The organism is Allobosea sp. LjRoot9, assembly GCF_964252745.1.
GTDB lineage: Bacteria > Pseudomonadota > Alphaproteobacteria > Rhizobiales > Beijerinckiaceae > Allobosea.
In genome coordinates this window covers 224,918-280,554 of record NZ_CAXUPC020000001.1, presented here as the reverse complement: position 1 = coordinate 280,554, position 55,637 = coordinate 224,918, and the positions used below count along the sequence as shown (strand labels likewise).

The window sequence follows — 55,637 nt, the reverse complement described above, 5'->3', positions numbered from 1 at the left end:
TCGCTGACCAAGCCGCCGCCCCTTGCGCGGACCTTCCCCATGGAGCCAAGCGCCTGCTCGAGATCGCGGTGACGCTGGCGATCGAGTCCAAGCTGCTGCTGCTTGACGAGCCGCTGGCTGGCCTTGCCGAAGCCGACCGCATCATCGTTGCAGATCTCATCCGCCGGCTCGCGAAGAACCATGCGGTGCTGCTGATCGAGCACGACATCGACCGTGTGCTGGCGATTTCAGACCGCATCTCCGTGCTGCATCAGGGCCGGATCATCGCCGACGGCAAGCCGACTGAGGTGGCCAACAACCCGGAGGTCATCTCGGCCTATCTCGGCGCGGCCAAAAGTGCCGACCAGGCGGCGCCAGCCATTGAGCGTCGGGCCGGCGCCGCGACTCAAGCGCTGCTCGAGGCGCGCGGCATCGCGGTCGGCTATGGCGGCAGCACCGTTCTCTCCGGCGTCAACCTCGAGGTCCGCAAGGGCGAGGCCGTCGCGCTGCTCGGCCGCAACGGCGTCGGCAAGACGACGGCGTTGCGCGCGCTCACCGGCAGCCTGCCGCTCGATGCAGGGACGGTCTCCTTCGCGGGAACGCAATTGGCGAAGCTGCGCCCCTTCGAGATCAACCGGCTCGGCATCTCGCTCGTGCCGGAGGGGCGGCGCCTCTTCCCCAACCTCACCGTCGTCGAGAACCTGCAACTCGCTGCGCGGCCAGGCGGAATGACACTGGAGGAGATCTTCCAGCTCTTCCCCCGGCTGCGCACGCGCCAGGCGGCCAAGGCCGAGAACCTGTCCGGCGGCGAACGGCAGATGGTCGCGATCGCCCGCGCCCTGATGGTGCCGAGCAAGCTCATCCTGCTCGACGAGCCTTTTGAGGGACTGGCGCCGGCCGTCGTCAACGAGGTGATGGATGCGCTGGTGAAGCTGCGCGGACGGGTCGCGATGGTGATCGTCGAGCACCATGCCGAAACCGTGCTGCCGATCGTCGACCGCGCCTATGTCCTGGTCAACGGCCAGGTCGCCTTCGCCGGCGACGCTGCCACGCTTGAAAAGGATCACGCCCTCCAGGCGCGCCTGCTCGGCGTCGTCCATGGCGAGAATCAGAATCCGCCAGCCCATGCGGCTGTCGTCTGAACACGGAGATCGTAACCGCGATGGATTTCAACATCACCGGCGCAACGCGCCTCAATCTCATCATCGGCGATCCGATCGCCCAGGTGAAATCCCCGGCCGGCATGACGGCGGCCTTCGCCGCGCGCGATCACGACGCCGTGGTGGCGCCCGTGCGGGTCTCGCCCGAGGACCTGAAGGATTTCCTGACGGTTGCGACCCGGCTGAAGAACCTCGACGGCATCATCGTGACCGTGCCGCATAAATTCGCCTGCCACGCGCATTGCAGCAGCGCGACCGAGCGCGGCGACTTCCTCAGTGCGGTCAACATCATGCGCCGCCGCAAGGATGGCGGCTGGCATGGCGAGATGGTCGACGGCCTCGGCTTCGTCGGCGCCGTAAAGGCTGCGGGCTACGATCCGTCCGACAAGCGCGCGCTCTTGATCGGGGCCGGCGGCGCGGGCTCCGCGATCGCGCTCGCCCTCGTCGATGCCGGTGTCCGCGAACTCGCCATCCATGAAGCCGACACCACACGTCGCGACCGATTGATCGAGCGCCTCAACGCCAGGAACAAGGCGAAGATCCTCGCCGGCTCGCCGGATCCGACGGGTTTCGATCTCGTCGCCAATGCGACGCCGGCCGGGATGAAGCCGGGTGACGCCTTGCCGGTCGATGTCGCGAAGCTCTCGCCTTCGACCTTCGTCGGCTGCGTCGTCACCGTGCCGGCCGTCTCGCCGCTGATCGAGGCCGCCCGCAAGCTCGGCTGCCGGACCTCGACGGGAACCGAGATGTACCAGGCGCTGCAGGCCGCGATGCTCGAATTCCTGCTCGCCGGCGAGAGGCTCGATTGAGGAGGCCATCCATGTTCCAGAGCATCGACGCCATTCCCGACAATGCCAGCTACGACATCATCGTCGTCGGCGCGGGCGGCGGCGGGCTGGCCGCGGCCGTCTTCGCAGCCATCGCCGGCAAATCCGTCCTCGTCGTCGAGCGGACGGAGTATGTCGGCGGCACCACCGCGCTTTCGGCAGCGACGACCTGGATCCCGAATTCGCTGCATGCGAGCAAGGTCGCGACCGATGACAGCTTCGAGAAGGCGGCCGCCTTCCTGACAGGCGTCGTCGGCAACCGTTCCTCTGCAAGCCTGCGTGAAGCCTTTCTGAAGAGTGGCCCGGACGCGGTCGCGGCGCTGGAGGCGAAAACCGACGTCAGGTTCCGTCCCTACGCCACTCATCCGGACTACGAACAGCAGGTCGAGGGCGCCACGATGCGCGGACGGGCGCTCGAGCCCCTGCCCTTCGACGGCCGCGAGCTTGGCGACGACCTCGCCCACATCCGCCCGCCGATCCCTGAATTCACCCTCTTCGGCGGCATGATGGTCGACCGCACCGATATCGGCCATCTGCTCGATCTCAAGACATCCTGGAAATCCTTTCGGCACGCCGCCGCGATCCTGGCTCGCTATGGCCTGGACCGGCTGAAGAGCCCGCGCGGCACGCGGCTCGTCATGGGCAATGCGCTGATCGGGCGGCTCCTGCTCAGCTTGAAGAAGCGTGGCGGCGCGGTCCTGCTTGGAACCTCGGTCTCGCAATTCGTCACCGACCCGGATGGCGTCGCGGGCGTCGTACTCACGCAAGCCGGACGGACGCGAACAGTCGAGGCGCGCCATGGCGTGGTGCTCGCGGCGGGCGGCTTCAACCGGCACAAGACACGCCGCGCGGAGCTCCTGGCTTCGCCCGCTCCCGATTTCAGCCCCGCCGCGCCCGGCCATACCGGCGAGATGCAGGACCTGGCGCTCGGGCTCGGCGCGCGTCTGGGCGAAGGCAATCTCGACAATGCCTATTGGGCACCGGTCTCGCTGCGGACGCGTCCCGACGGTTCGACCGCCGTCTTCCCGCATTTCGTGCTCGATCGCAGCAAGCCAGGCACCGTCTGCGTCGATCAGCGCGGACGCCGCTTCGTCAATGAATCGACCTCCTACCACCTCTTCGTCCGGGCAATGTTCGAGGCCGATCGCAGCACGCCGACGGTCCCCTGCTACATCATCACCGATGCCGCCGGCCTGAAGAGCTACGGGTTGGGCCAGGTCCGGATGGGCGCGAAGAACCTCAAGCTCTATCTCGATGACGGCTATCTCATCGAGGGTGGGACGGTGGCCGCCCTCGCCGAAAAACTCGGCATGGAGCCGGCCATCCTCGAGAAGACCATCGCCAGCATGAACGGCTACGCCAAGACCGGGGTCGACCTCGAATTCGGCCGTGGCGCCACCGCCTATCACCGCGCCAATGGCGATGCCTCCAGGGGCCCCAATCCGACACTCGGACCGATCGCGACCGCACCCTTCTATGCGGTGAAGCTCGTGCCCGGCGATATCGGCGCGGCGACCGGCCTCGTCATCGACGAATGGGCTCGCGTGCTCGATGGCGAGAACCGGCCGATCGGCGGGCTCTATGCCTGCGGCAATGAAGCGAATTCGATCATGGGCGGCACCTATCCAGGCCCCGGCATCACGATCGGCCCCGCACTCACCTTCGCCTACCGTGCGATCCAGCATGCGTTGGCCCAGCGCGACGCTGCAAAGGGACCGGCCTCGCATCGGGCCGAAGTCGCCTGATGAGCGGGCCTGACGAACTCTCCTGCGATCTCCTCGTCATTGGTTCGGGAGCCGGCGGATTGTCGGCTGCTGTCACGGCCGCCTGGCTTGGGCTCGACGTAATCGTGATCGAGAAGGAGGCCCAGTTCGGCGGCACCACCGCCTGGTCCGGCGGCTGGATGTGGGTTCCGCGCAATCCACTCGCCCAGGCCGCCGGCATCGATGAGGATATCGAGGCGCCGCGCCGCTATCTGCGCAGCGAACTCGGCGATGGCTATGACGAAGACTTCGTCGCCATGCTGCTGGAACAAGGGCCGCGCATGGTCACCTTCTTCCAGAATGAAACGAGCCTCGCCTTCATCGATGGCAACCGGATTCCGGATTTTCATGATCGCTCGGACGGTTCGGCGACGGGCGGGCGCTCGCTTTGCGCCGCGCCGATCGATGGTCGGATGCTGGGCCCCCGGATCAAGGACCTGCGTCCGCCGCTGGCCGAGGTCGCCCCCTTCGGCATGAGCATCGCATCCGGAGCCGATCTGCAGCATTTCCTCAAGGCGACCCGCTCGCTACCCTCCTTCCTCCATGTCCTGCGCCGGCTCGGGCGGCATGCCTTCGACATGCTGCGCCATGGCCGCGGCATGCATCTGGTCAACGGCAATGCGCTCGTCGCCCGCCTGTTGAAATCGGCCGATGATCTCGGCGTGCGCCTGATGGCCCGGACTCCGGCGGGCAACTTGATCCGCGAGGGCGACAAGGTCGTCGGCGTGGTCGCGACCATGGCCGGACGACCGCTCGCGATCCGCGCGAGGCGCGGCGTCGTGCTGGCGGCCGGCGGTTTCCCGCATGATACGGCGCGCAAGGCAGCGCTGTTTCCTCATGCCCCCACGGGACAGGAACATTGGTCGGCCGCATCGCTCGCCAATAGCGGCGACGGCATCCGGCTCGGCGAAACGGCCGGTGGCCATGTTCGGGCCGGCCTTTCCGATGCCGGAGCCTGGGCGCCGGTCTCGCTCGTGCCGAAGGCCAATGGCGAAATGGGGCACTTTCCCCATCTGATCGAGCGGGCCAAGCCCGGCCTGATCATGGTCCGCCGCGACGGGCGCCGCTTCGTCAACGAAGCGGATTCCTATCACGACGTGATGAAGGCGCTCTTTTCCACGACGCCTCCTGGCGAGGCGGCTGAAGCCTGGTTGATCTGCGACCGCGCCTTCCTGCGCCGCTACGGGCTTGGGCGCGTGCGGCCGCGCCCCTTTCCGACCGGGCCCTGGCTCAGGAACGGCTATCTACGCAAGGGGCGTAGCCTTGACGCGCTCGCCCGCGCCTGCGGCATCGATCCGGCCGGGCTTGAAGCGACATTGGCCTCCTACAATCACGACGCCGCGCAAGGTCGCGACCCGCAATTCGGCCGCGGCGACAGCCCCTATAACCGCGTCCAGGGCGAGGCCTCGCATCAGCCCAACCCTTGCGTCGCGCCGGTCGAGTCTGCGCCGTTCTACGCGGTGAGGATCGTGCCCGGCAGCCTCGGCACCTTCGCCGGCTTGAAGACGGATGCCCGCGCACATGTGCTCGACGCCACCGACCGGTCGATTCCGGGCCTCTATGCCGTGGGCAACGACATGTCGAGCATGATGGCCGGGCGCTACCCCGCCGGCGGCATCACGCTTGGCCCGGCCATGACCTTCGGCTTCGTCGCGGCCCATGACGCTGCCGGCGTCCCGCTCGCCAACAACCGTTCCTGACTCCAGCGAAAGAGGCTTCCCATGCGCTACGAGATCGCAACCCTGACCGTAAAGCTCGGCAAGGCGGCCAGCGTCGTCGCCGGCATCGACGCCTATGTGAAGGCGCCCGAAGCCAAGGGAACGCTGCTCGGCTGCTGGACGAGCGAGATCGGCACGCTCAACGAGATTTTCGTGCTGCGCGGCTTTGCCGACGACGCCGAACTCCAGGCCGAACGCCGGCGCGCGCTCGATACGACGAACCCGTTCGGCGCCGGCGACGACATCGCCAGACTGCAATTCGACAGCTACGCGCCCTTCCCCTTCCTGCCGCCGGTCAAGCCGGCGAAGCTCGGCAAGGTCTATGAGATCAGGACCTATAAGCTGAAGCCCGGCGGGGTGCCGGCGACCGTCGCGGCCTGGGAAGCCGCCGTGCCCGAGCGCGTAAAGCTCTCGCCGCTGGTCGTCGCCATGCACGCGCTCGACGGGCCGCCGCGCTTCACCCATATCTGGCCTTTCGCAAGCCTGGATGCACGCGCCTCGGTTCGCGCCGATTCCGTCGCCAAGGGCATCTGGCCGCCAAAGGGCGGGCCGGAGTGGCTGACCGGCGAGATGCACTCGACCATCGCGCTGCCCACAACGATCTCCCCCCTGTCCTGATCAGCGACCTTGCAAGGACGGAATAGCGATGATGCCGACACTTTCGCTCGCCTATCTCACGAGCATCCCGCTTGCTCCGCCGGACGCCGTATCGCTTGCCGCCGAACTCGGCTATGACGCCGTCGGCTTGCGCGCCTTGCCGGCAGCTCCGGGCGGCGATTTCAGCCGCCTCATCGAGGAGCCGGCGCTCCTGGCGGAAACGAAGCGGCGCATCGCGGATACGGGCGTTTCCGTCTTCGATGTCGAGATCGTCAGGCTCGCAGCCGACTTCAAGGCCGCGGCTTTCCAGCCCTTCCTCGACCTCTGCGGCGAACTCGGAGCCCGCGCGATCCTCGTCGCTGGAGACGACCCAGATGAGGCGAGGCTGACGGCCTCCTTCGCCAGCTTTTGCGCCGCGGCAGCACCCTATGGCCTGACCGGCGACCTGGAATTCATGCCCTGGACCAAGGTGCCCGATGCCCGCACCGCATTGCGGATCGTCACCAAAGCGGGCGAGGCCAATGGCCGTGTGCTGGTCGATGCCTTGCACGCCGGCCGCTCGGCGACGACGCTGGCCGATATCGCGGCGATCCCGGCCGAGCGCTTGAGCTATGCCCAGATCTGCGACGCGCCGGGCGCGATTCCGAAAACGGATGAGGGCCTGATCCACACCGCCCGCTGCGCGCGATCGCTGCCGGGTGAAGGCGGCATCGACCTCGTCGGCATCTTCTCGCAACTGCCGCGGGAATTGCCGGTCAGCGTCGAGGTGCCCCATCTCGAACGCATGGCCGCACTCGGCCATCGCGAATGGGCGCGCCAGGCGCTCGAGGCGACGAAAGCGATACTCGCTCAGCGCGATCAAGCCGTGGCGCGCGGCGCGAGCCTGCGCGAGGGAGCCAGCACATGAACGCGATCGATCTGCGCGGCAAGACAGCGCTCCTGACAGGCGGCTGCGGCGGCATCGGGCTTGCCGTGAACGAACGCATGCGCGCTTCAGGCGCGACGGTCGTGACCTGGGACCTGGCGGATGCCGCCGACGATCGGGTCGACGTCACCAATGAGGAGGCTGTCGATGCCGCGATGGAGCGATTTCTCGCCCGTCACGGCCATCTCGACATCCTGGTGAACTGCGCCGGCATCACCGGCCCGGACCAACCCATCGAGCGTTACAGCCTGGCGGATTGGCGCCGCACGCTCGACGTGAACCTGACCAGCACCTTCCTGTGCTGCCGCGCCGCCGTGCCGGCGATGCGACAGCGCAATGCGGGGCGGATCGTCAACCTCGCCTCCATCGCCGGGAAGGAAGGCAATGCGATGATGACGGCCTATTCGGCGGCGAAGGGCGCGGTCATCGCGCTCACCAAGGCGCTGGCCAAGGAACTGGCCGATACGGAGGTGCGCGTGAACTGCGTCGCTCCGGCCGTGATCGCGACGGATCTGATCAAACAGATGTCGGCAGAGACCTATGCGACGGTCGTCGCCAAGATCCCGCTTGGCCGCCCGGGCCGTCCCGACGAGGTCGCAGCCCTGATCGCATGGCTGACCTCGGACGAATGCTCGTTCTCGACAGGAGCCTGTTTCGATCTCTCAGGCGGCCGAGCCACCTATTAGAGCGAGCCATCTATAGAGGTAGTCAGGGTTTCCAGTGGTTGTCCGGCGGCGGACCCCAATCGTTCAGGACGCAGCTATAGACGGCGCTCTCGTCGAAGGGGTAGCGCGCTTCCATCTCGGGCGTCAGGGTCAGGCCGAGGCCGGACGCGGTGGGGCGCAGCAGGCGGCCGTTTTCGATCCGCCCCTGGTCGCCGATCATCTCGCGGCCGAGCGGGAAATCGAGCATCGGGAATTCGACCAGCCCGCCACCGCCGGCAAAGGCGGCATGGTAGTTCGCCATGATCGCGGCTGCTCCGCCCCAGGCGTGCACGACAACGTCGATCTCGAGCGCGTCGGCCACAGTGAAGATCTCCATCACCGCACTGACGCCGCCGATCACGGAGGCGTCAGGCTGGACGAAGGCATAGGCGCCGGCGCGCATGCGCTCGATCATCTCTTTCGGCGTCGTGATGATCTCGCCGCCGCAGACAGGCACGTCGATGCGCCGGCGCAGCTCGCGGAACGCCTCGGGGCTGTCGGGGCCGACAGCCTCTTCGAGGAACAGCATGCGCTGCTCCGTTCTGGCGTGCACGGCCTCGACAAAGGCGACGACATCATCCACGGGCTGCGGCGGATCGGCCAGATTCTGGCACATGTCGACGGCCACGCGAATGCCGCGCCTGGCGGCCTCCTCCAGCGCCCAGACGGTGCGCCAGATGTCGCGCTTGAGCGAGCGGATCTTGTAGATGCTGATGCCCTTCGCGCTCAGAATGTCGAGCTCGCGGATGAACTGGTGCTTGGCGTCGCAGCAGCCGCCGCTGCCATAGATCTGGATCGAGTCGCGCTTCGCGCCGCCGAGCAATTCATAGACGGGCACGCCGAGGCTCTTGCCCCTGGCGTCCTGCAAGGCGGTCTCGAACGCGCTGATGACATGGCGCGCCGCGCCCTGGAGCGACCAGTAATCGCATAGCGAGCGCAGATCCTTGACCCGCCGTGGAATGTCGAAGCCGTCCTTGCCCAGCATCAATGGCGTGCAGAGATCGACGATCGATTTGAATACCAGCGGTGCGAACACGGCGAGATAGCCTTCGCCAATGCCGGTCACGCCATTGTCCAGCGTCACCTCGACCATGCCGATCGTGCGCTTCGGCCCGTTCGGGAAACAGGCCTTAATCTCGCGCTCATCCGCATCGGCGTAGGGCGAACTCAAGAGGACGCAGCGAACTCTGGTGATCTCGGGCATCGGGCTCCCTCGTTTCGACCGCGGCCACGGTTTCGAACCACGGCAACACATGGCCGGGCTCAGCGCGCGTCCATGATCTCCGGCATCATGCGCCGGGCGATCGGCCTCAGCCGCTCGGCCTCGGCTGCGTCGATCCAGCGATAGGGCCGGCGCAGGCGCGGACCAACGGGCGCCCAATTGCCGATTGCGGCGAGCAGCTTGTCGAGGGCGGCGTTGGAATAGCCATGGTCGCGCCGGAACGGCAGGATGTGCACGTCCATGAATTCGCAGATGCGCTGCTCGATCTCGCATGCCCCTGCGATGTCTGTCCGCATCATCTCGGTCCATAGCTGCGCGCCGCGCGGGCTGAGGCAGGCGACATTGGAGAAAGCGCCGGCGGCGACGCCAGCCTCAACCCCGGTCGCGAGATGGTGGCCCGGCACATACAGCGCCCAGTCCCGCAAATGCTTATCGGCCTCCGCGTACCAGTCGGCATCGCCGTCAGCGAGCTTGACGCCGACGACCGCGGGCACCTGTTTCAGCACGGCGGCCAGCGTAGCCGGCGACAGCACGCGCTTCGCATGCGGTGGATTGTAGAGCACGAGCGGGATGCCTCCCGCCGCCTCGGCCGCCATCTGCAGGAAGTCCACGGCTTCGGGATCGGTAACCGGCCACCAATCCGGCAGGATCACCTGGATTCCATCGGGCTCATGCGCAACCGCCCGGCGCAGCCGGTCGAGCGCCACGCTCGGATCGGGCTGGCAGGCGCCGATGACGAAGGGTGTCCTCGACCGGCTGCAGTGCTCGGCCAGGACGCGCTGGATTGCGTCGAATTCGGCCTCGGTCTGGTTGCAGCACTCGCCGGCGGTGCCGTTCGAATAGATGCCGTCGACTTTGGCGGCGATCAGGACATCGATTTCATCCGCCAGTCCGGACAGATCGATCGCACCATCCGGCGCGATCGGCAGCAGCAGCGTCGCCCAGTTGCCGCGCAATTTGCCCCATTTGCCCGCGCGTTCGAGCTTCCCGGCCATCGTCGTGTCCCGTCACGTCGTCTTGTTGACTTAAGGGATATCCTACAAGTAAATATCGATCAACCAACGGACGGCATCCGCCAGCGCCCTTTGAAGAGGGCACCCCGCGCGCCACCCATGACGAGGTCGAAGGCCCGTGAACCGGACGATCAAGCCTCTGGTGAAACCGCAATCGCTGCACGCCTCGGTGCTCGAAAGCGTCAAGGCTTACATCGACGAGAGCGGCCTGCCTCCGGGCAGCCCGCTTCCGCCGGAAAACGACCTCGCCCAGCAGCTCGGCGTCAGTCGTAATTCGGTGCGCGAGGCGGTCAAGGCACTGGAATCCGTCGGCATCGTCGAGACCAGGCGCGGCATCGGCATCTTCGTCAGCGATTTCTCCTTCGCCCCGCTGCTCGACAATCTCGCCTTCGGCCTGCGCGGCCGGCTCGACGATTTCGAGGAACTGCTGACCATTCGCCGCGCGCTGGAAGGCGCGCTGATCGGCAGGACGGTGGAGGTGATCGGCGCCGACGACATCGCCGAACTGCGCGCCATCACGGCCCAGATGAAGGCCAGGGTCGATGCGGGCAAAAGCTTCCTGGAAGAGGATCGGCGCTTCCACCGCACCTTGTTCCGCTGCCAGAACAATCAGCTGCTGCTGAAGCTGCTCGACATCTTCTGGCAGGCCTTCGTCAAGGCCTCGGACTTCTTCAATCTCGAAAATCGCGATCCCGTCGCCACCTGGCGCGATCACCACGAGATCGTCGAAGCCGTCGCAGCGCGCGACGCGGAGATGGCGCGCGAGCGCCTCGACCACCACTATCACGGCATCTCAAAAATAATAGCAGCCAGCAAGGCGAGCTAATGGGAGGTTACCATGACCATGAGGACCTATCGTAAGGCGCTGATCGGCGCAGCGTTGCTGGCCGGCACGATGATGACGCCGGCTTTCGCCCAGACGAAGACGATCACTGGCGGCTTCGACGTCGGCCCCGGCGGACTGCAGGGCAATTTCAACCCGATGACGGCGCCGGCCGGCTACACATGGCTGAACACCTATTTCGAGCCGCTGGTCACTTATGATGCCGGCCTGACCAAGCTCGTGCCGGCACTGGCGGCGAGCTGGGAGATCAGCCAGGACAAGCTGAGCTACACCTTCAAGCTGGCGGAAGAGAGCTGGCATGACGGCCAGAAGTTCACCGCAGCCGATGTGAAGTTCACCATCGAGCTCAACAAGAACCCGAAGACTGCGAGCCTGCTGTCGGCGCGGCTGTCCGCCGTCGACAGCGTCGAGGTCAAGGACCCGCGCACCGTCGTCGTCAAGCTGTCGCGGCCCGACAACGCCCTGATCGTCAGCTTGACCAAGATGATGATCCTGCCGGCGCATGCGCTGGCAGCGATCGCGCCGGAGGACATGGCGAAGAACGCGATGTGGTCGACCAAGCCGGTCGGCACCGGCCCGTTCAAATTCGTGCGCTACGAGACCGACCGCTTCGTCGAGCTCGCCGCCAACGAAACCTATCGCGGCGGCAAGCCCAAGGTCGACCGGCTGATCAACCGCTACTTCGCCAATGCGGCTGCGGCAATCTCGGCGCTGCGGGCCGGCGAGATCCAGTTCACCTATATCGAGTCCGACGACGTCCCGACCTTCAAGGGCAACAAGGACTACACCATCATCGAAGGCGCCTCATACGTCGCCAACTATATCGGCTTCAACAATCAGGTGCCGCTCTGGAACGACATCCGCGTCCGCCAGGCGGTGATGCATGCGATCGACCGCAACACGATCATCGACAGCCTCTACAAGGGCGCGGCCAAGAAGGCCGATTGCGGCTATGTCGAGGGCAGCCTGATCCCGAAGGGTCTCGACGAATATGCCTATGACCCGGCCAAGGCGGCGAAGCTTCTCAAGGAGGCCGGCTGGGACAAGATCAACGGCGCCAAGCCGATCTCCTGGATCACCTATTACAACAACCCGCTGACCGCCAACGTCATGGCCGCGGTCCAGGCCATGCTCGCCCAGGTCGGCATCAACGTCGTGCCGCGCGCCTTGGACTCCGCGGGCTATAACGGCATCGTCATGTCCAGGACGCCGAACCCGGCCGATTTTCCGCTGGTCTATGCCGGCCTGCAGAATGGCCCCGATCCCGGAACGCTCAATCTCGGGCTGAACGAGAGCCAGATCCCGCCCGTCGGCCAGAACTTCCTGCAGATCAAGATCCCAGAGCTCAATGCCGCGCTGAACGCCGCCGTCGCCGAAACCGACCAGGCCAAGGCGATGACGAAATATCAGGACGTCTGCGCCGTCATGAACAAGACGCTGCCCTGGGGCACGATGTGGGTCGCCAACCGCTACGGCGTCGCTTCGGTCAAGCTCAAGGACTTCGTCTGGACGCCGGCGCCGGGCGGCGGGCCGTTCGCGGCCGCGCCAGAGAAATGGTCGATCGCGCCCTGAGCCGGAGTTCCTGACGGCCTCTAAGCCGGGAGGGCGCCCACGCCCTCCCTCGTCCCCTCGACGACGGCGCAAACCATGCTTGGCTTCTATCTGAAACGGCTCGCCGCCGGCCTGATGATGCTGATTGCGCTCAGCATCATGGTCTTCGTGCTGCTGCGCCTGGCGCCGGGTGACCCGATCGACGCCTATCTCAATCCGCTGGCTCCGCTGGGCCAGGTCGAGATGGATGCGCTGCGCCAACGGCTCGGGCTCGACCAGCCTTGGCCGGTGCAGTATCTCGCCTGGCTGCGCGCGGCGCTCGGTGGCGACCTCGGCTACTCGATCGACCGGGCCGGCGTACGCGTGCTGCCGCTTCTGATGGAGCGCACCGGGCCGACGCTGCTGCTGATGCTGACCGGCCTGGCCATGGCGATCGTCCTGGGCATTGCGGCAGGCGTCGTCGGCGCGGTCAAGCGCAACTCCGCCATCGATATCGGCCTCGGCGTGCTCGCCTTCCTCGTCATCTCGACCCCGGCCTTCCTCAAGGCCCTGCTCGGCCTCTATGTTTTTGCGGTGGTGCTGCGCTGGGCTCCCTCGGGCGGAATGCTGACGCCGGGCGCGCCCTTCTCGCTCACCGATCTGCTAGCTCACCTCACGCTGCCCGCCTCGCTGCTCGCGCTCGTCTATTCCGCGCTGTTCATGCGCTACATGCGCTCTTCGATGATCGAGGTATTGAACCAGGATTATCTGCGCACGGCCCGGGCCAAGGGCGTCGGCGAATTCGCGGTGATCGTCAGGCATGCTCTGCGCAACGCCATCCTCCCCGTCATCACCCTGATCGGCTCGACCATCGGCATTGCCATCGGTGGCGCGATCTTCATCGAAAGCGTCTTCGACTGGCCGGGCATGGGGCTCCTGATGGTCAAGGCGGTCGAAACCCGCGACTACCCCGTGATCATGGGCGCGACGCTGCTGATCGGCGTCGGCGTCATCCTGGTCAACCTTCTGACCGACCTTGCTTATGCGGTGGTCGATCCGCGCATTCAGGTGAGCTGATGAGCGCGGATACGCCCATGACCGCAGGCGCAGCGACCTCGCGAAGCCGGGGCCGCAGCCCGCTGCAGCGCGCGCTTATGCGCTTCTTTCGCAATGGCGCGGCGATCGCAGGACTGCTCATCCTGGTGCCCGTGCTGCTCGCCGTGCTGACCTACCCGTTCTGGTGGCGCTATGCCCCCAACAGCATCGATCTGCGGGCGCTGAACTCGGGGCCGACAGCGGCCCATTGGCTCGGCACCGACGGTGTCGGCCGCGACACCTTGGCCCGCCTGCTGCAGGGCGGGCGGATCTCGCTGCTGATCGCATCGGTCTCGGTGGCGATCTCGCTTCTGATCGGCTTTCTCGTCGGCGCGCTCGCAGCCTTCGGCGGGCGCGTTCTCGACGGCACGATCATGCGTTTCGTCGATCTCGCCATGACGCTGCCACCGGTCATCCTGCTGCTGGTGCTCGCCTCGATCACCGGCACCGGCATCCTGCCGACGATCTTCGTGATCTCGCTCCTGTCCTGGCCGGTGCTGTCGCGCATGGTGCGGGCTCGCCTGCTGGAGCTTCGCGAACGCGATTTCGTCGTCGCCTCCCGCGGCTTCGGCGCCGGTCTCGGGCACTTGCTCTTCCGCCATGCCTTGCCGAACTCGCTCGACATCCTCGTGGTCTACGCCACCGTGCAGTTCGCCAATGCGATCCTCCTCGAAGCCGGCCTCTCCTTTCTCGGCATGGGCATCGTTCCGCCTGAAGCGAGCTGGGGCAACATGCTGAAGGCAGCGCGCTCGACCGTGGTGCTGGAACTGCACCCCTCGCAATGGATGCCGGCGGGTGCCGCGCTCGTGGCGACCGTGCTCGCCATCAACTTCATCGGCGATGGCCTCCGCGACGCCTTCGATCCGCGCACCGAGCTTGAATAATCCAAGCCTTGAGTCATCCAAGCAGAGAAAGCCTCAGCCCATGTCACGTTTTCACGGTGTGGTTCCCCCGGTCGTCACCCCCCTGACCCTGGATTTCAAGGTCGACTACCCATCCTTCACCCGCGTGATCGAGCATCTGCTCGAGGGCGGCGTCGACGGCCTGTTCGTGCTGGGGTCGACCAGCGAAGTCGTCTTCCACGACAATGACGAGCGCGCGAGGATCATCGAGCACGCCGTCAAGATCAACAATGGCCGCGTGCCGATCTTCGCCGGCGTGATCGACCCGACGACCGACCGCGTCATCCAGCATGCGAAGGTCGCGCAATCCGCCGGCGCCGACGCGCTGGTCGTGACCGCCCCGTTCTACACCCGCACCAGCCAGGCCGAGACCATCGACCATTTCCGTTATGTGCGTGAGGCGGTCGACCGCCCGGTGATCGCCTATGACATCCCCGTCTGCGTCCACATCAAGCTTGAGCGCAAGACAACCGTCACGCTCGCCCGCGAAGGCACCGTGGCAGGCCTGAAGGATTCCAGCGGGGACGACGGCAATTTCCGCTTCGTCAAACAAGACCTGGCGGACATGCCCGATTTCTTCGCGATGACGGGTTCCGAAATCGTGGTCGACAACGCCGCGCTGATGGGCGCCCAGGGCGTCGTGCCAGGCCTCGCCAATGTGGACCCCAAGGGCTACGTCAAGCTCTGGCGGCTGACCCAGGCCGGCAAATGGGACGAGGCCCGCCAGGAGCAGGAACGGCTCTGCCGCCTGTTCGAGATGGTCTGGGTCTCGCTCGGCCGCACCAGCGCCGGCTCGGCCGGCGTCGGGGCATTCAAGACGGCGATGCAGCTTCTCGGCGTCATCGACACCAACACGATGGCCCGGCCGCAACGATCCCTCAACGCCGAGGAAGCCGCTGCCGTCAAAGCGATTCTCAAGCAGACCGGGCTTCTCGATTAACTCCGCGACGGACCTCGGAACAGCGCCGTCGCTCTGAAGCAGTGTCTCGAAAGCTGTATCAGGCGGATCGGCCCCGACGCAGGCCGTACCGCAGCAGGCGATTCTGTCGAAGGCCTGCTGCGGCCCAACCCGGCGCGATGCGCCTCATCCCTTTTGACGACTCGACAAGCGCACCGGCCGCATCAACGCCGGAATTGCTCAAGGATTAGGCAGACACCGACGCAGCCCTGACCATGCGCCCCCTTCCCGAACGATCGCGAATAGGCATAGGCTGCCGGAAATGGGGAAAACACCTACGATGGTCGCGTTCGATGAAATGACCGGCTCCGGCTCCGATTTACGGCCGGCCTATGCTGAGCTCGACCGCTGGCTGAAGGAAGCGCCGCCGGAAACGCTGGCGCTGCGGCGCAGCCAGGCCGAACTGTTCTTCCGCCGCATCGGGATCACCTTCGCCGTCTATGGCGACGAAGAGTCGACCGAGCGACTGATCCCCTTCGACATCATCCCCCGGGTCTTGACCAAGCCGGAATGGACCAAGCTGGAGGCGGGCTTGCGCCAGCGTGTGACCGCGCTGAACATGTTCCTGGCCGATGTCTACGGGCCGAAGGAATGCCTCAAGGCCGGGATCATCCCGCCCGACCTGGTCTATGGCAATGCCTGCTACCAGCTCGAAATGGTCGATTTCCAGGTGCCGCACGGCATCTACTGCCACATCGCCGGTATCGACGTGGTCCGGGTCGACGCCGATACCTTCTATGTGCTGGAGGACAATGCGCGCACGCCCTCAGGCGTCTCCTACATGATGGAGAACCGCGAGGTGATGCTCAGGCTCTTCCCGGAGCTCTTCGCCACGCATCGCGTCGCCCCCGTCGACAACTATCCCGACCAGTTGCTGGCGACCCTGCGCTCGGTCGCGCCGCGCAGCGCGCCAAGCGACCCGTCGATCTGCCTGCTGACGCCGGGCCAGTTCAATTCGGCCTTCTACGAACACTCCTTCCTGGCCGACAAGCTCGGCGTCGAGCTGGTCGAGGGCTCGGACCTGCTGGTCAAGGACGACGTCGTCTATATGCGCACCACACAGGGGCCCAAGCGGGTCGATGTGATCTACCGGCGCATCGACGACGACTTCATCGACCCGCTCGTCTTCCGCAGCGATTCCGTACTCGGCGTGCCCGGGCTGATCGGCGCCTACAAGGCCGGCAACGTCACGCTGGCCAACGCCGTCGGCACCGGCGTCGCCGACGACAAGGCGGTCTACAGCTACATGCCCGAGATCGTGAAGTTCTTCACCGGTGAGGAGCCGATCCTGAAGAACGTGCCGACCTGGCGCTGCCGCGAGCCCGAGGCCAACGCCTATGTGCTCGACAATCTCGAGAAGCTCGTCGTCAAGGAAGTCAACGGCTCCGGCGGCTACGGCATGCTTGTGGGTCCCCACGCCAACAAGGCGCAGATCGAGACCTTCCGCAAGAAGCTGAAGGCGAGTCCTGAGGGCTTCATCGCCCAGCCCACCCTGGCCCTCTCCACCTGCCCGACCTTCGTGGCCTCGGGCGTGGCGCCACGCCATGTCGATTTGCGCCCTTATGTGCTCTCGGGCGCCAACGGCATCTCCTGCGTGCCCGGCGGCCTCACCCGCGTCGCGCTGAAGGAAGGCTCGCTCGTCGTCAATTCCAGCCAGGGCGGCGGAACCAAAGACACCTGGGTGCTCGATGCATAACATCAACAGCGGCATTCATCCCGGACGGAACGCCGACGCACCGCGCCCCGCCACGAAAAGGCCCGAACTGACCATGCTCTCGCGCACAGCCGACAGCCTTTACTGGGTCTCCCGCTATGTCGAGCGGGCCGAGTACCTCGCCCGCATCCTCGATGCGACGACACGATTGACCAACCTGCCCCACGCCTATGGCGGCGCCGGCACGGAATGGCAGAGCGCAGTCTCCACCGCCGGCTGCGAGGAGGCCTTCGCCAAGGCCTATGGCGAGGCCAATGAGCGCAATGTCTGCGACTTCCTGACCTTCAACCCCGACAACCACTCCTCGATCCGCAACTGCCTGGCGCTCGCCCGCTCCAATGCGCGCGCAGTGCGCACCGCGCTGACCTCGGAGATGTGGGACGCGCTGAACGGCGCCTGGCTCGAACTGCAGCGCTTCGAGAAGAAGCGCATGGACCGCGAGGAGTTCGCCCGCTTCCTCGAATGGGTGAAGAACGTCTCGCTGGTCTTCGACGGCTCGGCCTACCGCACCATGCTGCGCGATGACGGCTACTGGTTCTCCAGGCTCGGCGTCTATGTCGAGCGCGCCGACAACACGGCGCGCATCCTCGACGTCAAATACCATGTGCTGCTGCCGGCCAATGAGCAGGTCGGCGGCTCGCTCGACTATTTCCAGTGGACCACCGTGCTGCGCGAGGTCTCGGCACTGACCGCCTATCACTGGGTCTATCGCGAGGCGGTGAAACCGCTGCTGATCGCCGATCTCCTGATCCTGAACCGGCGCATGCCGCGCTCGCTGGCGAGCTGCTACGAGAACATCTCGCGCTTCCTCGACGCGCTCGGCGACGCCTATGGCCGCCAGGGCCCGGCCCAGCGCCAGGCGCGCAAGACGCTCGCCAACCTCAACAACACCCGCATCGACGACATCTTCCAGCACGGGCTGCACGAGTTCATCTCGGACTTCATCACCGAGAATAATCGCCTTGGAGGCACCATCATCGAGCAGTATCTGCAATGAAACCGGGCCTCGGGCTCGCTTCCAGCCGCATGGCCCGCTAAAGAGAGGCCGTCCACGCCCCACCGCCCGAGACCCAGCGACGCCATGCGGATCCGGATTTCCCACTCGATCTCATACGCCTATGCCGAGCCTGCCCGGCACATCACGCAGATTCTGCGGCTGACCCCGCGCGACCATGACGGCCAGCACGTCATGTCCTGGCGTATCGAGCCCACGGTCGATGGCCGCCTGCGCGCCGGCCAGGACCCTCACGGCAACCTGATCCACACCTTCTCGGCCGATGGCCCGATCGCGACCCTGGCGATCCAGGTCAGTGGCCTGATCGAGACCACCGACCTCGCCGGCGTCGTGCGCGGCGGCATCGAGCGCGTTCCGCCCGAGGTTTTTCGCCGTGACACGCTGCTGAGCGCGCCAGACGAGGCGCTCCGCAGCTTTGCGCTGGAGACGACGCGCGAAGCTGGAACACCGCTTGCCCGGATGCACGCCCTGATGGACGCGCTGCACGAGGAGATGACCTGCCAGGAGCCCGCCGACCGCACCGGGATCGGCGCTGCCGCCGCCTTCGCGGCGCGCGAAGGCATCGCGCAGGATCTCGCCCATGTCTTCATGGCCTGCGCCCGCCATCTCGGCATGCCCGCGCGCTACGTCTCCGGCTATGTCGCCGAAAGCCAGTCCCTGCCCCATGCCAGCGGCGCCCATGCCTGGGCCGAGGTCCATCTCGACGATTATGGCTGGATCGGCTTCGATTGCGCCAACGGCCTGTGCCCGATCGACACCCATGTGCGCGTCGCTTCGGGCCTCGACTATTCCGATGCCGCTCCGGTGCGCGGGGCGCGCAAGGGCGGCGACGGTGAGCGCCTCTCCGTTGTCGTCAGTGCGCGCCAGGCCGCCGGCTTCCAGGCCAACCAATGACGGACCGGCCGGGCGCGTCCCGGCCGCTCCCACAGCAAGGACCCGCCTCGTGACCTATTGCGCCGGAATCCTCGTGCAGGACGGGCTGGTGATGATCGCCGACACCCGCACCAATGCGGGGCTCGACGACGTCTCGACCTTCCGCAAGCTGCATGTCTTTTCCACGCCGGGCGAGCGCACCTTCGGGTTGATGACGGCGGGCAACCTCTCCGTGACTCAGTCGGTGGTCAGCCTGCTGCATGAGGGGCTGGCCAATTCCGAAACCGGCGAGATGGACACCCTGCTCAACGCGACGACGATGTTCCGCGCCGCCCAGCTCGTCGGCCGCGCCATCCGCGCCGTCAGGGAGATGGATGGCGATGCCATGAAGGACGCGGGCGTGAAGTTCGACGTCTCGATGCTGTTCGGCGGCCAGATCCAGGGCCAGCCTATGCGGCTCTTCATGGTCTATGGCGCCGGCAACTTCATCGAATGCGGCATGGATGCGCCCTTCCTCCAGATCGGCGAGCACAAATACGGCAAGCCGATCCTCGACCGCGCCGTGACCTACAAGACGCATCTCTACGACGCGCTCAAGGTCGGCCTGATCTCGATGGATTCGACGATGCGCTCCAATCTCGGCGTCGGCCTGCCGATCGACCTGATCGTGCTGCGCCGCGACGCCGCCGAGCCCGAGCTCAACCGCCGGATCGAAGCCGGAGAGCCCTATTTTCACGATCTGCGCGAACGCTGGTCGGCAGCGTTGCGCGCGGCCCATACCGCCATACCGCGACCGCCCTATGGACCACCCGCTGGTTGAAAACCGCAAAGAATCCGCACGCACGGCAACGGGATGTCAACGATCCCTTGGCATTCTGCGTGTCCTGATGCCCTTTTCGGATAGCTGATGCGCGCGCCTGCCGTCGCGAAGATGACCAACGCGGACTCGTCGGCGCGGATGCTCAAGAGCACCGTGGCGACGCTCGGCTTTGCATTCCTGCTGGTCGTATCCGCATTGGTCGCCGTCGTGCTCGCAATTACCAACGACGCCAACAAGCTCGAGGCGATGCGCCAGCGCGACCGCATCGAGGCGGCGATCGACAGCCAGCTCAAGCTGCGCCGCTTGCGGCTCGACAGCCTCGCTGCAAGCGGCGAGCTGCAGGCCGCCATCTCCGCGAGCGATGATCCGCTCTCGGCGCTCCAATCCGCTTTCACGCGCCTCAGCACGCGCTTCCTGGAATTCGACGGCGCCTATATCGTGACCGGCACTGGCCGGGTTCTCGCCGGTGTCGAATCCGGTGCGCAGGCCGGCCAGACCGGCTATAACGGGCTGAAGCATTTCAGCCAGCGCATTCCCGGAGGCTCAGCTGCCTCGACCGCGCCCGCGACGAACCAGGCCGAACCGACGGTCAGCTTCATCATTCATGACGGCCAAGAGGCCATCGCCGTCCTGGTCGCCGATCTCGCGGCCGCAGCCACGCCGGCGGTCGCCCGCTGGCCCGGCAGTCTAAAGCTCGTCGGCTACCGACGCTTGACCAGCGCGGTGCTGCACGACATCGCCGATCGCTACCGCGTCGCCGATGTCCGCCTGACCGGGCGGATACCTGATGATCCGGTGTCGCGCCGCCAGGTTCTGGCGCCCGACGGCTCCGTCAAGGCCTGGCTGACATGGGCGCCCGAACGCCCGGGCGACGCCATGCTGCGCCAGTTCTTCTGGGGCTTCGTCGCGGTCGGCCTGCTTTTCGCGGCGATCTTCGCCTATGTCATCCAGAGGTTGCGCGGCGCCGCAAGCCAGGTCGCGCTCAGGGAACGCCAGATCCAGCGCCTCGCCGGGCAGGACGAACTCTCGCTGCTGCCGAACCGGCGCACCTTCGACCTCCGGCTCGACCAGGAGCTGGCGCAGCTCAATCGCTCGGGCGCGAGCCTGGCGGTCATGCTGCTCGACCTCGACCGCTTCAAGGCGGTCAACGACACCTATGGCCACACCGCCGGCGACGAGCTGATCCGCCAGGTCGCCGACAGGCTCCTGGGCATCATGCGGCTGGGCGACACCGTGGCGCGGCTTGGCGGCGACGAATTCGGCATCATCCAGACCAATATCCATGATCCGGCCGGATGCGCCGCCCTGGGTGAACGCATTCTCGAGGCCCTGACCAAGCCTTTCACCATCTTCGGAGTGGAGACCTCGATCGGCTGCTCGATCGGCATCGCGCTCGCACCGCAGGACGGCAGCGATCGCGGCTTGCTGCTCCGGCTCGCCGACACCGCGCTCTACCAGTCCAAGAACGAAGGCCGGAACCGCTATTCCTTCTTCGAAGAGCACATGAACCGCTCGCTGCAGCTCAAGCGCATGGTCGAGGAGGATCTGCGCAAGGCGATCACCGACGACCAGCTTGTGCTGCACTACCAGCCACAGGTCTCGATCGACGGCTTGTCGATCATCGGCGTCGAGGCCCTGGTGCGCTGGCCGCATCCGGAGCATGGCATGGTGCCGCCCTCCGAATTCGTCGGTATCGCCGAGGAACGCGGCCTGATCGTGCCCCTGAGCGACTGGGTGCTGCGGCGCGCCTGCACGGAAGCCCTGCGCTGGAAGGGCGTCAAGCTTGCGGTCAACGTCTCGCCGATCCAGTTCCGCCATAAGGATTTCGTCGCCAACGTCATCGCCATCCTCGAGGAGACCGGCTTCGACCCGGCGCGTCTCGAACTGGAGTTGACCGAGGGTGTCGTCGTCGAGGACGCCGATGCGGCGGAGGCCGCGATGATGGATCTGCGCAGCCACGGCGTCGGCCTCGCGCTGGACGACTTCGGCACCGGCTATTCGAGCCTGATCTATCTACGCCGCTTCGCCTTCGACAAGATCAAGATCGACCGCTCCTTCCTGGAATACATGGAAACGACAGGGGAATCGGCGATCCTGGTCCACTCGATCGCTCATCTGGGTCGCGCGCTCGGCCTGCGCGTCTGCGCCGAGGGGGTCGAGACGGCCGAGCAGCACCGCTTCCTGCAGGCGATTGGCTGCCACGAATTGCAGGGTTTCCTGTTCTCGAAAGCCGTCTCGGCGGACGAGATCGATCGGCTTCTGGCGCAGGACGCGCCTTTCGCCGCCCGCCTCGCAGCGGCTTGATCCTCAGAGCAGGATGCGAAAAAGTGGGCACCGGTCTTTCGCATTGATCCCGCTCTCACTCTTAGATGAAAGACGGATTCAGATTTCAGCTGGGACCACTTCGTGATCCCAGCTGAAATCATCCGGCTCTTGAGCGTTTTCGAGCGAAGTGGACGCCGGTTCGCGTGAAGAACACGCGTTAAAACAAGAAGCTAGAACAGTCCGGAAAGACCGCTGACGATCGCATAGGCGAAGCCGGCGCTGAGGATCAGCCCGCCCGCTCCGATGACGGCGCCGGCGATGATGAACAACCCGTCGCGCTCGACGAGACCCAGGCCGACGAGGCAGACAGCGAGCCCAAGCGGGATCTGGCCGATGAAGGGCGCCGCGACGACGAGGCCCAGCGCGAGCACAAGGATGATCAGCCCGAGCACCGGGGTCGCAAAGGCGCTGCCCAGGGCTGTCAGGCGGGGCCGCGAGAAGCGCTCGAGCCGCGTCAGCACCGGCACGGCGCGCGCCACGGCGCGGCTGAGCTCGGGCTTGCCGACGCTCTTGCCGAGCACGGCCTGAGGCAGCCACGGCATGGCGCGGCCGGTCAGCATCTGCACCGCGACGAAGGCGAGCACGAGGCCGCACACCAGCGGGATCGGCGGCGGCATCGGCAGGCAATTGGGCAAGCCGAGCAGGACCACGAGCAGCGCGTAGGTCCGGTCCTTGAGCGCGGACATGATCGTGGCGACCCCGATGCGCTCTCCAGGCAGGGCGGCGAGCGCCGTCAGTAGTCCGGAAGTGCGCAATGGATATGACAATAGGACAAGGCCGGGCCGGGTCGGGAGCAGCGGCCTAGCATGCGCAGGCCCCGCGCAACAAGCGCGGCGACGCCGAGGGCAGGATGCAAAAAAGTGGGTACCGGCATTTTGCGCCCTGCCCGGGCGCGCAGGCCAGAGCAGGATGCGAAAAAGTGGAAACCGGTTTTTCGCGTCGATCCTGCTCTCACTCTTAGACGAGAGACGGATTCAGACTTCAGATGGATCACTTTGTAATTCCATCTGAAATCATCCGGCCCTCGGGCCTTCAATGCAGCGTCAGCACGCCGTTGACGTTGATGATTTCAGCCGGGCGGATCAGGCGCGAATGCGCGACTGTGACCGAATGAAGCGGGCCTTCCAGCTCCCGCTTCCAGAAATCGAGAAAGTCGTGCAACTGCGGGAAACGCGGGGCGAGATCATATTGCTGCCAGATATAGGTCTGCAGCAATTTCGGGTGATCGGGCATGCGGTAGAGGATCGTCGCCGTCGTCAATCCGTATCCCGCCAGTTGCCGGATGAAGTCCGCTGAAGCCATTGCCATCTCCCTTCGCCACGTCACGATGAAAGTTGAGCCGGTTAGATATAGGCTGCGCCCGCTTGGTTAACAAAAGCTTGCAAGCTTCCTGCCAAGCTCCTGCAATCAGGGCATGCATCCGGCCATGCGCTTGACCGCGCTCTCCACGTGCATATGCGCGCCTTCGGCGAGTGCGGACTCGGCTATGGCGGCCGCCGCAGCATGGCCCACAAGCTGGAGGAGCAGAGGCTGGTCGGCTGTGAATGGCGTCCTATCCAGCCATTCCGGTGGTCATGAATTCCGGGTTTGGCACTACGGGCCGTCCCGGAATGACGCTGCCGCTCCAGATCAAGCCATCGCCCTACCCAACCAGCGCTCGCAACGCCTCCGGCGTATCGACGTCGAGTGCGATCGCTGGATCATCCAGCGGCACCTCGGCGACGGCCTCGCCGGCTTCGTCGAGCAGACGCCTGGCGCCCTGATCGCCGGTCAACCGCGCCACCGCCGGGAACAGCGCCCGGGCGAGCAGCACGGGATTGCCGCGCTGGCCGAGCAGTGTCGGCACCACCGCGAGCGCATCCGGCCTGTCGGCGAAGACTTCGGCCAGCCTATCGATCACTTGCGCGGTCACATTGGGCATGTCGCCGAGCGAAACCACGACGCCCGGCGCCGAAGCCGGCAATGCCGCAAGCCCCGCCTTCACAGAACTGGCGAGGCCGCTGGCGAAATCGGGATTATGGACGAGGCGAACATCGAGGCCGGCCAGCGCGGCCACAACCTCCTTCTGCTGATGCCCCGTCACCACCAGGACAGGCCCGGCCCGCGACGCCAGTTGCGCCTCGACAGCATGGCGCACCAGCGGCTTGCCGCGCACAGCCTGCAGCAGCTTGTTGGCCTCGCCCATCCGGGTCGAGCGGCCGGCCGCGAGCACCATGCCGGCGACCGGCGCCGCCTCCGCATGGCCCGGAGCACGTGGCTGTGGGCGCGAGACGATCTCCATCAGGAGGCCGCCGACACCCATCGCCTGAATATCAGCCTTGCGGACGGGAATGCCGGCGAGACAGCGCTGCAGCACCCAGTCGAAGCCATTCTCCTTGGGCGAACGGGCACAGCCGGGCGCGCCGATCACCGGCTTGCCGCCAAGCTCGCCGATCAGCAGCAGATTCCCGGGGTCGACCGGCATGCCGAGATGCTCGATCCGCCCTCCGGCCGCGAGCAGCGCCTGCGGGATCACATCGCGCCGGTCGGTGATGGCCGAGGCTCCAAAGACAACGACGATGTCGGCCGGTCCCGCCGCCACCTTCGCAATCGCCTGCGCCAATGGCGCAACCTCATGTGGCACGCGCCTGTCGGCGGACAGGTTTGCTCCGGCCGGCGTGAGCCGGTCAGCCATGACCCGCAGGGTCTTCTCGATGACTGAGGGCTTGAGCCCCGGCAGGAGCGTCGAAATCACCCCCACCGAAGCGGGCCGGTAGGTGGCGACCGCAATCGGCGCGACCGGGACCGCCGCCAGCGCCTCGTTCACCAGGCTCCCGGCAAGGCCATAGGGGATGATCTTGACCGTACCGACCATCTCGCCAGCGACGACAGGCTTCATCGCCGGTAAGGTCGCGGCGGTGATAGCCTCGTCGATGCGGTTGAAGCCGTCGATCGCCGCGACATCGATTGTCAACACGCCGGCTGCGGCCGCAAAGAGATTGACGCGGCCGGTGAAGGGCGTCTCGGTGACGACGCCCTGCCCCGCCAGCGCGGCTGCCAGCTTTGCCGCCGCGGCATTCTCGTCGATATCGCCCGCCTCCAATCTGACTGCGACGAGCTCGGTCAGCCCGGCGGCAGCGAGCCTGCCTGCATCTTCCGCGCTGATCGTCGCGCCCTTCCTGACGATGACGTCGCCAGCGCGGACAGTATGCGCGGCGATGCAGCCAGCGGCCTCAGTGATGGCGACGGGTCCGAATTTCATCTGGTTTGTGGCTCAGACCGGTTTGCGGCGTGGGCCGCGCAAGCTGCTGACGATTTCGGCCAGGATCGCGAGCGCGATCTCGGCAGGAGACACCGCGCCGATGTCGAGCCCGATCGGCGCGTGGATACGCCCGGTCGCGGCCTCATCGAAGCCCGCAGCTGTCAGTCGCTCGATACGCCGGCCATGCGTCTTCCGGCTACCGAGCGCGCCGATATAGAAGCAATCGGAACGCAGGGCCGCCTCCAGCCCGGGATCGTCGATCTTGGGGTCATGCGTCAGCGCGACGAAGGCCGAGTAGCTATCGAGCCCGATCGTCGCGATCGCCTCGTCCGGCCATTCCGTCAACAGGCGCACGCCGGGAAAGCGCTCAGACGTGGCGAAGGCGGTGCGCGGATCGATGATCACGAGGTCGAGGTCGAGCAGCTTCGCCATCGGCGCCATCGCCTGCGAGACATGGACCGCGCCGGTGATGACGATGCGCGGATGCGGCGCCTGCACGGTCAGGAAATACTGCGCGCCCGCGACCTCGACCATGGCGCTCTTGGCCATGCGCAACTGCTTGTCCAGCACCTCCGCCAGCGGATCGTTGGCGATCTCGGCCGCTTTGACCAGCCGCTGTGCACCGCTTGCGATCGTGGTGACGAGCACGCTCGCGCGCCGCGCAGTACGCTCGGCATTAAGCCCGGACAGGATCGAAAGTTCCATCGCCTCAGCCCTTGTCGGTCGCGAGCTTCAGCCCAAGCCCGATCATCATCGAGCCGCCGAGCCAGCGCCCGAAGGCGAAGCCGGCTCGCGTCTGCTTCATCGTCTTGATCACGGCGGCCGCCCCCAGGACCGTAACGAAATCGGCCGAGGAGAAGGCGAAATTGACGATCGCGCCGAGGATCAGGAACTGCGCCCAGACCGGCAGGGAGCCGGCCGGATCGACGAATTGCGGCAGGAGCGCTATGAAGAACAGCGCGACCTTGGGGTTCAGCACCTCGACGATGAAGCTGTCGATCAAGGCGCGCTTGACCGTCTTGGCTGGCGTTGCAGGAGCGTCGCCCTGGGCCAGCTTGGCGCGGATCATGCCGATGCCCAGCCAGACCAGATAAAGCGCGCCCGCAAGCTTCACCGCGACATAGAGCTCCGGCACATGCTTGAACACCGCCGACAGGCCGAAGGCGGCGGCAAAGACATGCAGATAGCAGCCGAGATGGATGCCAAGCATCGCCATGAAGCCGGCGCGGCGGCCATGCGAGATCGTCTGCGCCGCCGTATAGAGCAGCGCCGGCCCGGGGAAATAGGCGACCAGGATGGTCAGCGTCGCGAAGGCGACAAGGGTTTCCCAGGAGGCCATCAGTTCGCCTTCTCAGCGACGATCCGCTCGACATAGACCCTAATCCGCCCGCCGCAGGAGAGCCCGACCTTCCAGGCGGTCTCGTCGGCAACGCCGAATTCGAGCGTACGGGCTTTGCCATCGCCGATGACCTCGGCCGCCTCCTCCACGACCGCGCCCTCGACGCAGCCGCCCGAGACCGAGCCCTGGAAATTGCCCTCGTCATCGATGACGAGATGCGAGCCGACCGGGCGCGGGGCCGAGCCCCAGGTCTCGATCACGGTGGCGAGCGCGACGCCGCGGCCCGACTTGGCCCAGGCTTCGGCGAGGCTGAGGATGTCCGTGTCGGTTGAGATCATGATCAGTGTTTCCTCTCGACGATCGTCCACCCCGCTCCCCTTCTCCCCATCAAAGTCGGCTGTTGCCGACTTTGACACTTAGGTTGCCCATCTCCGGCAAGCCTGAGATGGCTCGGAGAAGGTGGCGCGCAGCGCCGGATGAGGGGGCGCCGTGCCCTTTGAAGTCGGGTGAATGAGAAAGTACAGAGCGCCCCCTCATCCGTCTCGGCTTCGCCGAGCCACCTTCTCCCGCGAGGGGAGAAGGAAACACAACATCATGCCTCACCCGGCCTTCTTCAACCACTGGCGCGGATCGCTCTTCCGGTCTGCATCCGGCGACAGCGCCGCGCAAAGATCGGTCATCGCCGCGAGATTGTGAATCGGCCGGAAACTGTCGACATGGGGCAGCATCGCGCGGATGCCGCTGGCGCGCGCCTCGAAGGCCTCGAAGCGCAGCAGCGGGTTGAGCCAGACGAGCTGGCGGCAGGAGCGGTGCAGGCGGTCCATCTCGAAGGAAAGCTCCCCGTCGAGATGCCGCTCCAACCCGTCGGTGAAGAGCAGAACAACCGCCCCGCCCGCCAGAACCCGGCGCGACCAGATCCGGTTGAACGTATGCAGCGCTGTCGAGATGCGCGTGCCGCCTTCCCAGTCGGGCGCGGCGCGCCCCGCCAGGGCCAGTGCATCGTCGGGGTCGCGGGCGCGCAGGCTGCGCGTGACATTGGTCAGCCTTGTGCCGAAGACGAAGGAATGCACGCGGTGGCGCTTCTCGGTGAGCGCATGCAGGAAATGCAGGAAGATGCGCGAATACTCGGCCATCGAGCCCGAGATATCGACCAGCGCAACGACCGGCGGATGCACCTCGGCGCGCTCGCGGAACGCCAGATCGATCGAACCGCCGCCGCCCCGCAGGGAGCGGCGAAAGGTCCGGCGCGGGTCGATGCGCGCGCCCTGATGCGCCGCTTGGAAGCGCCGTGTCGGCACCCTGTCGTCAGGCAGGCGCAGCCCCGCGATCAGCTGTTTGGCGCGCGCGATCTCGGCCGCGCTCATCTGGGCGAAATCGCGCGATTTCAATGTCTCGCGATCGGAAACGGTCATCTGCGCGCTGAGTTCGGTCAGCTCTCGCGGCGGCTCGTCATCCTCTCGCTTGGGCGGCGCGAAGGCCTCCGCAACCCGCAGCGCACCGGCCTCCTCCTTCTGCGGCGTGCTGTCGCCGCCAGGCGAGACGGGCGACATCTGCGCCATCAATTTCTCGATCAGCGCCCGCCTGCGCCAGAACAGCCGAAACGCCTGATCGTAGACGACGCTGTCTTCATGCTTCTTCACGAAGATCGCATGCAGCGCCCAATAGACGTCGTCGCGCTCGCCGAGCGCCCCTTCGGCCAGCGCCTCGACCGCCTCGACCACCGCACCGGAGCCGACAGGCACGCCGGCGATGCGCAGCGCTCGGGCGAAATAGGCGACGTTTTCGGGGAGTTTTCCGGTCATGGATGAGCCGCGACCGTCATGCTCGGGCTTGTCCCGAGCATCCACGATTTCGCTTCCACCGGTATCAACCTCGCAAGGCGTGGAGGGGCGGCACAATATCGACCATGGCGGAGAGTGTCGCTACTCACTCCCTTACCTCGGTCATGAACACCTTCTGCACGACCTGCCATTTGCTATCGACCTTCAGGAAGGACAGCAGATCGGTGAAATAGCGCGGCGGCATCTGGCATTTGACCTTGACCAGCGCCAGCGTCGGCCCAACCAGATCGATGGTCAGGATATGGTCGCCGCGCGCCAGGCCGGTGGCTTTCGGAGAGGGCCGGTTGCGCACCCACTCCAGCCACTGGTCGCGTGGCAGGATCTTGATCGCGCCGTCCTCCTGCGCCGAGGTCAGCGCGCTGGTCGGATGGAAGACATGGGAGAGCTTGTCGACATCACCCTCATAAAGCCCGTTGAGATAGGTCCAGGTCGCCGCCTCGATCGCCTTGAGATCATTGTACATGGTGTCCTCCTCTCCCGTCATGGTCGGGCTTGCCCCGGCCGTCCACGTCTTGCGACGCATCAACCGCGTTGAACGAAGGCGTGGATGGTCGACATAAGGTCGACCATGACGGCTGAGCCCCAACCTAGCCCCGCGCTTCCGCCTTCACCTGATCCAGCAGCTCCTTCACCTTCGAGCCCTGCATCGCCTGGATATCATCTTGGTATTTCAGCAGCGCGCCCAACGTGTCCGAGACCAGCGCGGGATCGAGCGCGACCGCGTCGAGCTCCACTAAAGCGCTCGCCCAGTCGAGCGTCTCAGCGACGCCGGGCGCCTTGAACAATTCCTCCTTGCGGATCGCCTGCACGAAGGAGACGACCTGCTTCGCCAGCTTGGCGGGAGCGCCTGGCGCGCGCGCCTTGAGGATGGCGAGCTCGCGGACGGCATCGGGGTAGCCGACCCAGTGATAAAGGCAGCGCCGCTTCAGCGCGTCATGGATCTCGCGCGTGCGGTTCGAGGTCAGGATCACGATCGGCGGCTCGGCAGCCTTGATCGTGCCGAGTTCGGGAATCGTCACCTGCGCATCCGCCAGAACTTCGAGCAGGAAGGCCTCAAAAGCCTCGTCGGTGCGGTCGAGTTCATCGATCAGCAGGATCGGCGCGCCGCCCTCCTGCGGCTCCAGCGCCTGCAAGAGCGGGCGCTTGACCAGGTATTTCTCCGAAAAGATATCGGCCTCCAGTCGGTCACGATCGCCCGTCGCACCGCCCGCCTCGGCCAGCCTTATCGCCATCATCTGGCCGGCGTAGTTCCATTCATAGACGGCCGAGGCGAGGTCGAGCCCCTCATAGCATTGCAGCCGGATCAGCTTGCGCCCCAGCGCGGCCGAGAGCACCTTCGCGATTTCGGTCTTGCCGGTGCCGGCCTCGCCTTCCAGCAACAGCGGCCGCTTCATCCTGAGTGCCAGGAACAGCACGGTCGCAAGCGAGCGGTCGGCGACGTAGCCCTGCGCTTGCAGGAGGGACAGCGTCGCATCGATGGAGACAGGAAGAGCGGTGGGCATGACAACTCGCGTCATGCTCGGGCTTGCCCCGAGCATCTCTTGGGAATGAACCACCAGCTAGGCTTGGCCGGGATGCCCGGGTCAAGCCCGGGCATGACGCGGCAGGCTTGCGCGCAGCGCCCTACTTCCCCGTCGCGCGCGCCACGGCGTCCTTCGCCATTACACCGATCAGATGGGCGCGGTATTCGGCATCGGCATGCATGTCGGCATTGATGCCCTTGGCCGAGGCCTTGAGGCCATCGAGCGATTTCGCGGTGAATCGCGCCTTCAGAGCAGCCTCCGCCTCGGGCCAGCGGAAGACGCCGCCCTCACCCGCGCCCGTGACGGCGACGCGGACATCGGAGCCGCGCTTGGCGACGAAGACGCCGACCAGCGCATAGCGCGAGGCCGGATTGCGGAATTTCGCATAGGCCGCCTTGGAAGCCAGCGGGAAGGCGATCTTGGTGATGATCTCGCCCTCCTCCAGCGCCGTCTCGTAAAGACCGGTGAAGAACTCGTCCGCCCCGATCTTGCGCTTGTTGGTGACGATCGTGGCCCCCAGCGCGAGACAGGCTGCAGGATAATCCGCCGCAGGATCATTATTGGCGACCGAACCGCCGATCGTGCCGCGGTTACGCACATGCGGGTCGCCGATATGCGAGGCGAGATAGGCCAGGCCCGGAATGGCCTCCTGCACGATTGGCGAGGCCGCGACCTCGGCATGGCTCGTCATCGCACCGATCACGACATTGCGGCCCTTGCGCTCGATGCCCTTGAGATCGGCGCAACCGCCGAGATCGACAAGTGCACCTGGCGAAGCGAGGCGCTGCTTCATCGTCGGCAGCAGCGTGTGCCCGCCGGCGAGCAATTTGGCGTCCTCCTTCTTGGCGAGGAGACCGGCAGCCTGGCGCGCCGTGGCCGGGCGATGGAAGGTGAAGGCGTACATGGGCATGATCCCTTTCGAAACGTCGCAGGCGCTGGACAAGCGAATGACAGCCACACGCCGCCATCCACCCTCTCGATGCTTACTCGGCAGCCATTCTCTTGAGGCTCTTCTGCGCGGCGCGCCAGACCGCCTGAGGCGTCGCCGGCATGGCGATGTCCTCATGGCCGAGCGCGTCGGTGATGGCGTTGATCACGGCAGGCGGAGCGGCGATGGCGCCGGCCTCGCCGCACCCCTTGATGCCGAGCGGGTTGGAGGGGCATGGCGTCACTGTCATGCCGACATCGAAGGATGGCAGATCGTCGGCGCGGGGCATGCAGTAATCCATGAAACTCGCGGTCACGAGCTGCCCATCGCTGTTGTACTTCGCCCCTTCCAGCAGCGCCTGTCCGACACCCTGGGCGATGCCGCCATGGACCTGCCCCTCGACGATCATCGGATTGATGACATTGCCGAAATCGTCCACCGCCGCCCAGCGCTCGATATGGGTCACGCCGGTGGCGGGGTCGATCTCGAGCTCGCAGATATGGACGCCGGCCGGGAAGGTGAAGTTGGTCGGATCGTAGAACGCGCCCTCCTTCAGCCCGGGCTCGAGATCCTGCCCGTTGAACTTGTGCGCGACATAGGCCTGCAGCGCGCAGGAGCCGAAATCGAGCGTCTTGTCCGTGCCCTTCACCTTGAAGTGCCCGTCCGCGAAGTCGATGTCGGCCTCGTCGGCCTCCAGCACATAGGCTGCGACCTTCTTGCCTTTGGCGATGACCTTGTCGACGGCCTTGAAGATCGCCGACATGCCGACCGCGCCCGAGCGCGAGCCATAGGTGCCCATGCCCATCTGCACCTTGTCGGTGTCGCCATGGACGATCGAGACGTTCTCGATCGGGATGCCGAGCTTGTCGGAAACAAGCTGGGCGAAGGTCGTCTCATGGCCCTGGCCATGGCTGTGTGAGCCGGTCAAAACCTCGACGGTACCGATCGGGTTGACCCTGACCTCCGCCGATTCCCACAGGCCGACGCCTGCACCCAGCGACCCCACCGCGGCCGACGGCGCAATGCCGCAAGCCTCGATATAGGAGGAGAAGCCGATGCCGCGCAGCTTGCCGTTGCGGGCTGAGTCGCGCTTGCGCTTGCCGACGCCCTTGTAGTCGATGATCTCCAGCGCTTTCTTCATCGCCGCGCCGTAATTGCCGGCGTCGTACATCATGATGACCGGCGTCTGGTGCGGGAACTTCTTGATGTAGTTCTGCATCCGGAATTTTGCCGGATCCTTGCCGAGTTCGCGCGCAGCGACCTCGACCAGGCGCTCGACCACGAAGGTCGCCTCGGGCCGCCCCGCCCCGCGATAGGCGTCAACCGGAGCCGTGTTGGTGTAGACCGCATCGACCTCGGCATAGATCGCCGGGATGTCGTAGGAGCCCGAGAGCAGCGGCGCATAGAGATAGGTCGGCACCGAAGAGGAGAAGGTCGAGAGATATGCGCCGAGATTGGCCGTGGTCTTGACCCTGAGGCCCGTGATCTTGCCCTCGGCATCGGTCGCGAGCTCGGCATGGGTGACATGGTCGCGGCCATGCGCGTCGGAGAGGAAGGCCTCGGAACGGTCCGACGTCCATTTCACCGGCCGGCCGACCTTCTTGGCCGCCCAGACGCAGACCGTCTCCTCGGCATAGATGAAGATTTTCGAGCCAAAACCGCCGCCGACATCGGGCGCGATCACGCGCAGTTTGTTCTCGGGCGCGATGCCGATGAAGGCCGAGAGCACGAGGCGGGCGACATGGGGGTTCTGGCTCGTGGTGTAGAGCGTGAATGCCCCCTCGCCCTGATCGTAATCGCCGACGGCCGCACGCGGCTCCATCGGGTTGGGCACCAGCCGATTGTTGACGATGTCGAGCTTCGTCACATGCTTGGCCGCCTTGAAGGCCTTCTCTGTCTCGTCCTTGTTGCCGAGATGCCAGTTGAACACCGTGTTGTCGGGCGCCTCCGCATGGACCACGGTCTTGGCCTTGGCGGCGCTTGCGGTGTCGACCACCGCCGGCAGCACGCCGTAGTCGACGACGATCGCCTCCGACGCGTCGCGCGCCTGCGCCAGTGTCTCGGCGACGATCACGCAGACGTGGTCGCCGACATACCGGACCTTGCCCTGGGCCAGGGCCGGATGAGCGCCGGCGCGCATCGGCGAACCGTCCTTGTTGTGAATCATCCAGCCGCAGATCAGCCCGCCGACCTTATCGGCCGTGAGATCGTCGCCTGTGAAGATTCCAAGCACGCCGGGCATCTTGGCGGCGGCCTTGATGTCGATCTTCTTGATGGTGGCGTGGGCGTGGGGCGAGCGCAGGAAATAGGCGTGGGCCTGGCCGGGGCGGTTGATGTCGTCGGTGTAGCGGCCCTGGCCGGTGATGAAGCGGTGGTCTTCCTTGCGGCGGACTGAGGCACCGATTCCGGTGGCGGAGCTTGATTGAGAAGACATTGGTGTTCCCTCCTCGCAGCGCGCCTCTGGCGGGCACGTCATGGCATGAGAAAAAGCCCGCGCGGGATGGCGCGGGCGAAACGCCTCACTCTGCGGCCTGGCGGGCGGGCTTGGCCTTGCCGCCCATGGCCTCGGCCCCGGCTGCGATCGCCTTGACGATGTTGTGGTAGCCGGTGCAGCGGCAGATATTGCCGTCGAGATCCTCGCGGATCGTCTGCTCGTCGAGCGCATGGCCGCGCCGGTTCACGATATCGACCGCCGCCATGATCATGCCTGGTGTGCAATAGCCGCACTGAAGCCCGTGATGCTCGCGGAAAGCCTCCTGCATCGGATGCAGCGAGCCGTTGACCGCCAGCCCCTCGATCGTCGTCACGGAAGCCCCCTCGAGCGACAACGCCAGCGTCGTGCAGGATTTGATCGCCTTGCCGTCGACATGGACGACGCAGGCGCCGCACTGGCTGGTGTCGCAGCCGACATGCGTGCCCGTCAGGCGCAGATTCTCGCGCAGGAACTGGACGAGCAAGGTACGGGGATCGATTGTGCCGGTGACGGCTTTGCCGTTCACCGTCATCGAAACGGTGGCCATGGGGTATTCCTCCTGTGACCCGGGTCTGGCGCCCGGCTAAGACATCTCGAAGCCGTAGCGTGTTCTCCCCTCGCGCGACCGCGATCGACGAAGGGCAGCTTTTCCTTGGAATAGCTCGAAACCGAATGTGGACCCGCGTTTTTGCGCGGTCAAGCCGGGAGCATCCAGACAAGGCTGGCTGTTTTGCACCGTTTAGCGGTGATTCATCGCGTTCGAGTGGAGCTCGGCCAGAATTTGCAAGACCACGTAGCCGAGACCGCCTACCTATATCGCATTGCCGGAATTTTAACCGGGACCACTCACCGTGAGCCGGCTCGTTGGAGCGCTTTGCCAGCGGCGCGGGGGCCGATCTTGACATCGATTTCCGAACAGGTCGCATGCCGCCTGCGCTCGACGGGCTACGGCGAGCAAAAACGCACCGCGCTGCGGGGCTATCGCAAGCATGTCGACCTCGTCATCGAAGACATCGTCGCCAAGGCCTTCGCCTATGGTCGCCAGATCCATCCCGGGCTGAAAGACAGCATCACGCCGCTAACCGAGAACCTCTACGAGATCACGGAGCAGCATTTCAGGCTGATCTTTGAAGGTGATTTCGACGAGCGCTACCACAAGTCCATGGAGCGCATGTGCGTGCTGGAGCGCGCCGTCAAGGTCGGCACCCGTTCCCGCGTGTCGATCGCAGGGGCCCTTTTCAGAGCGATCGCGACGAAGTCGCGCCTAGCCTCTCTGCTGTCTCCCAGCCGTTTTGCGAGAGACATGGAGATCATCGAGAATGTCCTGGTCATGGACATCAATACCGCGATCACGCTGGATCATGCCCTTGAGGCTGCGGAGGCCAGGCATCGCCGCGACGCGCTCGATACCGCCGCGCATATGCTGAAATCACGGATCGGCACGCTCGATTCGACGATCAGCGGCGCCGTCGAGCAGTTCGTTGGCGCCACAGACGAGACCACGAGCGCGACAGCGTTCATCCGGACACAGGTCCTCGATGTCACGCGCGCCGCCGAAACGATGAGAGACCGCGCCCGCCAGACGGCAGCCGCGACCGAAGAGATGTCGGCCAATATCGGCGAGATCGGCCATCGCGCCCGCCAAAGCGTCGCCATCGCCACCCGCGCCGTCGGCGACGCGGAGGCGATGAACAACGCGATCATGCAATTGCGTGAATCGACCGCTAGCATCGGCTCAGTTCTCGGCCTGATCGCAGACATCGCCGCGCAGACCAATCTGCTCGCTCTCAACGCCACGATCGAGGCCGCCCGAGCAGGGGAAGCCGGGCGCGGTTTCGCCGTCGTTGCCTCGGAGGTGAAGTCACTGGCTACGCAGACAGCCAATGCGACGCGGGAGATCTCTCGCCAGATCACCGAATTCTCGGCAAACGCCGCGGCATGCGGCCAGCATGCCGCCTCGATCAGCACGACGATCGGCGAAATCCGGGGCGATTCCGAAGCGATATCCGACTCGGTCGCCCAGCAGAGCTTCGTCACCTCGGGCATAGCGCGCGACGCCTCGGATGTGGCCGGGTGTTCGGATGACACGATCGCCAGCGCCCAAGCCGTCGGCGACAGCCTGGAGACGACGGCGAGGGCGATCGAACGTGCCACCCTCGTCGCTTCACAGATCGCACTTCAAGTCGGCGCGGCGGAGGCTACCGTCAGCGAGGCGCTGACGGCGCTGAGACAGGTGTCCTGACGCGCTCAGCCTTCGCTGACCGCTCCGAGACGGAAGAACGCGCTCAGCCTTCGCTGACCGCTTTGGCGAAATTCGCAAAAAACTCGTCGGCGAGCTTCTTCGAAACCGAATCGATCAACCTCGCGCCGAGCTGCATCAGCTTGCCGCCGACCTGCGCCTCGACATCGTAGCGCAGCAGCGTCTGCCCGCCCTCGGCGTCGCTGAGCGCAACCTTGGCGCCGCCCTTGGCGAAACCGGCGATGCCGCCCTCGCCCTCGCCCTGGATGCGATAGCCATTGGGCGGGTCGAGGTCGACGAGCTCGACCTTGCCCCGGAAGGTCGCCTTCACCGGCCCGAGCTTGACCTTCACGATCGCCGAGAAATGAGTGTCGTCGTCCTTGGTCAGCTGATCGCAGCCGGGAATGCAGGCCTTGAGCACTTCGGCGTCGTTGAGCTTGGCCCAGACCACATACTTGGCCGCCGGCAAGGTGACCTCGCCATTCATCGTCATCGCCATGCCGCTACTCCCTCATTCCTGGATCAAGCCGACCCCGCCGCTGTTGCAGCCGGCCATGCCTCGGGTCTATCCAAGGCTCGGGTTGGCTATCCATGAGCGGAAAGCCCCTCGCTGCACAAGGGGACAAAAGTGAACAGCGCCCAAGGTAAGCCCGCCGCGCCCCGGTCCGTGGACAGATGAGCGGCCCTCTCGGCCTGTTCGGTGAATTGTTCGCCGATGCGCAAATGGCAGCGCTGCTCGACGACCGCGCGAGCTTGCAAGCCATGCTCGACATGGAGGCTGCGCTGGCTCGCGCGCAGGTCGGTCTCGGCCTGATTCCCGACAGCGCCCTTGCCGGTATCACCGAGGCGTGCCGTGCAGAACTCTACGACATCGCCGAGATCGGCCGCCAGACGAGCCTTGCCGGCAATCCGGCAATCCCGCTCGTCAAGGCGCTGACGGGCTTCGTCGCCGCTTCCGACGCCGACGCTGCGAAATGGGTGCATTTCGGCGCGACGAGCCAGGACGTCATCGATTCAGGCCGCTCGCTCCAGATTGCGGCGGCGGCACGTTTGCTGAAGGACAGGCTGGCACGCCTGGCGACGGCGCTCGCCGGTCAGGCGGAACGCCATCGCCTGACGGTGATGCCGGGCCGCACCTTCCTGCAACAAGCAGTACCGGTTTCCTTCGGCCTGAAGGCGGCTCAATGGCTTGGCGCGGTCTGCGACAGCGATCGCGCGCTCGCACCATACGGGCAGCCGCAGCTCCAGTTCGGCGGAGCGGCCGGGACCCTCGCAAGCCTCGGCGACAAGGGCGCGGCGCTGGCGCAGGCGCTCGCCGCCACTGCGCCATTCGCCGGAAGCGACTGGCTTGCATCGCATACGGCGCGCGGGCGCATCGGCCGGCTCGGCAGCGAACTCGCGATCGCCACGACGACGCTGGGCAAGATCGCCCGCGACGTCACCTTGATGATGCAAACCGAAACGGCCGAAGCCTTCGAACCCTCGGCGCCGGGCAAGGGCGGCTCCTCGACCATGCCGCACAAGCGCAACCCCGTGCTCTGCACCGCAATCCTGGCTTGCGCAGCGCGCGTGCCGGGCCTCGTCTCGACGCTGATCGCGGCGGGCGTCCAGGAGCATGAGCGCGCTGTCGGCAATTGGCATGCCGAGTGGGAGCCGCTCTTCGACCTGCTGCGACTGACCGGCGCGGCGCTGAACCACGCCGTCATTCTGGTCGAAGGGCTGGAGATCGACGCAACCCGGATGCGCGCCAATCTCGACCTCACCCACGGCCTCGTCATGGCGGAACGGGCGACTTTCGCTCTCGCTGCCTCGCTCGGGAAGGCCGAGGCGCATCACCGCGTCGAGGCGGCGACGAAGGTCGCGATCAGCGATCAGCGGCATTTGCGCGAGGTGCTGGCGCAGGACACCGGTATCGCCGCAAAGCTCGATGCCGCAGCGCTTGATGCCATCTTCGACCCGGCCGGCTATCTCGGCGCTACGGAGGCGATGATCGACGCCCATCTGGCGCGCTACCGGGACCAGTTTACCTCATGACGGCTCTCTCCGCCGAGGAACGCAGCATCGCCTCAGGCGCGCAAGGCGAAGGCGCCGCCATGGCGCTGCGCATCGTCGCCGAAGCCGCCCGCCTGATGGGGGCGCCGAGGTTGATCCCGGTCGCCTCGGCCCATATCGACGGCGCGCTCTATCACGGCGATTCCGGTACGCTCTTCGCCGAAAGGCTGGTCGCGGGCGGCGCCAGGGTCGCGGTGCGCGCCACCTTGAATGTCGGCGCGCTCGCGCCCGCCGGCTGCGCCGCGATCCGGCTGCCCGCGCATGAGCGCGACATGGCGGGGCGGATGATGCGCGCCTATGAGGCGATGGGCTGCGAGCCCTCCTGGACCTGCGCGCCCTATCAGGCGGGGCACCGCCCAGCTGTGGGCACGGATGTCGCCTGGGGCGAGTCCAACGCCGTCATCTTCTGCAATTCGGTGCTCGGCGCGCGCACCAACCGCTATGGCGATTTCCTCGACATCGCCTGCGCCATTGCCGGCTGCGCACCCGATTACGGCCTGCACCGGCCGGAGAACCGCATCGCCTCCCTGCTGATCGATGTCAGCGGCCTGTCACAGGCCTTGCGCAGTTCGGATGTGTTCTATCCGGTGCTGGGGACCTATCTCGGTCGCGCCGCCGGCAATGCCGTTGCGGTCATCGAGGGCTTGCAAGGCTGCACCAATGAGGACCGGCTGAAGGCGCTGGGCGCTGCCGCAGCCTCCGCCGGTGGCGTCGGGCTGTTCCATGTCGCGGGCGTGACGCCGGAAGCACCTGACGCTGCAACCGCGCTCGGACATATGCCACCGCGCGAGCGCCTCGTCCTGACGCCGCAGGAGCTGCAGGCGGCGCTGGCGCGGCTCTCGACCGCCGGCGCGACTGAGCGCATCGACGCCGTCGCGATCGGCTCGCCGCATCTCTCCCTGGCCGAGATCGCGGAGGTCGAGCGGCTGCTCGCCGGCCGCAAGCTCGCCGCACCGCTCTATGCCAATACCGGCCGCCATGTGGTGGGACCGCTCGCCGCCGATGGTCGCCGCGCCGCGCTGGAAGCCGCCGGCGTAGTCTTCGTCGTCGATACCTGCGTCGTGGTCACGCCGATCCTGCCCGAGATCGAGGGTGCAGTGCTGATGACCAATTCCGGCAAATTCGCGCATTATGCGCCGGGCAATACCGGCTATGCCGTGACCTATGGCTCGCTCTCGGAATGCGTCGAGAGCGCCGTCGCGGGCCACCTCGTCAGGGAGGCCCTGATATGGAACTGACGGCTGAGATCCTGATCCCGGGCGAAGCGGTCTCCGCGCCGTGTCTGGCGCTCACCGCCCCCATCAGTTTCTGGGGCGGTGTCGATCCCAAAACCGGCCTGATCATCGATGCGCGCCATCCGCAGCGCGGCGCGAGCATCGCCGGCACGGTGCTGGCGCTGCCGGGCACGATCGGCTCCTCCTCGGCTTCGGCCGTACTGCTGGAGCTCGTCCATGCCGGCAAGGCCCCGGCCGCGATCCTGATGGACGCGCCCGACGCTATCTTGCTGCTCGGCATCATCGTCGCGCGCGAAATGGGCTGGCAAGCACCGCCGGCGCTCCGGCTTCCTGCCGAGCGGCAACAGGCTTTGGCCGGCCGGCGGCTCACGCTCTCCGCCGGTGGCGCGATCACCATCAACTGACAACACGCAACTGACAGCACGAGAGAAACGCCATGCCGATCGAGACCATCAGGGGCGAGCCCTTCAACATCAGGATCGACGGCCCGGCCGACGCGCCTGTGCTGCTGCTCTCGAACTCGCTTGGCACCAATCTCTCGATGTGGGATCCGCAGATTCCGGAATGGTCGAAGGTCTTCCGCGTCGTGCGCTATGATTCACGCGGTCATGGCCAATCGACCGCAGCCGACAAACCCTATTCGATCGCCATGCTCGGCGAGGACGCGCTGGCGATCCTCGATCATCTCGGCATCGCCAAGGCACATTGGTGCGGCCTCTCCAAGGGCGGCATGGTCGGCCAATGGCTCGCGACCCATGCCGGCAAGCGCCTCGACCGGGTGGTGCTGGCCAATACCGGCGCCCGCATGGGCCCGCCCGATCTCTGGAATACCCGCATCAAATCCGTGCGCGCCAACGGCATGGCAGGACTGGTCCAGCCGATACTGGAGCGCTGGTTCAGTCAGGAATTTCGCGAGCGCGACAGCGCGACCATAGCCAAGGTCAGCGACATGCTCAGCACCACCCCGCCGCTCGGTTACGCCAATTGCTGCGCCGCGATCCGCGACATGGACCAGCGCGAGCCGATCCGCGCGATCACCAATCCGGTGCTCGTCGTCATCGGCAAGGTCGACCCCGCGACGCCGCCTGCCGCCGGGCAGCTGATCGCCGATTCCATCCATGGCGCGCAGACGGTCGAGCTCGACGCCGCCCATCTCTCCAATCTCGAGCAGCCCGCCGCCTTCACCAAGGCCGTGCTCGACTTCCTGCAAGCCTAGAGCAATTGCTCGAGAACAGGATGATGTCAGATGGCATCACAAAGTGATCCCGTCTGACACCTGAATCCGTCTCTCATCTAAGAGTTAGAGCAGGATGCGAAAAACCGGTTCCCACTTTTTCGCATCCTGCTCTAGGCTTTTGTTCTGACGCGTTTTCTCCGCGCAAACGCTTCGCGTTTGTCGCGAGGGAACCGGTATCCACTTCGCTCGAAAACGCTTTCCTGAGGGTTCCCCGCCATGGATGAAAAGATCCGTTACGACAACGGCATGAAGACCCGCCGGGCCGTGCTGAGCGACGCCTATGTCGACAAAGCGAGCGCCGGCGTCACCGCCTTCAACGGCGAGTGGCAGGAGTTCATCACCCGCACGGCCTGGAACGACATCTGGAACCGGCCCGGCCTCGCGCGCCGGGAGCGCTCGATCATCGTGCTCTCGATCGCCTGTGCGCTCGGCGCCTGGGGCGAGTTCCGCATCCATGTCCGCGGCGCGCTCAATAACGGCATGACGCGCGACGAGATCAAGGAGGTGCTGATGCAGGCGGCGATCTATGCCGGCGTGCCCGCCGCCAACCACGCCTTCAAGGAAGCCGCCAGCGTCTTCGCCGAGATCGAGGCGGAAGCCGGCAAGCCCTGAAGCCTCGGCAAGCCCTGAAGCGTGAGAGCGTTTTCGAGCGAAGTGGGCACCGGTTCCCTCGCGACAAACGCGAAGCGTTTGCGCGGAGAAAACGCGCTATAACAGCCGCTAGACTGTTTCGAAGCGCCGGTCGCGATAGATCAGGCCGGCGCCCTGCCCCGCGCCGCCCAGCGCCAAGACCTCGCCGATGACGATGCGATGCGTCGCGACTTCCCGGATCGCGACGAGCCGGCAATCGAAGGCAGCCAGCGCCTGCTCCAGCACCGGCGCGCCGCTCGCCAGCCGGCCCCAGCGCGCCGAGGCGAAACGCGCCTCCCCCTCGATGCCGCGACGCCCCGCAAAAGTCTCGGCCAGGTCGGCAGAGCCGCCTGGCAATGTGTTGATGCAGAAGACGCCATTGGCCGCGATCGCCGCCAGCGTGCGGCTGTTGCCCTCAATGCAGACCAGCACGGTCGGCGGCGCATCCGAGACCGAGGCGACAGCGGTTGCGGTCAGGCCGGCGCGGCCGTTCTGCCCCGCCGTCGTGACGATATGGGTGGGGCTCGCCAGCCGCGCCATGGCGTCGCGGAAGGCCTGCCCGTCGGCCGCCGGCGTCAGGCGCGGCGCCGCCTCAACGATCTTGGTCATTCGCCCAGCCTGCTGCATGAACTCTAGCCCGTTGATGTAGGCGCACGCCCCCGCGAAAGCCAGTTCACGGAGCGACACACCGGCTCGTTCGATCATGAGCCATCTTGATGAAGACAACGTGTTCGAGACCCTCGAAATGGCGATCACAGATCAGGCAGACGCCGCTCTCGTCGAGCGCCGCAGCAAAGGTGACCACATGCGCCATGGCGAGCAGGCGAGTTCGATGCGGCTTCGGTAATCAAGCTAGATATATCAGAGGCGCTCAAACTGCACCGATACCGCTCCGCCCGAATGCCTCAATCCCGCCCCAGCGCGCCGAGCAGGCCACGGCGAAAATGCAGCATCAGCGCGTCGCTCGCGATCATCGCGGCGGCAGGATCGGCCGTCGCGATCGCCTGCGCGAAGGCGACATGCAGATGCGCGGAGGGCACGAGGTCGTCCTGCCGCTCGAAATGATACCAGGCGCGCCGCATCAGCGCCTGCAGCGGCTCGACCGCGCGTGTCGCATAGGGGCTGCGCGCGGCTGCCGCCACCATGCCGTTGAGCTCCGTATCGATGCGCATGAAGGCGTTGACGTCGCCGGTCTCGGCCGCCGCGCGCATCGCCTTGGCTTGTTCGATGATCAGGATGCGTTCACGCGGGCTCGCCCGTTTGGCCGCATCGCCCGCGATCAGCCGCTCCAGCACCTCGCGCGCATCGAGCGCCGCCATCACGTCGATGGCGTTGATGTCGGCTACGGCGACGCCCTTGCGCGGCAGGATCTCGACCAGCCCCTGCTGCGCCAGCCGGATCAGCGCCTCGCGCACTGGCGTGCGTCCGACGCCGACGAGATCGATCAACTGCGCCTCCGTCAGCACCGCGCCGGGACGCAGCGACAGGGTCACGATCGCTTCTTCGAGCCGGCGATAGGCTGTCTCGGACAGGCTGGGCGCCGCCGATGGCGGAAGCGAGGCGTGCGCCTCCTCATCCACTCGGGCTTCGGAAAGCGGGCGCAGATTCATGCGTGCTCCGGCAGCCGGTAAGGCTGGATTGACGTGCGACCGATCATTGATATATCACCTATGTCGCTGAGAGCCGAAGCTCGCCTGTTTGCAATCTGCAAGCGAAACGGGCCGGCACGCAAGGAGCTTTGTGCCATGAGCTATTGGACTGGCGTTCTGCCTGCGGTTACGACGAAATTCACGAGCGACGACCGTCTCGACATCCCCGAAATGGAGCGTTGTTTTTCTCTCCAGATCGAGGCCGGCGTGCACGGCCTGATCGCCTGCGGCTCGCTCGGCGAGGCCTCGACGCTGGAGCCTGACGAGAAGATCGCGGTCCTGAAGACCGCCTTGCGCGTCGCCGATGGCAAGGTACCGGTGCTGCTGACGGTCTCGCAGGGCTCGACCAGGGCTTCGTGCAAGCTGGCGGAAGCCGGCGCCGAGGCCGGAGCGGCGGGCTTCATGGTGCTGCCCGGCATTCCCTACAAATCCGAGCCGCACGAGACGGCGGCCCATTACCGGACCGTAGCCAAGGCCGGCGGCCTGCCTGTGATGATCTACAACAATCCGCCCGCCTATGGCGTCGATATCCCGCCCGCCATGCTGGTGGAGCTGGCCGACGAGCCGCTCTTCACGGCCATCAAGGAATCGTCTGACGACATCCGCCGCATCAGCGAGATCAAGTCGCTCTGCGGCGATCGCTTCAAGGTGCTGACCGGCGTCGACAACCTCGCGCTGGAAAGCCTGGCGATGGGCGCCGATGGCTGGGTCGCGGGGCTGGTCGTCGCATACCCGCGCGAAACGGTCGCGATCTACGAACTCGCCAAGGCCGGGCGCATGAACGAGGCGATCGCGATCTATCGCTGGTTCCGCCCCCTGCTCGATCTCGACGTCTCCGCGAGACTCGTCCAGAACATCAAGCTGGTCGAGGCGCTGGTGATTGGCTCCAATGACCGCTGCCGCGCCCCGCGTCAGGCGCTGCAGGGCTCCGAGCGCGCCCGCCTCACGGCGATCATCAAGGCAGCCGAAGCCACACGTCCGACGCTGCCGAGTTTCTAAAAGACCGGAGACGCCATGGCCTTCGCCTGCACCCTCCCCGCCATCCCGACGCTTCAGCAGGATGACGAGACGATCCGGATCACGCGCTGGGATTTCGAACCCGGCGCCGTGACCGGCTGGCATACGCATGGCTGGCCCTATTTCGTGGTGATGTTGGTCGCGGGCACGCTGCGCATCCACGACGGCAAGACGGAAACCGATGTGCCGCTGGCGCAGGGCCAGGCCTATATGCGCCCGGCCGGCGTCCAGCACGACGTCATGAACGGCTCCGCCCACCCGATCGCCTTCGTCGAGATCGAGGTGAAGCAGCCCGGCGCGCTGAAGGAATTGTCGCTGCCATGAAGGCCCTGTCGTGAAGATAGCCGTCGTCGGCGCCGGCATCGTCGGCTGCGCCATCGCGCATGCCTTGCTCGACGAGGGCCACGAGGTCCTGATCCTCGACAAGGAAGGCCCCGCTTTCGGCCCCTCGCGCGGCAATGCCGGCTGGATGGCCCATACCGACATCCTGCCGATCGCCAGCCCCAAAAATCTGCGGCAGGTGCCGAAATTCCTGCTCGACCCGCTCGGGCCGCTCTCGATCCGCCCGGCTTATTTTCCCAAGCTCCTGCCCTGGCTCATCCGCTTCGTGCTGGCAGCGCGGCCGGATGCCTATGAGCGTTCGATCCAGGGGCTCGCGGCCTTGCAGCAGCTTGCCCTGCCGGCCTGGTTGGCGCGGGCCGAGAGTGCGGGCCTCAATCGCCATATCCATCGCCAGGGCGGGCTCTATGTCTTCACCGACAAGGCGGCCTTCGACGAGGCCGGCCATGTCGCCAGGCGTCAGGCGGAGTTCGGCATCAAGGTCGAGATGATCGGCCCCGAGGAGCTCAGCCAGTTCGAGCCGGCGTTGAAGCGGCGCTTCGTCGGCGCGGCCTTCCATCCCGACACCGCCCATATCAGCGATCCCCTGCAATTGACGCTGGCCTTGTTCGAGGCGGCGCTGGCGCGCGGTGCGGTCTTCGAGAAGGCGCAGGTCAACACCATCTCGATGGGCGAGCGCCCATCCCTGATAGGCCCCGATGGCTGGCAGCGCGTCGTCGATCGCGCGGTGATCGCGACCGGGGCATGGTCGAAGCCGCTGGCGGCGGCACTTGGCGATGCGGTCCCGCTCGACACCGAACGCGGCTACAATGTCAGCTTTCCCGGCGTCACCGGCCTGACCTCGCGCCCGGTCGGCTTCGAGGGTCATGGCTTCGTCATGACGCCATTGGAGAGCGGCCTGCGCATCGGTGGTGCAGTCGAGTTCGGTGGACTGAAGGCAGCGCCCAACCACGCCCGGACGCGCAGCCTCTACGACAAGGCTGCGAGCCTGGTCGACGGCCTGCCGCCCTTCGAGAGCGGCACGCTCTGGATGGGTTTTAGGCCTTCGCTCCCGGATTCATTGCCCGTGATCGGCGAAGCGAGCCGCAATCGCCACGTCGTCTACGCCTTCGGCCACGGCCATTACGGCATGACGCAATCGACCGCGACGGCAGGTCTTGTCGCCGCGCTGATCGCCGGCCGCAAGCCAGCGATCGATCTCGCGCCCTTCAACCCGCGCCGGTTCTGAAGGCGATGGTGGCGGCCCCGATTTCCAGCATCGAGATGATGGCGGGCGCGAAAGCCGCCTTCGCTCTCACAATCGAGCGCAGCTGCCCGACACCTGAATCAAGCTCTGAGCCGACGAGGCCAAGACGATGATTCGAATCCTGTTTCTGGCCTGCCTCTTCTGCCTTGGCGGCTGCGCCAGCCTCGCGCCGCTTTCATGTTCGCCGGGCCAGCAAGCGATGCTCGTCGCCGAATTGCTGTTCGGCCGCAATATCGGCGACAGGCTCGGCGTCAGCGAGGCCGCCTTCGGGCGCTTCGTCGACGAGGAGGTCACGCCGCGCTTCCCTGACGGGCTGACGATCCTTGCAGGACAAGGGCAGTATCGCGATACGACGCGCGGCGTCCTGGTACGCGAGCAGGCAAAACTCCTCGTCATCGCCCTGAAGGACGAGCCCGAGGGGCGCGCCAAACTCACGGCCATCGCCGAAGCCTATAAGCAGCGTTTCAACCAGCAATCGGTCGGCACGATCCTGAAGCCGGCCTGCATATCCTTCTGAGTGGATGCCATGACGACCCACACCTTCTTCTGCGTCGACGGCCATACCTGCGGCAACCCGGTGCGCCTCGTCGCCGGCGGCGGCCCTGCCCTGAAGGGCGACACCATGGTCGAGAAGCGCGCGCATTTCCTGGCCGAGTTCGACTGGATCCGCACCGGGCTGATGTTCGAGCCGCGCGGCCACGACATGATGTCGGGCGCAATCCTCTACCCGCCGACGCGCGAGGATGCCGACATCGCCTTCCTCTTCATCGAGACCTCGGGCTGCCTGCCGATGTGCGGCCACGGCACCATCGGCACCGTCACCATGGCGCTGGAGCGCGGGCTGGTGACGCCGCGCCAGGAGGGCGTGCTGAAGATCGACACGCCCGCCGGCCTCGTCACCGCGACCTATGTCCGCAATGGGCCCTATGTCGACAGCGTCCGCATCACCAACATCGCCTCCTATCTGCACGCCACCGGCCTCTCCGCCGAGATCGAGGGGCTGGGCGAGGTTAAGGTCGATGTCGCCTATGGCGGCAATTTCTACGCGATCGTCGATCCGCAAGCCGCGATCCGCGACATCGCGGAGGTGAACCCCTCCGATCTGCTGCGCTGGAGCCCGAAGCTGCGCGCTGCCCTCAACGCGAAATACCAGTTCGTCCATCCCGAGAACCCGGCAATCAACGGCCTCTCCCACATCCTCTGGACCGGCGCACCGACGAAGCCTGAAGCGCATGCCCGCAACGCCGTGTTCTATGGCGACAAGGCGCTCGACCGCTCGCCCTGTGGCACCGGCACCTCCTCGCGCATGGCGCAATGGGCCGCGCAGGGAAAGCTCAAGGTCGGCGACGACTTCGTCCATGAGAGCATCATCGGCACGCTCTTCCGCGGCCGGGTCGAGGCGGCGGCAAAGGTCGGCCCCCATGACGCGATCATCCCTTCGATCGAAGGCTGGGCCCGGATGACCGGCTATAACACCATCTTCATCGACGACCGAGACCCGCTGGCACATGGCTTCCAGCTCGCCGACCGCGCCTGACCCCGCAAAACTGCCCTTTCGTCAGATGACGCAGCCATGCCCCGCTCGAAGCCAGTTGGGCGCAGAAAAATCATCCTAGACGGTTTTTCGCGCCCATATTCACAGCCCATCAGGCCCAAATACCCTCTGCAGAAGTGCCCGTCTCGCAATCATCTTGCGCGAAATCGCCGCCGAACCGCAGAGATGCCTGCACAAACAGCAGGCAAAACGTGCCAGATTGCTTTTGACAGAATTGTGGCCCGGCGCGATTGTCGAAGCCGCAAGCCATTGGTAGCTCTGCGTAGCAATCGCATCCCGCATGCGTCGGCGTCATGCCGTCGAAAAGAATGGGAGCGGATGAGAGGGGTTAGGCGTCGACGATGGAAGTGTTTCTCCAGCAGCTCATCAACGGGCTGACCCTGGGGTCGATCTACGGCCTCATCGCCATCGGCTACACGATGGTCTTCGGCATTATCGGCATGGTGAACTTTGCCCATGGCGATATCTTCATGCTGTCGGCCTTCATCGCGCTGATCTTCTTCATGCTGATCGCCTCCTGGTTCGGTGCCGGGCTGATCGTGGTGGCGCTCATCGTCGTGCTCGCCTTGGCGATGTTCTTCACCTCGCTGTGGAACTGGGCGATCGAACGCGTCGCCTACCGGCCGCTGCGCGGCTCCTTCCGCCTCGCGCCGCTGATCTCGGCGATCGGCATGTCGATCTTCCTGTCGAACTTCGTCCAGGTCGTGCAGGGCCCGCGCAACAAATCGACCGCACCGATGCTGAACGACTCGATCACGCTGATCGAAAGCGCGACCTATTCGGTCCAGATCTCCTACAAGCAGATCGTCATCATCGTGACGACGGCGGTGCTGCTGGCGGCCTTCTGGTACATCGTCCAGAAGACGCCGCTCGGTCGGGCCCAGCGCGCCTGCGAGCAGGACCGCAAGATGGCCGCGCTCCTTGGCATCGACGTCGACCGCACGATCTCGATCACCTTCGTGATGGGCGCCGCGCTCGCGGCTGTCGCCGGCGTGATGTACCTCGTCCTCTACGGCGTGGTCTCATTCAATGACGGCTTCATCCCCGGCGTGAAGGCCTTCACCGCTGCCGTTCTCGGAGGCATCGGCTCGCTGCCTGGCGCCGTCATCGGCGGCCTGCTGATCGGGTTGATCGAAGTAATGTGGTCGGCCTATTTCACCATCGACTACAAAGACGTCGCGGCCTTCTGCATCCTCGCGATCGTGCTCGTCTTCATGCCCTCGGGCATCCTTGGCCGCCCCGAAGTCGAGAAAGTCTGACAGCCATGGCGACGACCATTTCGACGCCCGCGGCGCCTCCTCGCGACTTCAAGGCGGCGCTCAAGGAGGCCGGCTTCGCCGCCCTCGTCACCTTCGGCCTGTGCATCCCGATCATCGCCTGGGGCACCCGCCAGAACATGGAAAATGTGCTGGTGCTCGACCAGCGCTGGGAGGCCGTTGCCTGGGCGGTCGCCATCGTCTTCATCGGGCGCTTCCTGGTGGTGCTCCGCCAGCAGGGCAAGGCCGACCGGAAATCGCTGGTGCGCTTCCTGCCGCACGGCACCTTTGCTTTTTTCCAGCGCAACTCGCGCATCTTCTCGCTGTTCGGGCTCGGTTTCCTCATCACCTTCCCGATGATCGCGGTTACGCTGAGCGGCTGGGGTGGCGCGCTGAAATGGATCGACAATTTCGGCGTCCAGATCCTGATCTACGTCATGCTCGGCTGGGGTCTGAACATCGTCGTCGGCCTCGCCGGCCTGCTCGACCTCGGCTATGTCGCTTTCTACGCGGTCGGCGCCTATTCCTACGCCCTGCTGGCCAAGAATTTCGGCTTGTCCTTTTGGCTCCTGCTGCCGCTCTCCGGCATTCTCGCCGCCTTCTGGGGCATGCTGCTCGGCTTTCCAGTCCTGCGTCTACGCGGCGACTATCTCGCCATCGTCACGCTCGCCTTCGGCGAGATCATCCGCCTCGTCCTGATCAACTGGGTCGACTTTTCCAACGGCTATGCCGGCATCTCCGGCATTCCACGGCCGAGCTTCTTCGGCATTCCCTTCAATGCCAGCGACGAGGGCTTCGCGGCCGTGTTCGGGCTGGAATTCTCGCCGCTCTACCGAACGATCTTCCTCTATTATCTGATCCTGGCGCTCGCCCTGCTGACCGCCTTCGTCTCGCTGCGGCTCAGACGACTACCGGTGGGCCGGGCCTGGGAAGCCCTGCGTGAGGACGAGATCGCCTGCCGCTCGCTCGGCATCAACACCACCAACACCAAGCTCACCGCCTTCTCGATCGGCGCCATGTTTGGCGGCTTCGCCGGCGCCTTCTTCTCGGCGCGGCAGGGCTTCATCTCGCCGGAATCCTTCGTCTTCATGGAATCGGCGATGGTGCTGGCAATCGTCGTGCTCGGCGGCATGGGCTCGCTCTGGGGCTGCGCCATCGCCGCGGTCGCCATGATCGGCGGCACCGAGCTCCTGCGCGAGCTCGATTGGCTGAAGGCGATCTTCGGCAATGATTTCGACCCGACCAAATACCGCATGCTGATCTTCGGCCTGGCCATGGTGGTGATCATGATCTGGAAGCCGCGCGGACTGATCTCGACGCGCGAGCCGACGGCCTTCCTCAAGGAGAAGAAGGCGATTTCGTCCGACATGGTCCAGGAGGGGCACGGCTGATGACAACCGCCCCGCTTCTCCAGGTCGAGCATGTCACCATGCGCTTCGGCGGCCTCACCGCCGTCAACGACCTCTCCTTCGAGGCCCGCAAGGGCGACATCACAGCGCTGATCGGCCCCAACGGGGCCGGCAAGACCACGGTCTTCAACTGCATCACCGGCTTCTACAAGCCGACCGAAGGCTTGATGGCACTGACGCATGACAGCGGCGCAAGCTATCTGCTCGAGCGCATGCCGGACTTCCGGATCTCCTGGAAGGCCAAGGTCGCCCGCACCTTTCAGAATATCCGCCTCTTCGGCGGCATGACCGTGCTGGAGAACCTCCTCGTCGCCCAGCACAACCCGCTGATGATCGCCTCGGGCTTCACCTTCCTCGGCGTGCTCGGCGTCGGCGGCTACAAGGCGCGCGAGAAGGAAGCGATCGAGAAGGCCAAGTTCTGGCTGGAGAAGATCAAGCTGATCGACCGCGCCGACGATCCCGCTGCCGACCTGCCCTATGGCGACCAGCGCCGGCTCGAGATCGCGCGCGCCATGTGCACCGAGCCGGTCCTGCTCTGCCTCGACGAACCGGCTGCCGGCCTCAACCCGCGCGAGAGCCATGACCTCAACGAGCTGCTGCTCTCGATCCGCAAGGATATCGGCACGGCGCTCCTGCTGATCGAGCACGACATGTCGGTGGTGATGGAGATTTCGGACCATGTCGTGGTGCTCGACTACGGCACCAAGATCGCCGACGGCACGCCGGCCGAGGTCCAGGCCGATCCCAAGGTGATCGCCGCTTATCTTGGCGTCGACGACGACGAGGTCGCGGCCGTGGAAGCAGAGGTCGGACTGTGATGACCGAAGCTCAGCCTCTTCTCACCGTACGCGGCGTCAAGACCTATTACGGCAAGATCATCGCTCTCAAGGGCGTCGACATCGATGTCCGCGCCGGCGAGATCGTCACCATGATCGGTGCCAACGGCGCCGGCAAATCCACCCTGATGATGACGATCTTCGGCAACCCGCAGGCGCGCGAGGGCACCGTCACCTATGAGGGGCGCGACATCACCAAGATGCCGAGCCACCAGATCGCAAGGCTGGGCATCGCTCAATCCCCGGAGGGCAGGCGCATCTTCCCGCGCATGACCGTCTACGAGAATCTGCAGATGGGCGCGGCCGTGCGCGACCTTGCCCATTTCGACGAGGACCTCGAGAAGATCTGCGTGCTCTTCCCGCGCATCAAGGAGCGGCTGCAGCAGCGCGGCGGCACGCTCTCCGGCGGCGAGCAGCAGATGGTGGCGATCGCGCGCGCCCTGATGGCTAGGCCCAAGCTCCTCCTGCTCGACGAGCCCTCGCTGGGGCTTGCCCCGCTGATCGTGAAGCAGATCTTCGAGGCGATCCGAGAGCTCAACAAGACGGAAGGGTTGACCGTCTTCCTGGTCGAGCAGAATGCCTTCCATGCGCTCAAGCTCGCCCATCGCGGCTATGTCATGGTCAACGGCGTCATCACCATGAGCGGCACGGGCCAGGAGCTGCTCGCCAATCCGCAGGTGCGCGCCGCCTATCTCGAAGGCGGGAGGCACTGACATGCAAGGCATCCTCTACGAAGAACCGACGATCTGGCTGTTCCTGCTGGTCACGGTGGTGATGGGCGGCTGGCTCGCCTGGATGTCGGGCCGCGCCGTGGCCAAGGCATGGAAGCCGACGTTCCAACTCGTGCTCTACATCCTGGTTCTCGGGCTCGCCGTGCGCTTCATCCATTTCGCGCTGTTCGAGGCGACGCTGCTGACGCTGCACTACTATATCGTCGATACCATCGTGCTGATGGCTTTCGGCTTCGCCGGCTGGCGCTACAACCGCGCCAGGCAGATGACGACCCAATATCGCTGGCTCTTCGAGCGCACCGGCCCATTCGGCTGGAAAGCGCGCGAAGGCGTGAAGATCAGGGCCGAAATAGCCTGAAAATGGCGACGAGCTTGACGCGTGACAGACCGTTGAAAAAGCGCAAGACTGCGTTTCACGGTAGCCGCGCGCGCCGAGACGGGCGGACCATCCAGCCCGTTCATAGTAATCACAGGGGAGTCTGATCTCATGAAGAAACTGCTGTTGAGCGGTATCGCGCTCGGCGCCGTCCTCGCCTTCTCCGGCGTGGCGAATGCACAGATCAAGTTCGGCGTCGCCGGACCGATCACAGGCCCCAACGCCGCCTTCGGCGCCCAGCTGAAGAACGGTACCGAGCAGGCGATCGACGACATCAACGCGGCTGGCGGCATCTTGGGTCAGAAGATCGCGCTGTCGGTCGGCGACGACGTCTCCGATCCCAAGCAAGGCGTCTCCGTCGCCAACAAGTTCGTCGGCGACGGCGTCAAGTTCGTGATCGGCCACTTCAACTCCGGCGTCACCATGCCGGCCTCGGAAGTCTATGCCGAGAACGGCATCGCGATGATCTCGCCTTCGGCCACCAACCCGAAGATCACCGAGCGCGGCCTGTGGAATGTGTTCCGCACCTGCGGTCGCGACGACCAGCAGGGTGAGGTCGCGGCGGCCTATATCGCCAAGAACCTCAAGGGCAAGAAGATCGCCGTCATCCACGACAAGACCACCTACGGCCAGGGCCTCGCCGACGAGACCCGCAAGGGCCTGACCAAGGCGGGCGTCAAGGACGTGCTCTATGAAGGCGTCAACGCCGGTGAGAAGGACTATTCGGCGCTAATCTCCAAGCTGAAGTCCGTTGGCGCCGACTACCTCTACTGGGGTGGCCTGCACACCGAAGGCGGCCTGATCGTGCGCCAGATGCGCGACCAGGGCCTGAAGACCGTGATGATCTCGGGCGACGGCATCACCACCGACGAGTTCGCCACGATCGGCGGCCCCGGCGTCGAAGGCACGCTGATGACCTTCCCGCCGGACCCGCAGAAGCGTCCTGAAGCTGCGGCCATCCTCAAGAAGTTCGAGGCCCGCAAGTTCAAGCCGGAGGCGTATACGCTCTACTCCTACGCCGCCGTCGAGATCCTCAAGCAGGCGGCCGAAGGCGCCAAGTCGCTCGATCCCAAGAAGGTCTCCGAGTACATGCGCTCGGGCAAGACCTTCAAGACCGTGATCGGCGACATCACCTACGACAAGAAGGGCGACATCACCCGCCCCGACTACACCATGTACACCTGGAAGAAGGGCGCCGACGGCAAGATCACCTATATCGAGAATTGATCTCGACTAGCTGACCGCCATCTGGCGTGAAACGAGACCGCCCCGGAGCAATCCGGGGTGGTTTTGTTTTGGGGTGCCCGAACCGGACAGCGAAAGCGACGAGGCAATCCAGGGGGGCTTTGTGAGACCTCCCGGATTGCTTCGCTCACGCTTGAATCAAACCCGCAACTGCTCAGCCCAAGCGCCTGAGAAAGCTCGCGAACTGCAGGAGCCCGTCCGGCCAGGGGCCATGTCCGGACTCGGTGTTGAGGTGGCCGCTGTCGCCGGCGTCGACGAAGGTCGCGCCCCAGGCTTCCGCGAGCGCCTTCGCCTCATCCTGCGAACAATAGGGATCGGTCGCGCTGGCGATGACCGTGGCCGGAAAGGGCAGCGTCTCGCGCCGATGCATGGCGAACGCGGCTTCCATATCCGGAAGAGCGCGCTTGGCCTCCTCCGACGCCGGAGAGACCAGGAACCCTCCCGCGACCTCGCCGGGCTTGAGATGCTCCGCCGCATGCGCGACCGCGCTGACGCCGGCCGAGTGCGCGACCAGCACCACGGGGCGCGTGGCGGCCCGCACCGCCTCGACGATGCGGCCAGCCCATTCCTCGCGTTGCGGCTTGTGCCAATCCGCCTGCTCGACACGCCGCGCCGTCGGAAGCCTGGCCTCCCAGCGGCTCTGCCAATGATCAGGGCCGGACCCGGACCAACCGGGGATGATGAGGATGTCGGCTTCGGAGGATTTCATAGCGCATCAAATCGAAACGAGATCGACGCCTTCAAGAGGCGCCGCCGCGATCAATTCCTTGTCGAGTGTCGAGAGGGGCAGCGACAACGTAATCGCCAGATGAAGGTAGCTTGCGTCGTAGATGGTGAGCTTGCGGCGCTGCGCCAAGGTGAGGACGCCGCCCCGGATGACGGCAGGTTCCATATCGACGATCTCGATCGGCAACGCATGAAGCTTCTCGATCGCATCACGCGCCGTTGCCGTTGCGATCGGCGTCTGCGCCCATTTGAAGCGCGCGGCATTGGCGGTTTCGAAGAGCCATAGCGTCGGGGCAAAAGCACCGAAGCCGATCATCCGGTCCAACAGCGCCAGAACAGCCTCGTTCTGCTCGTCGGGCGAAATGATTGCCATCGCGACAGAAGCGTCGATAATGAAGGCGCTCAACGCCGCCCCTTGTCGCGCAATGCGATGATCTCGCCGCGGCTGAACGAGACGCCCTCCGCCCGCAGATTTTCGCGCAACGCCATGATCTCAGCACGAATGTCGCGCCCCGACGGATTTACGCCCGGCTCCTGCGACACCAGCCGCGCCACCGCCTTGCCATGGCGCGTGATCACGATCTCCTCGCCCCGCTCGACACGGTCGAGCAGTTCGGAGAACTTGGTCTTGGCCTCGAATGCGCCGACGGTGATCATGAACGAAAGATAGACTGGTTGACTGGTTGGCTCAACAACATGGTTTGAAGAGGCCTGTCGTCCCAGAGCTGAACTTCGATGAACCGATCGGAAGCAGCGGCTGGATCGCGCCGTCCGACCGTCGCAGGCATTCCAAAACGAGAAACGACGCTGCGGATCTCGCCGAGTGTGAAAACCTGCCCATGATAGGGCTTCCGCTCCCGGATATGCTCGGCTCGCGTTCCAAACGGCAAACTCGCCATGCTGTCAGGATAGGTGAAGGTCAACATGTCGTCGGTGAAAGCCGCCAGCGGCACGACAACCGATGCCGATCGGGACGGATCAGCACCGTCCGCCATGTCGCCGAGAAAGAAATAGATCGGACGGCGGAGATACGGGGTGCCGAGCTTCCGGGTTCGCTCCGACAGCAGCCATGATTCCGTTTGACGGCGACGTGTCAGGTAGTTGGATTTGATCGCCCTTCGCCCAGACGCATTGATGGCGGCAAGGATTCCCTCCGCCTCATCGTCCGGCAGGTTGCAGAGATTCTGGAACCGGCCGCGATCGGGATCGTAGTTGTGCGTGATCACATCTGGAAGATGACGAACGATGTGATCGTCAGCCACTTACCTCTCCCCGAACACCCGCGCGAAGATCGTGTCGACATGCTTGAAGTGATAGCCTTCGTCGAACATCGCCTCGAGTTCCGCCACTGACAGCTTCGCCGTGACCTCGGCATCCTTCTTGAGGTTGGTGAGGAAGTCCTCGCCATGCTCCCAGGTGCGCATCGCGTTGCGCTGGACGAGCGAATAGCTCTCCTCGCGGCTGGCGCCGGCCTGGGTCAGGGCCAGCAGCACGCGCTGCGAATTGTGCAGACCGCCGAGCCGGTCGAGATTCTTGCGCATGTTCTGCGGGTAGATCAGCAGCTTGTCTACGACGCCGGTAAGGCGGGCGAGCGCGAAATCGAGCGTCACGGTGGCGTCGGGGCCGATCATGCGCTCGACCGAGGAGTGCGAGATGTCGCGCTCATGCCAGAGCGCCACATTCTCCAGCGCCGGCACCACCATGCCACGCACGAGGCGGGCAAGCCCGGTCAGGTTCTCGGTCAGCACCGGGTTGCGCTTATGCGGCATCGCCGAGGAGCCCTTCTGGCCGGGCGAGAAGAACTCCTCCGCCTCATAGACCTCGGTGCGCTGCAGATGCCGAATCTCGGTCGCGAGCCGCTCGACGCTGGAAGCGACGACGCCAAGCGTGGCGAAATACATCGCATGCCGGTCGCGCGGGATGACCTGGGTCGAGACCGGCTCGACGCTCAGCCCCATCTTCTCCGCGACATAGGCCTCCACCGAGGGGTCGATATTGGCGAAGGTGCCGACCGCGCCCGAAATCGCGCAGGTCGCGATCTCGGCCCGAGCCGCGACTAATCGAGCCTTGCAACGGTCGAACTCGGCATAGGCCTGCGCCAGCTTCAGCCCGAAGGTCACCGGCTCGGCATGGATGCCGTGCGAACGGCCGATGGTCGGCGTCAGCTTGTGCTCGAATGCCCGGCGCTTGATCGCCGCAAGCAGCGCATCGACATCCGCGATCAAGAGGTCGGTGGCGCGCGCGAGCTGCACCGAGAGCGTCGTGTCCAGAATGTCCGAGGAGGTCATGCCCTGATGGACGAAGCGGGCTTCCGGCCCGACGATCTCGGCCAGATGCGTGAGAAACGCGATGACGTCATGCTTGGTGACGCGCTCGATCTCGTCGATGCGCGCGACATCGAAGGTCGCGTCCTTGGCCTTGGCCCAGATCGTGGCGGCAGCCTCTTTCGGCACCACGCCAAGCTCGGCGAGCTTGTCGGTGGCGTGCGCTTCGATCTCGAACCAGATCCGGAAGCGGGTCTGCGGCTCCC

The 55,637-nt window shown here is 65.6% G+C and carries 57 protein-coding genes (2 of these 57 running past the window's edge); 35 read left to right on the top strand and 22 right to left on the bottom strand.

What is annotated here, in order from left to right; genetic code table 11:
- The 7 genes in view from ACSQ3P_RS01350 to ACSQ3P_RS01320 are tightly spaced (at most 28 nt apart) and all read left to right on the top strand, a layout consistent with a single transcriptional unit that may run on beyond the window.
- Positions 1-1,121: the 3' end of a branched-chain amino acid ABC transporter ATP-binding protein/permease gene (locus ACSQ3P_RS01350; protein ID WP_436163907.1), read on the top strand. It extends 1,417 nt beyond the left edge of the window; 1,121 of the gene's 2,538 nt are visible here — the last part of the coding sequence; the start codon falls outside the window, past its left edge; it ends in the stop codon at positions 1,119-1,121.
- A gap of 20 nt (positions 1,122-1,141) precedes the next feature.
- Entirely contained in the window at positions 1,142-1,948 is an 807-nt protein-coding gene (locus ACSQ3P_RS01345) for a shikimate dehydrogenase family protein (protein WP_436163906.1), read from the top strand.
- 11 nt (positions 1,949-1,959) lie between these two features.
- Entirely contained in the window at positions 1,960-3,711 is a 1,752-nt protein-coding gene (locus ACSQ3P_RS01340) for an FAD-dependent oxidoreductase (protein WP_436163905.1), read from the top strand.
- Entirely contained in the window at positions 3,711-5,429 is a 1,719-nt protein-coding gene (locus ACSQ3P_RS01335) for an FAD-dependent oxidoreductase (protein WP_436163904.1), read from the top strand. Before ACSQ3P_RS01340 ends, ACSQ3P_RS01335 begins: the two co-directional genes overlap by 1 nt.
- 21 nt (positions 5,430-5,450) lie before the next feature.
- The gene (locus ACSQ3P_RS01330) at positions 5,451-6,065 is read left to right on the top strand and encodes an NIPSNAP family protein (protein ID WP_436163903.1); all 615 of its coding nucleotides are present in this window, start codon (positions 5,451-5,453) and stop codon (positions 6,063-6,065) included.
- Positions 6,066-6,093: 28 nt separating this feature from the next.
- Positions 6,094-6,951: a sugar phosphate isomerase/epimerase family protein gene (locus ACSQ3P_RS01325; RefSeq protein WP_436163902.1), complete on the top strand. Its 858-nt coding sequence runs from the start codon at positions 6,094-6,096 to the stop codon at positions 6,949-6,951.
- A complete protein-coding gene (locus tag ACSQ3P_RS01320) occupies positions 6,948-7,655 on the top strand; it encodes an SDR family oxidoreductase (RefSeq protein WP_436163901.1) in 708 nt (235 codons plus the stop codon). The genes ACSQ3P_RS01325 and ACSQ3P_RS01320 overlap by 4 nt, the downstream gene beginning before the upstream one ends.
- Positions 7,656-7,677: 22 nt before the next feature.
- Here the strand turns inward: ACSQ3P_RS01320 and ACSQ3P_RS01315 are convergent, their stop codons facing one another.
- Positions 7,678-8,877, bottom strand: coding sequence for a mandelate racemase/muconate lactonizing enzyme family protein (locus tag ACSQ3P_RS01315; protein WP_436163900.1), 1,200 nt, complete (start codon positions 8,875-8,877; stop codon positions 7,678-7,680).
- Between the two features lie 59 nt (positions 8,878-8,936).
- Entirely contained in the window at positions 8,937-9,890 is a 954-nt protein-coding gene (locus ACSQ3P_RS01310) for a dihydrodipicolinate synthase family protein (RefSeq protein ID WP_436163899.1), read from the bottom strand.
- Positions 9,891-10,026: 136 nt separating this feature from the next.
- Here ACSQ3P_RS01310 and ACSQ3P_RS01305 point away from each other — a divergent pair, with 136 nt between their 5' ends.
- The 10 genes from ACSQ3P_RS01305 (at position 10,027) to ACSQ3P_RS01260 (ending at position 21,963) form a co-directional block, all read left to right on the top strand.
- The gene (locus ACSQ3P_RS01305; protein WP_436163898.1) at positions 10,027-10,734 is read left to right on the top strand and encodes a FadR/GntR family transcriptional regulator; all 708 of its coding nucleotides are present in this window, start codon (positions 10,027-10,029) and stop codon (positions 10,732-10,734) included.
- A 12-nt stretch (positions 10,735-10,746) separates the two neighbouring features.
- On the top strand, positions 10,747-12,324 hold the full coding sequence (locus tag ACSQ3P_RS01300) for an ABC transporter substrate-binding protein (RefSeq protein WP_436163897.1): 1,578 nt from the start codon (positions 10,747-10,749) through the stop codon (positions 12,322-12,324).
- A 75-nt stretch (positions 12,325-12,399) separates the two neighbouring features.
- Positions 12,400-13,359, top strand: coding sequence for an ABC transporter permease (locus ACSQ3P_RS01295; protein ID WP_436163896.1), 960 nt, complete (start codon positions 12,400-12,402; stop codon positions 13,357-13,359).
- Positions 13,360-13,376: 17 nt separating this feature from the next.
- On the top strand, positions 13,377-14,261 hold the full coding sequence (locus ACSQ3P_RS01290) for an ABC transporter permease (RefSeq protein WP_436163895.1): 885 nt from the start codon (positions 13,377-13,379) through the stop codon (positions 14,259-14,261).
- Between the two features lie 40 nt (positions 14,262-14,301).
- On the top strand, positions 14,302-15,219 hold the full coding sequence (locus ACSQ3P_RS01285) for a dihydrodipicolinate synthase family protein (protein ID WP_436163894.1): 918 nt from the start codon (positions 14,302-14,304) through the stop codon (positions 15,217-15,219).
- A 298-nt stretch (positions 15,220-15,517) separates the two neighbouring features.
- Complete coding sequence (locus ACSQ3P_RS01280; RefSeq protein ID WP_210188292.1) at positions 15,518-16,933, top strand: circularly permuted type 2 ATP-grasp protein; 1,416 nt, start codon at positions 15,518-15,520, stop codon at positions 16,931-16,933.
- 73 nt (positions 16,934-17,006) lie between these two features.
- The gene (locus ACSQ3P_RS01275) at positions 17,007-17,948 is read left to right on the top strand and encodes an alpha-E domain-containing protein (protein WP_092174090.1); all 942 of its coding nucleotides are present in this window, start codon (positions 17,007-17,009) and stop codon (positions 17,946-17,948) included.
- 84 nt (positions 17,949-18,032) lie between these two features.
- On the top strand, positions 18,033-18,860 hold the full coding sequence (locus ACSQ3P_RS01270; protein WP_436163893.1) for a transglutaminase family protein: 828 nt from the start codon (positions 18,033-18,035) through the stop codon (positions 18,858-18,860).
- Between the two features lie 49 nt (positions 18,861-18,909).
- On the top strand, positions 18,910-19,659 hold the full coding sequence (locus ACSQ3P_RS01265; protein WP_436163892.1) for a peptidase: 750 nt from the start codon (positions 18,910-18,912) through the stop codon (positions 19,657-19,659).
- 87 nt (positions 19,660-19,746) lie between these two features.
- A complete protein-coding gene (locus ACSQ3P_RS01260) occupies positions 19,747-21,963 on the top strand; it encodes a putative bifunctional diguanylate cyclase/phosphodiesterase (RefSeq protein ID WP_436163891.1) in 2,217 nt (738 codons plus the stop codon).
- 191 nt (positions 21,964-22,154) lie between these two features.
- Here the strand turns inward: ACSQ3P_RS01260 and ACSQ3P_RS01255 are convergent, their stop codons facing one another.
- From ACSQ3P_RS01255 to ACSQ3P_RS01200, 12 genes are all read right to left on the bottom strand, one after another.
- The gene (locus ACSQ3P_RS01255; RefSeq protein WP_436163890.1) at positions 22,155-22,751 is read right to left on the bottom strand and encodes an exopolysaccharide biosynthesis protein; all 597 of its coding nucleotides are present in this window, start codon (positions 22,749-22,751) and stop codon (positions 22,155-22,157) included.
- Positions 22,752-23,016: 265 nt separating this feature from the next.
- On the bottom strand, positions 23,017-23,286 hold the full coding sequence (locus tag ACSQ3P_RS01250) for an usg protein (protein WP_069692269.1): 270 nt from the start codon (positions 23,284-23,286) through the stop codon (positions 23,017-23,019).
- Between the two features lie 340 nt (positions 23,287-23,626).
- On the bottom strand, positions 23,627-25,225 hold the full coding sequence (locus ACSQ3P_RS01245; protein ID WP_436163889.1) for an NTP transferase domain-containing protein: 1,599 nt from the start codon (positions 25,223-25,225) through the stop codon (positions 23,627-23,629).
- Between the two features lie 12 nt (positions 25,226-25,237).
- Complete coding sequence (locus tag ACSQ3P_RS01240; RefSeq protein WP_436163888.1) at positions 25,238-25,930, bottom strand: XdhC family protein; 693 nt, start codon at positions 25,928-25,930, stop codon at positions 25,238-25,240.
- 4 nt (positions 25,931-25,934) lie between these two features.
- Positions 25,935-26,564: a LysE family translocator gene (locus tag ACSQ3P_RS01235; RefSeq protein ID WP_436163887.1), complete on the bottom strand. Its 630-nt coding sequence runs from the start codon at positions 26,562-26,564 to the stop codon at positions 25,935-25,937.
- Positions 26,564-26,902 (bottom strand): XdhC family protein, encoded by a 339-nt coding sequence (locus ACSQ3P_RS01230; protein WP_436163886.1) that lies wholly within the window; start codon positions 26,900-26,902, stop codon positions 26,564-26,566. The genes ACSQ3P_RS01235 and ACSQ3P_RS01230 overlap by 1 nt, the downstream gene beginning before the upstream one ends.
- A gap of 261 nt (positions 26,903-27,163) precedes the next feature.
- Entirely contained in the window at positions 27,164-28,366 is a 1,203-nt protein-coding gene (locus ACSQ3P_RS01225) for a vWA domain-containing protein (protein ID WP_436165135.1), read from the bottom strand.
- A gap of 124 nt (positions 28,367-28,490) precedes the next feature.
- Positions 28,491-28,868 (bottom strand): nuclear transport factor 2 family protein, encoded by a 378-nt coding sequence (locus ACSQ3P_RS01220; RefSeq protein ID WP_436163885.1) that lies wholly within the window; start codon positions 28,866-28,868, stop codon positions 28,491-28,493.
- A gap of 124 nt (positions 28,869-28,992) precedes the next feature.
- Positions 28,993-29,907 carry an AAA family ATPase gene (locus ACSQ3P_RS01215; protein ID WP_436163884.1) on the bottom strand — a complete coding sequence of 305 codons (915 nt, stop codon included), beginning with the start codon at positions 29,905-29,907 and terminating at the stop codon, positions 28,993-28,995.
- A 121-nt stretch (positions 29,908-30,028) separates the two neighbouring features.
- Positions 30,029-30,832: an FAD binding domain-containing protein gene (locus tag ACSQ3P_RS01210; RefSeq protein ID WP_436163883.1), complete on the bottom strand. Its 804-nt coding sequence runs from the start codon at positions 30,830-30,832 to the stop codon at positions 30,029-30,031.
- 79 nt (positions 30,833-30,911) lie between these two features.
- The gene (locus tag ACSQ3P_RS01205) at positions 30,912-33,290 is read right to left on the bottom strand and encodes a xanthine dehydrogenase family protein molybdopterin-binding subunit (protein ID WP_436163882.1); all 2,379 of its coding nucleotides are present in this window, start codon (positions 33,288-33,290) and stop codon (positions 30,912-30,914) included.
- 85 nt (positions 33,291-33,375) lie between these two features.
- Positions 33,376-33,876 carry a (2Fe-2S)-binding protein gene (locus ACSQ3P_RS01200; RefSeq protein ID WP_436163881.1) on the bottom strand — a complete coding sequence of 167 codons (501 nt, stop codon included), beginning with the start codon at positions 33,874-33,876 and terminating at the stop codon, positions 33,376-33,378.
- A gap of 183 nt (positions 33,877-34,059) precedes the next feature.
- Between ACSQ3P_RS01200 and ACSQ3P_RS01195 the strand changes: the two genes are divergently transcribed.
- Positions 34,060-35,571 (top strand): methyl-accepting chemotaxis protein, encoded by a 1,512-nt coding sequence (locus tag ACSQ3P_RS01195; protein ID WP_436163880.1) that lies wholly within the window; start codon positions 34,060-34,062, stop codon positions 35,569-35,571.
- Between the two features lie 43 nt (positions 35,572-35,614).
- On the opposite strand, the gene ACSQ3P_RS01190 is transcribed toward ACSQ3P_RS01195, so the two are convergent.
- Complete coding sequence (locus tag ACSQ3P_RS01190) at positions 35,615-36,067, bottom strand: SRPBCC family protein (RefSeq protein ID WP_436163879.1); 453 nt, start codon at positions 36,065-36,067, stop codon at positions 35,615-35,617.
- 176 nt (positions 36,068-36,243) lie between these two features.
- Between ACSQ3P_RS01190 and pcaB the strand changes: the two genes are divergently transcribed.
- The 5 genes from pcaB to pcaC all read left to right on the top strand — a co-directional run bounded on the left by pcaB (position 36,244) and on the right by pcaC (position 40,704).
- Positions 36,244-37,602, top strand: coding sequence for a 3-carboxy-cis,cis-muconate cycloisomerase (gene pcaB / locus ACSQ3P_RS01185; protein WP_436163878.1), 1,359 nt, complete (start codon positions 36,244-36,246; stop codon positions 37,600-37,602).
- A complete protein-coding gene (locus ACSQ3P_RS01180) occupies positions 37,599-38,858 on the top strand; it encodes an aconitase X (RefSeq protein ID WP_436163877.1) in 1,260 nt (419 codons plus the stop codon). Before pcaB ends, ACSQ3P_RS01180 begins: the two co-directional genes overlap by 4 nt.
- Positions 38,849-39,259, top strand: a complete 411-nt coding sequence (locus ACSQ3P_RS01175) for an aconitase X swivel domain-containing protein (RefSeq protein WP_436163876.1) — start codon at positions 38,849-38,851, stop codon at positions 39,257-39,259. The genes ACSQ3P_RS01180 and ACSQ3P_RS01175 overlap by 10 nt, the downstream gene beginning before the upstream one ends.
- A gap of 32 nt (positions 39,260-39,291) precedes the next feature.
- On the top strand, positions 39,292-40,071 hold the full coding sequence (pcaD, locus tag ACSQ3P_RS01170) for a 3-oxoadipate enol-lactonase (protein ID WP_436163875.1): 780 nt from the start codon (positions 39,292-39,294) through the stop codon (positions 40,069-40,071).
- Between the two features lie 237 nt (positions 40,072-40,308).
- Positions 40,309-40,704, top strand: a complete 396-nt coding sequence (gene pcaC / locus ACSQ3P_RS01165) for a 4-carboxymuconolactone decarboxylase (RefSeq protein ID WP_436163874.1) — start codon at positions 40,309-40,311, stop codon at positions 40,702-40,704.
- A 108-nt stretch (positions 40,705-40,812) separates the two neighbouring features.
- Here the strand turns inward: pcaC and ACSQ3P_RS01160 are convergent, their stop codons facing one another.
- Positions 40,813-41,331 (bottom strand): flavin reductase, encoded by a 519-nt coding sequence (locus ACSQ3P_RS01160; RefSeq protein WP_436163873.1) that lies wholly within the window; start codon positions 41,329-41,331, stop codon positions 40,813-40,815.
- 94 nt (positions 41,332-41,425) lie between these two features.
- Between ACSQ3P_RS01160 and ACSQ3P_RS01155 the strand changes: the two genes are divergently transcribed.
- Positions 41,426-41,569: a hypothetical protein gene (locus ACSQ3P_RS01155; RefSeq protein ID WP_436163872.1), complete on the top strand. Its 144-nt coding sequence runs from the start codon at positions 41,426-41,428 to the stop codon at positions 41,567-41,569.
- Positions 41,570-41,627: 58 nt separating this feature from the next.
- Here the strand turns inward: ACSQ3P_RS01155 and ACSQ3P_RS01150 are convergent, their stop codons facing one another.
- A complete protein-coding gene (locus tag ACSQ3P_RS01150) occupies positions 41,628-42,332 on the bottom strand; it encodes a GntR family transcriptional regulator (RefSeq protein ID WP_436163871.1) in 705 nt (234 codons plus the stop codon).
- Between the two features lie 135 nt (positions 42,333-42,467).
- Here ACSQ3P_RS01150 and ACSQ3P_RS01145 point away from each other — a divergent pair, with 135 nt between their 5' ends.
- The 11 genes from ACSQ3P_RS01145 (at position 42,468) to ACSQ3P_RS01095 (ending at position 52,363) form a co-directional block, all read left to right on the top strand.
- Positions 42,468-43,370 (top strand): dihydrodipicolinate synthase family protein, encoded by a 903-nt coding sequence (locus tag ACSQ3P_RS01145; protein WP_436163870.1) that lies wholly within the window; start codon positions 42,468-42,470, stop codon positions 43,368-43,370.
- A 15-nt stretch (positions 43,371-43,385) separates the two neighbouring features.
- Positions 43,386-43,712 (top strand): cupin domain-containing protein, encoded by a 327-nt coding sequence (locus tag ACSQ3P_RS01140; protein ID WP_092173660.1) that lies wholly within the window; start codon positions 43,386-43,388, stop codon positions 43,710-43,712.
- Positions 43,713-43,722: 10 nt separating this feature from the next.
- Positions 43,723-44,955: an NAD(P)/FAD-dependent oxidoreductase gene (locus ACSQ3P_RS01135; protein ID WP_436163869.1), complete on the top strand. Its 1,233-nt coding sequence runs from the start codon at positions 43,723-43,725 to the stop codon at positions 44,953-44,955.
- Between the two features lie 127 nt (positions 44,956-45,082).
- Positions 45,083-45,490, top strand: a complete 408-nt coding sequence (locus ACSQ3P_RS01130; RefSeq protein ID WP_436163868.1) for a DUF3574 domain-containing protein — start codon at positions 45,083-45,085, stop codon at positions 45,488-45,490.
- 9 nt (positions 45,491-45,499) lie between these two features.
- Positions 45,500-46,510, top strand: coding sequence for a 4-hydroxyproline epimerase (locus ACSQ3P_RS01125; protein WP_436163867.1), 1,011 nt, complete (start codon positions 45,500-45,502; stop codon positions 46,508-46,510).
- Between the two features lie 359 nt (positions 46,511-46,869).
- Positions 46,870-47,787 carry a branched-chain amino acid ABC transporter permease gene (locus tag ACSQ3P_RS01120; RefSeq protein ID WP_436163866.1) on the top strand — a complete coding sequence of 306 codons (918 nt, stop codon included), beginning with the start codon at positions 46,870-46,872 and terminating at the stop codon, positions 47,785-47,787.
- A gap of 5 nt (positions 47,788-47,792) precedes the next feature.
- A complete protein-coding gene (gene livM, locus ACSQ3P_RS01115; protein WP_436163865.1) occupies positions 47,793-49,175 on the top strand; it encodes a high-affinity branched-chain amino acid ABC transporter permease LivM in 1,383 nt (460 codons plus the stop codon).
- Positions 49,175-50,011 (top strand): ABC transporter ATP-binding protein, encoded by an 837-nt coding sequence (locus ACSQ3P_RS01110; RefSeq protein WP_436163864.1) that lies wholly within the window; start codon positions 49,175-49,177, stop codon positions 50,009-50,011. The genes livM and ACSQ3P_RS01110 overlap by 1 nt, the downstream gene beginning before the upstream one ends.
- Entirely contained in the window at positions 50,011-50,742 is a 732-nt protein-coding gene (locus ACSQ3P_RS01105) for an ABC transporter ATP-binding protein (protein WP_436163863.1), read from the top strand. The genes ACSQ3P_RS01110 and ACSQ3P_RS01105 overlap by 1 nt, the downstream gene beginning before the upstream one ends.
- A 1-nt stretch (position 50,743) precedes the next feature.
- A complete protein-coding gene (locus tag ACSQ3P_RS01100) occupies positions 50,744-51,118 on the top strand; it encodes a DUF6867 family protein (protein WP_436163862.1) in 375 nt (124 codons plus the stop codon).
- Between the two features lie 129 nt (positions 51,119-51,247).
- On the top strand, positions 51,248-52,363 hold the full coding sequence (locus ACSQ3P_RS01095; RefSeq protein WP_436163861.1) for a branched-chain amino acid ABC transporter substrate-binding protein: 1,116 nt from the start codon (positions 51,248-51,250) through the stop codon (positions 52,361-52,363).
- Positions 52,364-52,535: 172 nt separating this feature from the next.
- Here ACSQ3P_RS01095 and ACSQ3P_RS01090 read toward each other — a convergent pair whose 3' ends face one another.
- The 5 genes in view from ACSQ3P_RS01090 to purB are tightly spaced (at most 6 nt apart) and all read right to left on the bottom strand, a layout consistent with a single transcriptional unit that may run on beyond the window.
- Entirely contained in the window at positions 52,536-53,090 is a 555-nt protein-coding gene (locus ACSQ3P_RS01090) for an RBBP9/YdeN family alpha/beta hydrolase (RefSeq protein ID WP_436163860.1), read from the bottom strand.
- 6 nt (positions 53,091-53,096) lie between these two features.
- A complete protein-coding gene (locus tag ACSQ3P_RS01085; protein WP_436163859.1) occupies positions 53,097-53,513 on the bottom strand; it encodes a type II toxin-antitoxin system VapC family toxin in 417 nt (138 codons plus the stop codon).
- Positions 53,510-53,764: a type II toxin-antitoxin system Phd/YefM family antitoxin gene (locus ACSQ3P_RS01080; RefSeq protein ID WP_436163858.1), complete on the bottom strand. Its 255-nt coding sequence runs from the start codon at positions 53,762-53,764 to the stop codon at positions 53,510-53,512. Before ACSQ3P_RS01080 ends, ACSQ3P_RS01085 begins: the two co-directional genes overlap by 4 nt.
- Positions 53,761-54,369, bottom strand: a complete 609-nt coding sequence (locus tag ACSQ3P_RS01075; RefSeq protein WP_436163857.1) for a hypothetical protein — start codon at positions 54,367-54,369, stop codon at positions 53,761-53,763. Before ACSQ3P_RS01075 ends, ACSQ3P_RS01080 begins: the two co-directional genes overlap by 4 nt.
- Positions 54,370-55,637, bottom strand: the 3' portion of a protein-coding gene (gene purB, locus ACSQ3P_RS01070) for an adenylosuccinate lyase (RefSeq protein ID WP_436163856.1). It continues 40 nt past the right edge of the window; only the last 1,268 of its 1,308 coding nucleotides appear in the window; its start codon lies beyond the right edge, outside the window — the gene reads right to left on this strand; its stop codon occupies positions 54,370-54,372. It lies immediately after the preceding gene.

Bases quoted from the DNA above. Each gene is read 5' to 3' on its own strand.
- ACSQ3P_RS01345 (WP_436163906.1), top strand. From the start codon at position 1,142: ATGGATTTCAACATCACCGGCGCAACGCGCCTCAATCTCATCATCGGC.
- ACSQ3P_RS01340 (WP_436163905.1), top strand. From the start codon at position 1,960: ATGTTCCAGAGCATCGACGCCATTCCCGACAATGCCAGCTACGACATC.
- ACSQ3P_RS01335 (WP_436163904.1), top strand. From the start codon at position 3,711: ATGAGCGGGCCTGACGAACTCTCCTGCGATCTCCTCGTCATTGGTTCG.
- ACSQ3P_RS01330 (WP_436163903.1), top strand. From the start codon at position 5,451: ATGCGCTACGAGATCGCAACCCTGACCGTAAAGCTCGGCAAGGCGGCC.
- ACSQ3P_RS01325 (WP_436163902.1), top strand. From the start codon at position 6,094: ATGATGCCGACACTTTCGCTCGCCTATCTCACGAGCATCCCGCTTGCT.
- ACSQ3P_RS01320 (WP_436163901.1), top strand. From the start codon at position 6,948: ATGAACGCGATCGATCTGCGCGGCAAGACAGCGCTCCTGACAGGCGGC.
- ACSQ3P_RS01315 (WP_436163900.1), bottom strand. From the start codon at position 8,877: ATGCCCGAGATCACCAGAGTTCGCTGCGTCCTCTTGAGTTCGCCCTAC.
- ACSQ3P_RS01310 (WP_436163899.1), bottom strand. From the start codon at position 9,890: ATGGCCGGGAAGCTCGAACGCGCGGGCAAATGGGGCAAATTGCGCGGC.
- ACSQ3P_RS01300 (WP_436163897.1), top strand. From the start codon at position 10,747: ATGACCATGAGGACCTATCGTAAGGCGCTGATCGGCGCAGCGTTGCTG.
- ACSQ3P_RS01295 (WP_436163896.1), top strand. From the start codon at position 12,400: ATGCTTGGCTTCTATCTGAAACGGCTCGCCGCCGGCCTGATGATGCTG.
- ACSQ3P_RS01290 (WP_436163895.1), top strand. From the start codon at position 13,377: ATGACCGCAGGCGCAGCGACCTCGCGAAGCCGGGGCCGCAGCCCGCTG.
- ACSQ3P_RS01285 (WP_436163894.1), top strand. From the start codon at position 14,302: ATGTCACGTTTTCACGGTGTGGTTCCCCCGGTCGTCACCCCCCTGACC.
- ACSQ3P_RS01280 (WP_210188292.1), top strand. From the start codon at position 15,518: ATGGTCGCGTTCGATGAAATGACCGGCTCCGGCTCCGATTTACGGCCG.
- ACSQ3P_RS01275 (WP_092174090.1), top strand. From the start codon at position 17,007: ATGCTCTCGCGCACAGCCGACAGCCTTTACTGGGTCTCCCGCTATGTC.
- ACSQ3P_RS01270 (WP_436163893.1), top strand. From the start codon at position 18,033: ATGCGGATCCGGATTTCCCACTCGATCTCATACGCCTATGCCGAGCCT.
- ACSQ3P_RS01260 (WP_436163891.1), top strand. From the start codon at position 19,747: ATGCGCGCGCCTGCCGTCGCGAAGATGACCAACGCGGACTCGTCGGCG.
- ACSQ3P_RS01250 (WP_069692269.1), bottom strand. From the start codon at position 23,286: ATGGCTTCAGCGGACTTCATCCGGCAACTGGCGGGATACGGATTGACG.
- ACSQ3P_RS01245 (WP_436163889.1), bottom strand. From the start codon at position 25,225: ATGAAATTCGGACCCGTCGCCATCACTGAGGCCGCTGGCTGCATCGCC.
- ACSQ3P_RS01240 (WP_436163888.1), bottom strand. From the start codon at position 25,930: ATGGAACTTTCGATCCTGTCCGGGCTTAATGCCGAGCGTACTGCGCGG.
- ACSQ3P_RS01235 (WP_436163887.1), bottom strand. From the start codon at position 26,564: ATGGCCTCCTGGGAAACCCTTGTCGCCTTCGCGACGCTGACCATCCTG.
- ACSQ3P_RS01230 (WP_436163886.1), bottom strand. From the start codon at position 26,902: ATGATCTCAACCGACACGGACATCCTCAGCCTCGCCGAAGCCTGGGCC.
- ACSQ3P_RS01225 (WP_436165135.1), bottom strand. From the start codon at position 28,366: ATGACCGGAAAACTCCCCGAAAACGTCGCCTATTTCGCCCGAGCGCTG.
- ACSQ3P_RS01220 (WP_436163885.1), bottom strand. From the start codon at position 28,868: ATGTACAATGATCTCAAGGCGATCGAGGCGGCGACCTGGACCTATCTC.
- ACSQ3P_RS01215 (WP_436163884.1), bottom strand. From the start codon at position 29,907: ATGCCCACCGCTCTTCCTGTCTCCATCGATGCGACGCTGTCCCTCCTG.
- ACSQ3P_RS01210 (WP_436163883.1), bottom strand. From the start codon at position 30,832: ATGTACGCCTTCACCTTCCATCGCCCGGCCACGGCGCGCCAGGCTGCC.
- ACSQ3P_RS01205 (WP_436163882.1), bottom strand. From the start codon at position 33,290: ATGTCTTCTCAATCAAGCTCCGCCACCGGAATCGGTGCCTCAGTCCGC.
- ACSQ3P_RS01200 (WP_436163881.1), bottom strand. From the start codon at position 33,876: ATGGCCACCGTTTCGATGACGGTGAACGGCAAAGCCGTCACCGGCACA.
- ACSQ3P_RS01190 (WP_436163879.1), bottom strand. From the start codon at position 36,067: ATGGCGATGACGATGAATGGCGAGGTCACCTTGCCGGCGGCCAAGTAT.
- pcaB (WP_436163878.1), top strand. From the start codon at position 36,244: ATGAGCGGCCCTCTCGGCCTGTTCGGTGAATTGTTCGCCGATGCGCAA.
- ACSQ3P_RS01180 (WP_436163877.1), top strand. From the start codon at position 37,599: ATGACGGCTCTCTCCGCCGAGGAACGCAGCATCGCCTCAGGCGCGCAA.
- ACSQ3P_RS01175 (WP_436163876.1), top strand. From the start codon at position 38,849: ATGGAACTGACGGCTGAGATCCTGATCCCGGGCGAAGCGGTCTCCGCG.
- pcaD (WP_436163875.1), top strand. From the start codon at position 39,292: ATGCCGATCGAGACCATCAGGGGCGAGCCCTTCAACATCAGGATCGAC.
- pcaC (WP_436163874.1), top strand. From the start codon at position 40,309: ATGGATGAAAAGATCCGTTACGACAACGGCATGAAGACCCGCCGGGCC.
- ACSQ3P_RS01160 (WP_436163873.1), bottom strand. From the start codon at position 41,331: ATGACCAAGATCGTTGAGGCGGCGCCGCGCCTGACGCCGGCGGCCGAC.
- ACSQ3P_RS01155 (WP_436163872.1), top strand. From the start codon at position 41,426: ATGAGCCATCTTGATGAAGACAACGTGTTCGAGACCCTCGAAATGGCG.
- ACSQ3P_RS01150 (WP_436163871.1), bottom strand. From the start codon at position 42,332: ATGAATCTGCGCCCGCTTTCCGAAGCCCGAGTGGATGAGGAGGCGCAC.
- ACSQ3P_RS01145 (WP_436163870.1), top strand. From the start codon at position 42,468: ATGAGCTATTGGACTGGCGTTCTGCCTGCGGTTACGACGAAATTCACG.
- ACSQ3P_RS01140 (WP_092173660.1), top strand. From the start codon at position 43,386: ATGGCCTTCGCCTGCACCCTCCCCGCCATCCCGACGCTTCAGCAGGAT.
- ACSQ3P_RS01130 (WP_436163868.1), top strand. From the start codon at position 45,083: ATGATTCGAATCCTGTTTCTGGCCTGCCTCTTCTGCCTTGGCGGCTGC.
- ACSQ3P_RS01125 (WP_436163867.1), top strand. From the start codon at position 45,500: ATGACGACCCACACCTTCTTCTGCGTCGACGGCCATACCTGCGGCAAC.
- ACSQ3P_RS01120 (WP_436163866.1), top strand. From the start codon at position 46,870: ATGGAAGTGTTTCTCCAGCAGCTCATCAACGGGCTGACCCTGGGGTCG.
- livM (WP_436163865.1), top strand. From the start codon at position 47,793: ATGGCGACGACCATTTCGACGCCCGCGGCGCCTCCTCGCGACTTCAAG.
- ACSQ3P_RS01110 (WP_436163864.1), top strand. From the start codon at position 49,175: ATGACAACCGCCCCGCTTCTCCAGGTCGAGCATGTCACCATGCGCTTC.
- ACSQ3P_RS01105 (WP_436163863.1), top strand. From the start codon at position 50,011: ATGACCGAAGCTCAGCCTCTTCTCACCGTACGCGGCGTCAAGACCTAT.
- ACSQ3P_RS01100 (WP_436163862.1), top strand. From the start codon at position 50,744: ATGCAAGGCATCCTCTACGAAGAACCGACGATCTGGCTGTTCCTGCTG.
- ACSQ3P_RS01095 (WP_436163861.1), top strand. From the start codon at position 51,248: ATGAAGAAACTGCTGTTGAGCGGTATCGCGCTCGGCGCCGTCCTCGCC.
- ACSQ3P_RS01090 (WP_436163860.1), bottom strand. From the start codon at position 53,090: ATGAAATCCTCCGAAGCCGACATCCTCATCATCCCCGGTTGGTCCGGG.
- ACSQ3P_RS01080 (WP_436163858.1), bottom strand. From the start codon at position 53,764: ATGATCACCGTCGGCGCATTCGAGGCCAAGACCAAGTTCTCCGAACTG.